Raw genomic sequence first — 41,315 nt, forward strand, 5'->3', positions numbered from 1 at the left:
GAGGCGCGCTTGCCCTTGTCGTCGGTGAAGGCGACCTCGATGCGGCGATCCGTCGTCTTCGGGAACAGCACGACGCCTTTGTATTGCTCGCCCTCGGCGCCCGGCAGGTCCTGCACCACGGCGTCCTTGCCGTAGCGCTGTTTCAGGCTTCGTTCGGTGTCCTCAGGCGCGATCGGCAAAGCGCAGGTGATCGGGCCTTCCTGCGGCGGGGTGGTCTGGGCGAATGCGGAGGACGCGAGCAGGACGAGAGCAGCGGCGGCGACGTTGCGTATCATCTGGATGCAATTCCAGTTTTCAAAACGAATTGGAGAGTATCGTGCTCGGATGATCCGCCACAACTCGAAAGGCACGGAGACATGTAGAATGGTTGCCGCAATGTGGGATGAGTTTGAGAATGATGATAGCTCCTCGTCTCCGTCATTGCGAGTCAGAAGCGGCCCTCAACGGGCGTCGCGGTGAAGGTCCGCTAAGTGTGCCGAAGCGGCGGATCATCCATTTACCCGAGCTTAGGCATTCCTGTAGCACAACCAAAGGATGTTAACGCGATCGTGGCACCGAACCTCTATTGCGGTCCTGCTCTTCCTTCTGGCAGCCGGTATCTTCCGAGTTGCTGGAGGCTGGGCGTATGGTGAGTCTCCGTACGTCCAATACTTGAAATGGGTGCACCACGATATTCCGCGATTTACCATTCCGGTGCAGCAGATTCAGGGAACTCCCATCACCTTGCAAGCCCGCATCATCGAAAAGCGGCGATATAGCCTGAACCTGTTGATCTATTTCACGGGACCAAAGGAGGAGGTTCTCCTGCGAACTCTCCTCGGAGGTCCCATCGCGCAGCCGATAAACGCGGCAGTGCCGCCCGGCGAGCTTCCTACGACGTTTGGTGTAACCGTCCTCGATCAAGAGAAACGCGTGGTTTATGATCAGACCCGTCTTGCGGACGGGGTCGTCGCTTCGACGGCTTTCTCCCACGCTCGTGGACTTGCGTTGCTATCCTTGGATGAGGGGCTCTACACCCTGAGCATCACGCCCTTGAGTGACGTTTCGGCATTGGCTCCATTCCGGACGGAGATCGAGCTCACCTACTCGGCCAAGTAGTCATCTGTAGCGAGCACAGCAATTGCCGCTTTGGCTCAGAAGCGCCCGTCCACTGCGACCCGTCGGGCAACACACCCCGTCAACCCCTTCGCGCAAAAACATTTTACTTTTCCGAATTTCGGATTTATGGCATACCCTCCTCATCCTGGCCCTGCCAAAGGGGCGTTCGCGACCGTCACGATATGCGGGCCGGGTGGCGGTGGACGCGGCAGCGCCGGCGCGATCCGTGTGGTGACAGGGCGGGCAACCGTGAGTTCTCACACGACGCGGACGACACGGCGCTGAAGAGCGGGATTGTCGGGTGTCGGAGGGTGAGCACACGCGATCCCCCGGCGATCCGGCAAACCCGTCCGCGGACGGAGAAGTCGTGTGGTCCTGACGCCCGGGGTCTGTGCGTCAAGTCCTGCCGTGATGTGGCGGCCGACCGGCGCGCGCATCGGTGATCTGCAGGGCGACGGGGGCAATAGTGCATCGCTCCCCGAGGAGAGCACGAAGGACACCGTTAAAACCATCCGCGCAGGGAAGGCCGGGCGATCGGCCACCTGTGGTCCACCCCCGTGTGCATTTCTACAGCGCACGGACTTGCGGGTGCCGCCGGCGCCCGGCCTTCCCTGCGCCCTTTGGCTTCAGAGAGCGCGAACGAACCGTAAAGCTCGGGCGAAACGCGCCGCGAGAGTGCGAAGGCATGTCTGCGATTTGGAGAGCCAATTGGGAGGGCCATGCGGTTGCCCAGATTTGCTATTGGCGACGATCTCGTGCCCCGGACGCAGCGCAGCGCCTCTTTGACGGTGCGCTGCGTCCGGCGCCCATTTGCAGCAGCGCTGGGTCCCGGCTCTGCGCAGCAGCGTAAGAACGCTGCAGCGCGTCCGGGACATGAGCAGGAGCTACGCCGCCGCGCGCTGGCGTTCGACCATGGCTTCGCCAAAAGCCTCGAACAGCTTTCGGTTGATCGGATTTTGCTGCGGATCGTATTCGGCGTGCCATTGCACGCCGAGCGCAAAGGTCGGGGCTTCCGCGATGCGAATGGCCTCGATGGTGCCGTCCTCGGCGATGCCCTCGATCAACACGCGCTTGCCGGGATCGAGAATGCCCTGGCCGTGCAGCGAATTGACCCTGATCTTCTCGCAGCCGAGCAGCGTTGCGAACGCGCCTCCGGGCGTCAGGTCGACGTCGTGACGGTCGGCGAACACCACGGTCGGATCGGGATGGATCTCGCCGTTCTCGAGCCGCGGCATCCGGTGGTTCATACGGCCTGGGATTTCGCGGATCTCGGGGTGCAGCGAGCCGCCGAAGGCGACGTTCATCTCCTGCAGGCCCCGGCAGATGCCGAACAGCGGAATACCGCGGGACACGCAGGCGACCGAAAGCGCCAGTGCCACCTCGTCGCGGTGGATGTCGTAGGGCTCGTGCCGTTCACACGGGTCGACATTGAAGCGGGTCGGATGGACGTTGGCGCGGGCGCCGGTGAGCACGATCCCGTCGACCACATCGAGCAGCGCACCGATATCGGTGATGTCGGGCGAGCCCGCGAACATCACCGGCAGGCCGCCGGACACCTCGGCCACGGCGCGCAAATTGCGCTCGCCGACCATCTGGACCTGAAATCGATTTTCGACGCGATGGGCATTCCCGATCACGCCGACGACCGGCTTTCTCATCTCCCGTTCCGACCTTCCCCGTTAAGAAGATTCTCCAAACATGCCCTCGGGGTGGAACAAATTCAACACAAGGCTTCGCGGGATGGCAATGCTATTTCGCGCAAATGGTCGGCGGGAGGACGGGCGTGGCACCCTTTCGCACCCGCCGCGTTGGCTCGCTGAGGCCAGGGACGCATCAAATCGCGCAGGGCCCGGCTTGATCCGCGGGGAGGTTTCGCGAAAGAGTGCCTCGCGCCCGCCGCCCTCAAAAAGGACCCGATGTGACCATTTCCGCAGATGAACGGCCCCGGACCCGCACCGATCTGGCTTGGTCGATCTCGGTCGGAGGCATCGGAATCGTGCTGTTTACGGCCATGCTGGTGTTCACCTGGTATTTTGCCACCACCCTGCTTCTGATCTTCGCCGGCATGCTGCTCGGCGTCGGCCTCAACGCGCTGACCAACGCGCTTGGGCGGCGCGTTCACCTGCCCCATGCGGTCCGGCTCGCGATCGTCTGCACTGCGCTCGCCCTCGTGCTCGCAGGCGTCGGCTATCTCGGCGGCGCCACCATCGCCGAACAGGCCACGGCGCTGAGCACCACCATCAAGTCGCAGATCGCCAACGTTAAATCCTTTCTCGACAACCACGGCATAGACACCAGCTTCTTCGACCTCGGCAACGCCGCGCCCGATTCTTCCCCCAATCCCCCATCCGCTCCGACGCCCTCGCCCGGATCGGGTTCGCGGGGCGCCCTCCCGGGCGCCGACGCGCTCGCCTCCAGCGGGGGCGCAATCGTGAGCCAGACCTTCAAGTTGCTCCTTGGCACCATCCACGGGGTGGGAAACATCTTCATCGTGCTGTTCTTGGGGGTCGCTTTCGCAGCCCAGCCCGGCACCTATCGCGGAGGCGTGCTGTTCCTCGCGCCAGCACGGCATCGCGCGCGCACGACCTTGATCATCGATCGCGTCAGCGAGACACTCGAACGCTGGCTAATCGCGCAAATGACCGTCATGCTCGCGGTCGGCCTGGTGACGTGGATCGGGCTCGCCATCATCGGTGTCCCCGCCTCGTTCATCCTGGGGATTCAAGCCGGTCTACTGACCTTCATCCCGACCGTCGGCGCCATCATCGGCGGCATGATCGTCGTGCTGGCGAGCCTCGCCTCCGGTTGGGTGGCAGCGCTGTCAGCTTTCGTCCTGTTCCTCGGCGTGCACGTGATGGAGAGTTACGTGCTGACGCCGCTGCTGCAGCGCCAGGCGCTGGACATCCCGCCGGCCACACTGTTCGCGTTCCAGATCCTGCTCGGCGTCGTGTTCGGAATCTGGGGCCTGGCGCTGGCGCTACCGCTGGTCGCCATCGCCAAGGTCATGATCGACCATTTCAAGACGTATGAGGCGCCGCCCCTGGCGGAGGCGGCCTAGAGCATGATCCGGAAAAGTGTGCAGCGGTTTTCCGAAAAGATCATGCTCCGGAAATGGAGCCCTCAGGTCGTCAGGACTGTCTCGGTGTGCTCGACCTCCGGGGGCGAGGCAAAATACTGGCCGACGAGGCCGCGCCATTCGGTGAAATTCTCGGAGCCGCGAAAATCGACGGTATGGTTCTCCAGCGTGTCCCATTTCACCATCAGCCGGTAACGTTGCGGCTTCTCGATCGACTTGTGCAGCTCGAAACCATGAAAACCCTTGGAGCGGCCGAAAGCGGCCTTGGCCTTGGCGACGGCGGCCTCAAAATCCTTCTCGCTGCCCGGCTTGACGTCGATTTGCGCGATCTCGGTGATCATCGGTTTCCACCCATTTTTGTTCGATGGGCGTGTCTAGCGCAGCCGCCGACAAAGAAAAAGACGCCGAAAAGGCGCCCCGCCCGGTCCAAAAATGCAGATCACTCAGGCCAGCAGCAGAACGGTGCCCGCCACCATGAGCGCACAACCGGCGAACAGCGCAAGCGGCCAATAGCTGCGGCCTTGCGTGTAGCGCCCCTGGGCACGGCGCTCGGTGATCAGCGCCGTCTCGTATTCGTCCGCCGTGGAGAACAGACACGCGAAACCGCCGCGTGCCGAGGCCGCAGCGGCTTCGAGCGACATCAGGGCAGCCTGCGGGTTCTGTCGACGGATCGATTCCATGACCGCAATGGTAGGGATCGAATGGTAAACAGGCGATTACCGCAAGGCCTCCTTGAAGGCTCCCTTGCTCAAGGCTCCTTGCCCTCAAGCCGTAACCGGACGCGCCTGCGGCGCGCCGATCCCTGCCGCGCTCCGGCGGCGCCAGTTCTCCAGCGACAACGGCATCTCCTCAGCCGCCTCGACGCGGTTACGGCCGCCGCGCTTGGCCTGGTAGAGCGCGGTGTCGGCCGAGGCCAGCAACACTTCGAGCTCGGTGCCGGCCGGACCGCCCGCGACACCGATGCTGACGGTGGTGTCGACCGGACCTTCTTCGACCACGACGCCGGAGGTTTCGAAGGCCTCGCGCACGCGCTCGGCGACCAGCACGCCCTCCTCCAGCGAACACGGCAGCAGCGCCGCGAACTCCTCGCCACCGATACGGCCCGACATGTCGGTCATGCGGAGATTGCTGACGACGATGGTCGAGAACAGTTTCAGCATCTCGTCGCCGGCAGGGTGGCCGAAGCGATCGTTGATCGACTTGAAATGGTCGATGTCGAAGATCATCACCGTCACCGGGCGGCCGGCCTTGGCCTCGCGCTCGATCACGCGCCCGCAGGCCTCCGAGAAGCCGCGGCGGTTGAGCATGCCGGTCAGGGGATCGGTGGACGCGGCGGTCCGGTGCGCGGTGACCGTGCGCTCGGACACCAGCATGAAGATCACGAACACGGTGCCGACGGCATAGAGCACGAGCTCGACCGCGAACACGGTGACCCAGATGCTGGTGGAGAAGCCGGCATCGTGCGGACGCAGGAAGCTGCCGAGCAGGATCGGCAGCATCAAGACGCAGCCGTGCATCACCGGCACCACGAAGGCCGGCCAGCGCCGTTGCAGGCTCTTGCGCCGCTCGACCCAGAGTTCGCTCGCGGTCAGCGCCGCATAGACCGAGACGATGCCGGCGCCGATGATCATGCGCAGCATGGACGCCGCGGGATCGAGCAACGTGGCGGCGGCGGCCCAGGCCAGCGCCCCGACCAGCAGACCCGGCCAGTTCGGCTTGCGGCCATGGAAGACGCGCGCCGCATTCCACACCATGCCGCAGGCGACGAAGCCGACCGCGTTCAGCGCGAGGTAAAGATGCGGCCCCAGCCTGTCGCCGGCCGCGGTCCAGAGCGCGACCGATGCGGCGCCGAGAAGATACGCGGTGCCCCACCATTTGAGCGCAGGGCTGTTCTCCTGCCTTCCGAAAAACACCATCATGGCGCCGAGCAGTGCGGCGACCATGGTGGCGACCAAATAGAGCGTGATGCTATCGAGCGACGTCATGTCGGCCCCCTCTTAGACATAGCAGTTACGCGATCGGCACATCCGATTTGCGCGCCCTTCCAGATGCGACGCTATGTCCCGCGAGTTCCATTCAGGTTGTCATCGAGCCGCAAGTTTTCCGGAAACTCGCCATCAATTTGCATACAAACGAACAGCAAAAAGGGCGCTGAAATCAGCGCCCTTTGCATCTCATTGAAGCCGCTTTCGCGGCGAATACGAGAGAAGCGATTAACGCTTCGAGAACTGGAAGGACCGGCGGGCCTTGGCCTTGCCGTACTTCTTGCGCTCGACCACGCGCGAGTCGCGGGTGAGGAAGCCGCCCTTCTTGAGCACGGTACGCAGCTCCGGCTCGAAATAGGTGAGCGCCTTGGAGATGCCGTGACGGACCGCGCCGGCCTGGCCGGACAGACCGCCGCCGGCGACGGTGCAGATCACGTCGTACTGGCCCGAACGCGCGGCCACGGAGAACGGCTGCTCGATCATCATGCGCAGCACGGGACGGGCGAAATAGACCTCGACCTCGCGCGCGTTGACCGTGACCTTGCCGGCGCCCGGCTTGATCCAGACGCGGGCGACTGCGTCCTTGCGCTTGCCGGTGGCATAGGCGCGGTTGAACTTGTCGACCTTCTTCTCGTGCTTGGGCGCGTCGGGTGCGACCGCCGTCTTGAGCTGCGAGAGCTGGTCGAGCGACTGGATGGATTCGGCCATGTTATGCGGCCCTCGTATTCTTGCGGTTCAACTTGGCGATGTCGATCGTCTCGGGCTGCTGCGCCTCGTGCGGATGATCGGCCCCGCCATAGACGCGGAGGTTGCCCATCTGCACGCGACCGAGCGGACCACGCGGGATCATGCGCTCGACGGCCTTCTCGAGCACGCGCTCGGGATGCTTGCCCTCGAGGATCTGGCGCGCGGTGCGCTCCTTGATGTGGCCGACGTAACCGGTGTGCTTGTAGTAGGTCTTCTGCTCGCGCTTGCGGCCGGTGAGGACCGCATGCTGCGCGTTGATGATGATGATGTTGTCGCCGCAATCGACGTGCGGGGTATAGGTCGGGAGGTGCTTGCCGCGCAGGCGCATGGCGACGATGGTGGCGAGGCGGCCGACGACCAGACCCTTGGCGTCGATCAATACCCACTTCTTCGTCACCTCAGCCGGCTTTGCCGAAAAGGTTTTCATGTCAGAGTTTCCGTGGACGGGGAGCATCGGCGCGAACACCGCACCGGACTGGGCCAGTTTCTAGAGAAGACAGGCGCGACGGTCAATGCCGAAGGGCGGAAATTATATACGCAATATCAATAGCTTATAAATATGGTACCAAGATACCCGCAAAAAGCTCAAGTGTTTGGAATGGAATAGGTCGAGGTGACATGGGCGATCGGATCGGGCGAGGTGCCCGACAACAGATTCACCTCCCCGACCGCCAGCCGCTTGCCGAGCTTGAGCAGCCGCGCCTCCGCCAGCACGTCCTGCCCGGGCTGGCCCTTGCGCAGGAAGTTGATGTTGAGATTGGTGGTCACCGCGAGCCCGATCGGGCCGATCGCGGACAACAGCACCACGTACATCGCGAAATCGGCGAGCGCCATCAGTGTCGGGCCGGACACGGTTCCACCTGGCCGCAGCATCCTTTCGCTGTAGCGCTGGCGCAAAAGGCAGGCCTGGCCGTCCGCGCTTTCGATCGTGATGTCGTCGCCGCTGAAAGCCTGGGGAAACTCGTCACGGAGAAACTGCTCGAGCTCCGCCACACTCATTTTCGCTAACGCCATGCTACCCCTCACACTCGCTTCACGTCCCCTGTTACATTAAGTTATCTGCGTCATCCAATTGCAATAATCCAACGGGAAACGCTTCGATGTCCGCCCAGGCCGCCCGCGCCCCCTCTCCGCAACCGCCAATTCTGCTGCGCGAAATGGTCGGCCCCATCGCGGTCCTGACGCTCAACCGCCCAGCTGCCCGCAACAGCCTGTCGGAGGCGATGATCGCAAGCCTGCATGCCCGGCTCAACGAGATCCGCGACGACAAGACCGTCCGCGGCGTGGTGATCGCGGCCAACGGTCCCGCCTTCTCCGCCGGCCACGACATGAAGGAGCTGACCGCGCGCCGCACCGACCCGGATCGCGGCCGCGCCTTCTTCGCCGAGATGATGACCGCCTGCAGCGCGATGATGCAGGCGATCGTGCACCTGCCCAAGCCCGTGGTCGCGTCCGTCCAGGGCATCGCGACCGCCGCGGGCTGCCAGCTCGTGGCGAGCTGCGATCTCGCGATCGCCTCGGAAGCAGCACATTTCGCCACACCCGGGGTCGACATCGGCCTGTTCTGCTCGACGCCGATGGTGGCGCTGTCGCGCAACGTGCCGCGCAAGCAGGCGATGGAGATGCTGCTGACGGGCGAGCCTGTCACGGCCGACCGCGCCCGCGAGATCGGGCTCGTCAATCGCGTGGTGCCCGCCGGCAGCGAACTCGGCGCCGCGATCGAGCTCGCGCAACAGATCGCACTCAAATCGGCCTACACCGTCAAGCTCGGCAAGGAGGCATTCTACCGCCAGGCCGAAATGAGCCTTGCGGACGCCTATCGCTATGCGGCAGAGGTGATGACCGAGAACATGATGGCGCGCGACGCCGAGGAAGGCATCGGCGCCTTCATCGACAAGCGCACGCCGACATGGCGGGATGAGTAGTCAACTCCTCATCCTGAGGAGCCGCGGAACGCGGCGTCTCGAAGGATAGAGGCCCGATGCGGCTTCATGGTTCGAGACGCGCGTGCCGCGCTCCTCACCTGAGGGTCAGAGAAAGAAGAGATGAACCACGACGCCTATCCCGACAATTACATCCGCGCCATCCTCAACAGCGTGAAGTCGATCGCGATGGTCGGCGCCTCGCCGGTCAATGTGCGGCCGAGCTATTTCGCGTTCAAATATCTGGCCCAGCGCGGCTACGACATGATCCCGGTCAATCCCGGCCATGTCGGCAAGGAGTTGCTCGGAAAGCCTTTCGTCGCCTCGCTGTCCGACATCGACCGCCCCGTCGACATGGTCGACATTTTCCGCAATTCCAGCCACATCATGCCCGTGGTCGAGGAAGCCCTCACGCTCGATCCGCTGCCGATGGTGATCTGGATGCAGCTTGGCGCACGCGACGACGCGGCGGCGCTGAAGGCGGAATCGGTCGGTATCAAGGTGGTGATGAACCGCTGCCCCAAGATCGAATATGGCCGCCTGTCGTCCGAGATCTCATGGATGGGCGTCAATTCGCGCACGCTGAGTTCCAAGCGTCCGCCGGCACCGACGCAGGGCATGCGGCTATCCCTCAATCGGATGAGTGTCGGCGGCGGCGACACCGCGGCATCGGATCGCGCCGCCAAAAACAAGACCGAGCAAAGCTGACGCAATTGCGAAGGATTCGTTTCGCGAACGCGACAATGCGTAGCACGATCGTTCCCAAATGATCTCGATGTGAAGCCGCGCCTTGACGGCAGCCGCGGCGCCAATCAGCATGCCGCGCGATTTCAGACCACCAGAACAGGACGCCCTCAATGAGCGATCGCCTTCCGGGATTTTCGACCCTCGCCGTGCATGCCGGTGCACAGCCCGATCCCACCACCGGTGCGCGCGCCACCCCGATTTACCAGACGACGTCGTTTGTCTTCAACGACGCCGACCACGCCGCCTCGCTGTTCGGCCTGCAGGCGTTCGGCAACATCTATACCCGCATCGGCAATCCCACCAATGCGGTGCTGGAAGAGCGCGTCGCAGCCCTCGAAGGCGGCACCGCCGCGCTTGCGGTCGCCTCGGGCCATGCCGCGCAGGTTGTGGTGCTACAGCAATTGCTGCAGCCCGGCGACGAGTTCATCGCGGCGCGAAAACTCTATGGCGGCTCGATCAACCAGTTCACGCATGCGTTCAAGAGCTTTGGCTGGAACGTGGTGTGGGCCGATCCCGACGACATCGCGAGCTTCGAACGCGCGGTCACGCCGCGCACGAAAGCCATCTTCATCGAGTCCATCGCCAATCCCGCCGGCAGCATCACCGACATCGAGGCGATCTCGACGGTGGCGCGCAAGGCGGGCGTACCGCTGATCGTCGACAACACGCTGGCCTCGCCCTATCTGATCCGCCCGATCGACCACGGCGCCGACATCGTCGTGCACTCGCTGACGAAGTTTCTCGGCGGCCACGGCAATTCGATCGGCGGCATCATCGTCGATGCCGGCACCTTCGATTGGTCGACCGGCGGCAAATACCCGATGCTCTCTGAGCCGCGGCCCGAATATCACGGCATCCGGCTCCAGGAGACGTTTGGCAATTTCGCCTTCGCCATCGCCTGCCGCGTGCTCGGCCTGCGCGATCTCGGACCGGCGCTGTCGCCGTTCAATGCCTTCATGATCCTCACCGGCATCGAGACATTGCCGCTGCGCATGCAGAAGCACTGCGACAATGCGAAGGCGGTCGCCGAATTTCTCGCTGGCCATCCGGCGGTGGCCGCGGTGAACTATGCGGGCCTTGCGAGCGACAAGTACAACCAGCTCGCGCGCAAATACGCGCCGAAGGGTGCCGGCGCCGTGTTCACCTTCAGTCTGAAGGGCGGCTATGACGCCGGCGTCAGCCTGGTGTCGAAGTTGCAGCTGTTCTCGCATCTGGCCAATGTCGGCGACACCCGCTCGCTCGTCATCCATCCGGCGTCGACCACGCACAGCCAGCTCGACGACGCCGCCAAGGTCAAGTCCGGCGCCGGCCCCGACGTGGTGCGGCTCTCGATCGGCATCGAGGACAAGGAAGATCTGATCGCCGATCTTGAACAGGCGCTGGGGGCGTAGTCGCCTGGTCGTCCCGGGGCGCAGAAAAAGCGCCCCGGTTAACGGTCATTAACCATATCTGCCGCATACATCGTCATTGGACCGCCCCTTTGATTCGGAGCCGACGATGCTGCGCTGGATGGTGCCTGCCCTTGCGGCGATGATGACGGTCTCAACTGCGATTGCCGCCGATTTGCCGGCCACAGCGAAACGGCGAGCCGCCGCACCGCCGCAGGAGCCGCCAAAAGTCTATGTCGAGACGGATCCGGATGCGCTGATCTCGCCGGCCTATGGCATCGGCAGCTACATCCGCAACCTGCCGGGGACGCCGCTGCTGCCGGGCTCGCACACGCTGCCGGGCTATTACGGCCGCCCGTGGGATTACGATTATCAGGGCGCGTATTACGGCGGAAAGCAGGTCGATTATTTCTGGCGCCTGCCCTATTCGTGCGGCATCTACGGCTATTGCTGAAGAGCGGACCCGATCAGCCGGCCTGACCGACGGGAACCGCGCGCGGCTGCGCTTCGATTGCGCCACGCAAAGCGAGCCTCTCCACCTGCATCACTGCAAGCGTCAGCACTGCGATCGCGACCGCCTGATGCGCGAGCGCGAGATCAATCGGCACCTGGTTGAGCAGTGTGAGGATGCCGAGCACCGCCTGCAGGCTTATCGCCGCGAACAGCCACATTGCGCCGCTCGCCGCCGAACCTGCGCGCGAGCGCACCGCATCGACCGCGTGGAGCGCTGCCAGCGCGAACAGCGCGTAGGCCGTCATGCGGTGCTCGAACTGCACCGTCAGCACATTGTCGAACATGTTGCGCCACCACGGCGTCTCGAACCACAGCCGCTCCACTGAGGGAATGAACGCACCGTCGATCTGCGGCCAGGTGTTGTAGGCACGGCCGGCGCGCAAGCCCGCGACCAGCGCACCGAAATAGATCTGGATGAAGGTCACGACGAGCAGCAGGGCGCTGGTGAAGCGCAACCGCGAAGACACTGCGATCTGCGGGCGCTCAGTGAGCCGCCGCACCGTCCAGACAATGCCGGCGAAGATCAGAAGCGCGAGCACCAGATGCGTCGCCAGCCGGTATTGCGAGACCTCGACGCGTTCCGTCAGGCCCGAGGCCACCATCCACCAGCCGACCGCGCCCTGCAGGCCGCCGAGCGCGAACAACAGCCACAGCCGCCGCTTCAACTCACCCGACAGACCGCCGCGCCAGAGGAAGAACAGGAACGGCAGGAGATAAGCCACGCCGATGAAACGGCCGAGCAGCCGGTGGCTCCACTCCCACCAGAAAATCTGCTTGAACTCGGACAGGCGCATGCCCGCGTTGAGCTCGCGATATTGCGGAATCTTCTTGTAGGCCTCGAACGCCTCGGTCCATTGCGTGTCCGTAAGCGGCGGAACGCTGCCCGTGACCGGCTTCCATTCGACGATCGAGAGCCCGGATTCCGTCAGCCGCGTCGCGCCGCCGACCAGCACCATCAGCGCGATCAGCGCGGCCACGGAGATCAGCCACCAGCGCACGGCGCGATGCGACTCGGACGGGGCGGAAATCGTTGTCATGCGGGACAAAAACCAAAGCTTGAACCGGCAAGGCTTGAACCGGCAAGGCTTGAACCAAACTGCGTGCCCCTTATAGTCCCCCGCTCCCGCAGCGCAAGTTACGCGAAAGCCGCAACATTCCGTCATGACGATCCGCACCCGCAAGTTCCTCGGCACCATCCTGCTCCTGGTGCTCGCCACCGTCTGGGCCCTGCTCGGCATGGCACTGGCACAGATGCCGTGGATCGCCGAATCCGGCTGGCGCCAGGCAATCTATTACGTGGTGGTCGGCATGGGCTGGGTGCTGCCCGCGATGCCGATCGTGAGCTGGATGCAGCGGCCCGACCGGGCCAAGTCTAGCTCGTAGCTCTCCAGCTCGTAGCGCTCTAGTTCGTGGCGCTCTAGCTCGTAGCGCTGCCCGTCGGCTTCACCGGCGGAAAGGCGATGCCGGACACCAGCACCCGCATCATGCGCAGCGAGCGCACCCGCCCATCCCAGCAAATGCGCGGCAGCGCGCGCAAATTGGTGCGTCCCTCCGCATCCACTGTGCCCGGGATCGTCGACACCGCGCTGGCAAAGCCGGCCTCCTCCGCCATGACGACATGGCTGCGCCGGAACGAGGCGCGATCGCCGAATGGAAAGGCCAGATGCCTGATATCGCGACGGAAGGCGGCTTCCGCCACCGCCTTGCCCATCGTCATCTCGCGCAGCGCGGCTGCATCCTTCATGTTGGCGAGAACGGGATAGTTCACAGTCGCATTGCCGATCGTCACGAGCGGATCGGCCGCTAGCCTCGCCAGATCCTCCCAATTCATCGACGCGTCGCGCGAGAGCGCGGCAAGGTCGATGCGGTAGCGCGTGCAGAGATCGTTGATCGCGGCCGACAGATCCGCCGGCGGCAACGAGCGCAGCCAGCTCTCGACGAACGAAAACAGCGCCTGCTTCTGGGCATTATCAGTGACGGTGAAGCGCTGCTCCTTCTCGCCCATCATCAGGATGACACGGCTTTCGCGCGCGATCACCTGTTCGAGTCCGAGCCACCAGGCCTCTCCGACGCCATCGGGGAACGCGGTGGGCACGTAGATCGTGAAGGGCACGGCGTGGCGCGCCAGCACCGGATAGGCAAAGTTGATCAGATCCTTGCCGGCGCCGTCGAAGGTGAGCGCTACGAAGCGTCGCTTGTCCGGCAGCGTCACCGCGCGCCGGCAGACCTCGTCCATGCCGAGAAACTCATACTTCCACCGCTTCAGCGCGCGAATGGCGCGGTCGAGGAAGTGCGGCGTGATCTCGTTCTCGCGCAGCGGCTGGAACGCTCCGCTCCGCCGGGGCCGCACGCGCTCGAAGCGCAGAATCGCGCCGGCGCCACGGCTGCGCAACAACGGTTGGCCGGTGAACCAGGCCAGCTCAAGCCGCAGCCGCTCCAGCCATCTGTCGTCGGATGCCAATATCCCACCTTCACGCCCGTCGGCGTCCGTTCCCTCTCCTATAGTCATTACCCTTTGTTGACATTTCTTTGCAAAGGTCGGCCACAGGCCGAATTACGCGCATTTTTGCTTTCTCGACAGGTTTCGCGGATGACCATGGCTGCGGCGATGCAAAGCCGGACGGCAGAAGCGCCAGCGCGGTCGAAAGCGAGCCGTGTCACGCATGTCGATATCGTGACCGATCTCGGCGCGGCCGAGGCGGTCTGGCGCGCCTTCGAGCAGCCCGGTCACCTCTTCACGCCCTATCAGCGATTTGAGCTGCTCAGTCCCTGGCAGCGCCTGGTCGGCGAGCACGAACGCGCCCGCCCTTTCATCGTCATTGCCCGCGACGCCGAGCATCAGCCGCTCCTGCTGCTGCCGCTCTCGCTGCGCCAGGGCCGCGGCGTGCGCACGGCCTGCTTCATGGGCGGCAAGCATACGACCTTCAACATGGGCCTGTGGAACGCCGAGTTTGCGGCGCGGGTCACTATCGCCGATCTCGACGCGCTGCTTGCGCCGCTGTGCCAGCATGCCGACGTGCTCGCACTGACGCAGCAGCCGCTGCATTGGCACGACCAGCAAAACCCGTTTGCGGCTCTCCCGCGGCAGAGCTCGATCAATGGCTGCCCGTTGCTGACAATGGAGCCGGGAGGCCCGCCCGCATCGCGGATCAGCAATTCCTTCCGTCGCCGTCTGAAGAGCAAGGAGAAGAAGCTCCAGGCGCTCGCCGGCTATCGCTATCACCTGGCGACCACGGACGCGGACGTCACCCGCCTGCTCGACTGGTTCTTCCGCGTCAAGCCGGCGCGGATGGCAGAGCAGAAGCTTCCCAACGTCTTCGCCGAGCCGGGAGTGGAGCAATTCGTTCGCAGCGCCTGCCTTGCGCTACGCGGCGAAGGCCGCGTCATCGACATCCACGCGCTCGAATGCGACGACGAGGTGATCGCCATCTTCGCCGGTGTCGCCGACGGCCAGCGCTTCTCCATGATGTTCAACACCTACACGATGTCCGAGCATGCCCGCTACAGCCCCGGGCTGATCCTGATGCGCTACATCATCGACCGCTGCGCCGAGCGCGGCTACCGTTCGCTCGACCTCGGCATCGGCTCGGACGAGTACAAGCGGATGTTCTGCAAGGACGACCAGGACATCTTCGACAGTTTTGTTCCGCTGACGTCACGCGGAAAACTCGCGGCGATGGCGATGTCCTCGCTGAGCCACGGCAAGCGGCTGGTGAAACAAAACCAGATGCTGTTCGACCTTGCGCAGCGACTGCGACGAGCGTTCGGGTAAGAAATTCCCCGGTTGGGAAACGCTCCCCTGCGGCGCATCCTTCGAGACGCCCGCCTCTGGCGGGCCCTCAGGATGAGGACAAAATTCGCGGCAGCACTTCAACGGATTCCGATCTAGCCAAGCCTCATCCTGAGGAGACCGCGAAGCGGTCGTCTCGAAGGACGAGGCGCTCGCTCGGGCCCCGCGGAGAGGGCAAGGACATCACGCCGCCACGACGCGCGGCGTGTCGCCCGCATCCGACGGCTGCACGGGCCTGCTCAGCATCGTCACCTCGCTGAAGCCGACCGCCTTGAGCTGCTCGCACATCAGCATGCGCGCGTCCGGCGTCATCGACGCATCCGGCACCACCACGGCGCGGGCATGCGCCGTCAGCAGCTCCGCCGGGAGGTCGGAGGCGCTGCCGGCATCGAGCAGCACGTGGTCGTAGGCGCGGAGCAGCGCGTCGACCGCAAGCGTCACCCGCGGCGACTGCAACAGGCTGCGGTCGAAGCCGGCGCGGCCGGCCATGACCAGATGCAGCCGCGAGAGCTTGTCCCGGGTGATGATCTGCGCGAACGACGCCTCGCCCTGCATCAGCTCGGCAAGGCCGGGCGCCGAGGCGTCGACGGACACGGCGGCCATGGTCGGCGAAGACGCGGCGAGATCGACCACGACGACCCGCGCATCGCGTGCCAGATGCCGGGCCAACGTGAGCGTCGACAGCGTGATGGCTTCGCCGGCCGCGGTGCCGAGCACCGTGACTTTCTTCGCCACCGCACCGGCGGCGCGCAGACTATCGGCCAGACGTTCAATCTCCGCGAAGTCGGAGACATCGGCCTCGGCCGTCATCTCCGGCTGAAGCGGCGCGGGTTCTGCCATGACCGGATCGACGACCATCGGCTCGGCGACCATCGGTTCGACAGCCGGTTCGTGGCGAGCCGACGTCCTGGTTTGCGCCGGCGTGAACACGGCCACCGCGCGGGGCGCGGTCTGGCGCAACAGCTCTCCGGTGACGACGACGCCGGACGAGAGCAGCAGCGTCGCGATCGTCGCGATCAGCACGATCGGCAGCTTCTTCGGATAGGCCGGCATGTTCGAGACGATGGCGCGGGAGATGATGCGGCCATCCGTTGGCGCGGTGTCGATGGTCTCGCGGGTGTTGGCTTCACGATACTTTGCGAGATAGGTTTCGAGCAGGTCGCGCTGCGCCTTGGCTTCACGCTCGAGCGCGCGGAGCTGCACGTCCTGGCCGTTGGTGGAGGTCGCCTGCTTCTTGAGCTGCTCGAGGCTCGCGGACAATTCCTGAACGCGTCCGCCGGCGGCGCGCGAGTCGTTTTCGAGCGTGCGGGCAAGCTTGGCGGCCTCGTCCCGGATCTGGGTGTCGAGGTCGGCGAGCTGCGCCTTCAATTCCTTGATGCGCGGATGGTTACCGAGCAACGTCGACGATTGCTCGGCCAGCTGGGCCCGCAACGCCACGCGCTGCTGGGATGGCGTGCGCATCGATTCCGAGTTCAGCACTTCCGACGATTCGATCGGTTTTCCGCTCTGGATCATCTCGCGGATCAGGCGCGCCTTGGCCTCCGCATCGGCCTTCAACGCACGCGCATTGTTGAGCTGGGTGTTGACCTCGCCCATCTGCTGGTTCGACAGCGTCGTGTTGTTGGTGCCGATGAACAGGCTCGACTTGGAGCGGAAATCCTCGGCCTTCGCCTCGGCCTCGGAAACGTTCCGTCGCAGCTCGTCGATCCTGCCGGCATACCATTGGCTGGCGTTTCGGGCCTGATCCTGACGCGCATCCTGCTGGAGCACGAGATAGCCGTCGGCGATCGAATTGGCGACGCGCACGGCGAGATCCGGATCGGCGGACTGGAATTCGATCACGATCACGCGCGACTTGTCGACGGCATAGGCCTGGAGGCGCTCGTAATAGGCATCCAGCACCCGTTCTTCCGGCGTCATCGAGAACGGATCGCGGCCGATGCCGACCAGCGCCGCAAGCGACTTCAGCGGCGAAATGCCTTGCAGCACCGGATCGAATTCGGGCCGCTCCGCAAGCTTGTTCTTCTTGATGATCTCGCGCGCGAGATCACGCGACAGCACGAGCTGCACCTGGCTGGTGACGGCCTCGGCGTCGAGCGCCTGCCGCTCCTCGGCGCGATCGCTGTTGGGGCGAAGAAACACGTTCTCGCGGCCGTCGATCAGGATGCGGGATTCGGACTTGTAGCGCGGCGTGACGAGATTGACGATCGCGACGGACGCGACGAGCGCCAGCACCGTCGGCACGATGATCCAGCCGCGCTTGCGCGCCAACGCCGCGCCGAGGGCGTGAAGGTCGATGTCGCCGGATTCGACCGGCGGCTGCCTCGGCGCAACGGGCGCAGGCTTTGCTTCAATCCGAGGCTCGGGTTCGGCCCGCATGACTTCGGCTTTGGCCTTCGAGACAGCCCGCTCGACCACCGCCTTGTCCTTGCCGGCACGCCAGAACGCTATACGCATCGAACACTCCCGCAGGGGCAACGCCACGAACCTACCTCAACCGGGGCGATTACACTCCATTAAGGTTGCCGCTGGGTTAATCGCGGCATGTGGCCGCTCGCGCAGGCGTGCTCGTCACCGTTTGTTAACCACGAGGGCTCTTAATCCGTCTCGATATTTCGTGAGAATTGTTCGAGCATTCGTCGTCGAGCGCTGGTTTTGATCATGCCCCCCTCTCCCGACCAGCCACTCCGCATCCTGCACGCCGTGCGCGCTCCGGTCGGCGGCATCTTCCGCCACATCCTCGACGTCGCCAATGGCCAGGTCGATCGCGGCCATCATGTCGGCATTCTCGCCGACAGCCTCACCGGCGGCGAGCGCGCCGACAAGGCCCTTGCCGAGCTCGCACCGCGGCTGAAGCTCGGCGTGCACCGGATGGCGATCCGCCGCGAACCGTCGCCTGACGATGTCCTGGTGTGGCTTCGCTTGCGGCGCCTGATCGCGACGCTCAAGCCCGACGTCATGCATGGCCACGGCGCCAAGGCCGGCGCTTTCATCCGCATGCGGGGGCGTTCCGACGACACTATCCGCATCTACACCCCGCATGGCGGCTCGCTGCACTATCCTCTCAACACCCTCAAGGGCGAGTTTTACGCGCGGCTCGAGCGCGCGCTGATGGGCGCGACCGACCTGTTCCTGTTCGAAAGCGCGTTTGCCCGCGACACCTATCAGCGCATCGTCGGCACGCCGAAGGGCGTGGTGCATTGCGTCTTCAACGGCGTGACACCGGAAGAATTCGAGCCGGTTATCATCGCCGATGACGCCACCGACCTCGCTTATGTCGGTGAGTTCAGGCACATCAAAGGCGCTGATTTGCTGGTCGATGCGGTGGCGCGCCTGCACGAGGGCGGCAAGAAAGTCACCCTGACGCTCGGCGGCGATGGCGAGGAAACCGCGGCGCTGAAGGCACAGGTCGAGAGGCTCGGCCTGACCAGCGCCATCCGCTTCATCGGCCACGTCAAGGCGCGCTACGGCTTTTCCAAGGGGCGGCTGCTGGTCGTTCCCTCGCGCGGCGATTCCATGCCCTATGTGGTGATCGAGGCCGGTGCCGCCGGCATTCCGATGATCGCGTCCAAGATCGGCGGCATCCCCGAAATCTTCGGCGCCGACAGCCCCGCCTTGTTCGCGCCGAGCGACCCTGAGGCCATGGCGGAGGCGATCGCCGCAGCGCTGGACGATCCGCAAGCGACCGCGCAACGCGCGACATCCCTGCGCGAGCGCATCTCCGCGCATTTCTCCCAGCAGGCAATGGTCGACGGCGTGGTCGCGGGTTATCGCGACGCATTTACCAATCACTAACCATCCTTAAGACCGCTTTAGAGAATCTTCCGATTTGTCCGATAATCGATGTGCCAGGGGATGCTCGCCCGGGGCGCAAGGACGCGGCCCGCGGGTATTTGGAATGGACGTGGACGCCCGTGGAACCGCTCAACGCACGCTCGATGCTCGACGCCGCGACCAGCGCCGCGGCGAAGTCGGCTGACCAGCCGTTTGTAGAGCGCCGTCGCCGGCTCTCGCCCGCAGCGCTCGACGTCGTCAACCAGAAGGTCGCCCGTGCCTACTCGCCGATCGTGATCACCGGCTTCGTTCGGCTGGCCGATTTCGCGCTGTTGAGCCTCGTCGGCATCGCGCTCTATCTCGGCTATGTCATGCCGCGCGCCGGCTTCTTCAGCTGGGCTTATCCCGCGCAGATCATCGCCGTCGCCATCTCCGCCGTGGTTTGCTTCCAGGCCGCCGACATCTATCAGGTGCAGCTGTTCCGCGGTCAGCTCCGGCAGATGACGCGCATGATCTCGTCCTGGTCGTTCGTCTTCCTGCTGTTCATCGGCGCATCCTTCTTCGCCAAGTTCGGCAGCGAAATGTCGCGGCTGTGGCTTGCCGCCTTCTACATCCTCGGGCTCGCCGCGCTGGTCAGCGAGCGTCTGGTGCTGCGCTCGCTGGTGCGCGCCTGGGCGCGCGAGGGCCGGCTCGACCGCCGCACCATCATCGTCGGCTCCGACCGCAACGGCGAGCAGCTGGTGGAAGCGCTGAACGCGCAGGAGGATTCCGACATCCACGTGCTCGGCGTGTTCGACGACCGCAACGACAGCCGCGCGCTCGACACCTGCGCCGGCGCGCGCAAGCTCGGCAAGGTCGACGACATCGTCGAGTTCGCCCGCCGCACCCGCGTCGATCTCGTGCTGTTCGCGCTGCCGATCTCCGCGGAGACGCGCATCCTGGAGATGCTGAAGAAGCTCTGGGTGCTGCCGGTCGACATCCGCCTCTCCGCGCACACCAACAAGCTGCGCTTCCGTCCCCGCTCCTATTCCTATCTCGGCGAGGTGCCGACGCTCGACGTGTTCGAGGCGCCGATCACCGACTGGGACCTGGTGATGAAATGGCTGTTCGATCGCGTCGTCGGCGGCCTTGCGCTGCTTGCAGCCCTGCCGGTGATGGGGCTGGTGGCACTGGCTGTGAAACTCGACAGTCCCGGCCCGGTGCTGTTCCGCCAGAAGCGTTTCGGCTTCAACAACGAGCGCATTGACGTCTACAAGTTCCGCTCGATGTATCACGATCAGGCCGACCCGACCGCTTCGAAGGTCGTGACCAAGAACGATGCGCGCGTCACCCGCGTCGGCCGCTTCATCCGCAAGACCAGCCTCGACGAGCTGCCGCAGCTCTTCAACGTGGTCTTCTCCGGCAATCTCTCACTGGTCGGCCCGCGCCCGCATGCGGTGCAGGGCAAGCTCCAGAGCCGACTGTTCGACGAAGCCGTCGACGGCTATTTCGCCCGCCACCGGGTCAAGCCCGGCATCACCGGCTGGGCCCAGATCAACGGCTGGCGCGGCGAGATCGACAATGAAGAGAAGATCCAGAAGCGCGTCGAGTTCGACCTCTATTACATCGAGAACTGGTCGGTGCTGTTCGATCTCGTCATTCTGCTGAAGACGCCGATCTCGCTGCTGACCAAGAACGAGAACGCGTATTGAGTTTTGTCGTGCCCGAGCCTCACTGTCGTCGCCCGGCTTGACCGGGCGATCTAGTAATCACCGGCAGCGAGAACTGCCACGAATGGCCCGGGATACTGGATGCCCCGCCTTCGCGGGGCATGACGAAAGTTGACCACTAGTTGCGTAAAAGCGTGAGCGTGTGATGGCGTATGCGGCGACAGCCGGGGAGATGAATGCAAGCGTTCGTGCTGCGCCCGGCGTGCTGGCGCTTCAGCGCGCGCTGGTGTGGCTGGTCGGCGCCTCCGGCGCCATCGTCTTCATCGAGCCGAGCCCCTACGAGATCGTGACGCTGCTGGCCACCGCCATCTTCTTCGCCACCGGTCTCCGCCTGCGGCTCGCGCTGATGCCGCTGCTGCTGATGCTGGTCCTGCTCAACATCGGATACACCATCAGCGCGATTCCGCTGTTCGAACAGTCCGAGGTGGTGAGCTGGATCGCGACCTCCTGGTACATGGCGGTGACTGTCCTGTTCTTCGCCATGGTCGCCTCGGAAGACACCGCGGCCCGGCTCGACATGCTCCGCCGCGGCCTCGTGGTCGGCGCCATGGTCGCCTCGCTGTCGGCGGTCGCCGGCTATTTCCACCTGGTTCCCGGCGGCGACGACCTCCTCACGCTTTACGGACGCGCGCGCGGCACCTTCAAGGACCCGAACGTGCTCGGCGCCTTCCTGATCCTGCCGGCACTGTTCGCGCTCCAGAGCGTAGTCCTGGACAAGTTCGGCAAAGCCTTCCGCAACGTCTTCGCGTTCGGCATCATGTCGCTGGCGATCCTGCTCGCCTTCTCCCGCGCCGCATGGGGCGGGCTGGTGCTGACCGCAGCCTTCATGCTGGCGCTGATGGTGCTGACCAGCCGCACCAACGCGCAGCGCTCGCGCATCATTGTCATGGCGATCCTGGCCGCGGTGCTCGGCCTCGCGCTGATCGCGGTGTTGATGTCGTTCGATTCCACCGCCGAAATGTTCAAGCAGCGCGCGAGCTTTGACCAGAGCTATGATGAAGGCCGGTTCGGCCGGTTCGGGCGGCACATCCTGGGGGCGGAGATGGCGCTTGACCTGCCGTTCGGCATCGGCCCGCTGCAATTCCACCGCTTCTTCCCCGAGGACACCCACAACTCCTACCTCAACGCCTTCATGTCAGGCGGCTGGCTGTCGGGCATCTGCTATCCCGCGCTGGTCTTCACGACCGTCATCATGGGCATCAGGCACATCTTCGTCCGCGTGCCCTGGCAGCGCGCTTATCTCGCGATCTTCTCCGCCTTTGTCGGCACCGTCGGCGAAAGTTTCGTGATCGACACCGACCACTGGCGGCACTTCTGGATGATGCTGGGCGCGATGTGGGGCATGATCGCGGCCGCGCAGATCTACAAGTTCAAGGATATGACCGTTCCGATGGAATCGGAACGGTAATATCTGGTTTCCTGTCGACGCGTTTTCTTGACACGAACCGGTATCCACTTCGCTTGAAAACGCTCTAGCGACGAAGCTTCTTCAACTTGAGATCTGGACGCTTCTCCGGCGGCGTGTCGAGCAGGCCCTTCAGCGCCGCGGTCGCCGCAAGCACGCCCTTGTAGCCCTCATTGGCGAAGCGCAGCAGCAGGCGCAGATCCGCGTCGGAATAGCCGCCGAAAACCTTCTCCATGGCCTGCTGCATCGGCACATAGAACTGGCCAATTTTCATGGCCGCCTCCGGCACGACGGAAATGAAGACCTTGCGGCGGTCTTCCTCGTCGCGCTCGCGGCGCACCAAGCCTGCTTTTTCGAGCCGGTCGACCACACCGGTGATGGCGCCCGTCGTCAGGCCCGTGACTTCGGCGAGCCGCCCGGCGGTGACGCGGCCTTCAAGATAGAGAATATCCATGCATTCGAGGTCGGAATTGGCAATTCCGGCAACGTTCGCAACGGTCTGGCCGTAGAGCACGCCCTGCGCGGACGACCTGCGCATCGCCTCCTCGAGCTCCTGCAACAGCGCCGCGCGCGCCTTCGTCCTTGACAAGGTCGGCCTCATATCTTAGTCGATATATATCTTAGTCGCTAAGAGATTTAGCGACCGTAATTCTCCTAGCACCACGGAAACGTCGGGAGCAAGTCATGTCCAGCCGTCCTCGCAAGGCCCTGATCATCGGCGCCGGCATCGCCGGCCCCGTCGCCGCGATCCTGCTGCGCCGCGCCGGCATCGAATCCGCGATCTACGAGGCCTGGCCCTATTCGAAAGGCATCGGCGGCGGCCTGCAGATCGCGCCGAACGGCATGCATGTCATGGACGAGATCGGGCTGGCGAACGAGCTGATCAGCCGCGGTTCGATCGCGGAGTCCTTCGACTTCTATTCGCAAGACGGCGAGAGGCTCGGCTCGATCAACCGCGACATGGCGCGGCGCTTTGGCCAGCCCGCGGTGAACGTTTGCCGCGCGACGCTGAACGAGATGCTGATCGACAAGGCCTGGTGCGCCTGCGTCTCGCTGTATTTCGAGAAGCGCCTGATCAAAATCGAGGACGGCGGCGATCAGCCGATCATCGCCTATTTCGCCGACGGCACCACCGCCGAAGGCGACTTCCTGATCGGCGCCGACGGCGTGCACTCGGTCGCGCGGCGCCAGGTGATCCCGGATGGGCCCGTCCCGTTCGACACCGGCCTGATCGGCTTCGGCGGCTTCGTGCCGCACGCCGTGCTCGACGGCCGGACGATCGGCCGGCACGTCGAGACCACGTTCGGGCAGAGCGGTTTTTTTGGCTACGGCTATTGCAGCCCCGATCCGAACGACGGCGTGATGTGGTGGAGCACGCAGCCCGCGCACGGCATGGATGCGGCGATGTTTCGCGCGCTCGACCACGCGACGCTGAAGCAGCATTTGCGGGGGTTCCATCGCGGCTGGCATGATCCGATCCCCGCCATCATCGAAGCGGCCGAGAGCATCGCGGTCACCGACACGCTCGACGTCGCCACCCTGCCGATTTGGTCGCGCAAGCGCTCGCTGCTGATCGGCGATGCCGCGCATGCGACCAGTCCGCATGCCGGCCAGGGCGCCTCGCTGGCACTCGAGGATGCGATGCGCCTCGCCCGGCTGATGCAGGAAGGCCAGGAGCTCAGCGCCACCTTCCAGGCCTTCGAGGCCGAGCGACGTCCGCGCGCGGAAAAGATCGTCGCTCTGGCGCGCCGCAACGGCAACAGCAAGCGCGAATTCAGCCCCACCGGCGCGTGGATCCGCAATCAGATGATGAAATGGCTGCTGCCGCTGGGATCGAAGAGCATGGAGTTCATGTACGCGTATGATGCGCGGGCGGTGTAGCTTCTTTCTCCCCCTCTCCCCGTTCTTACGGGGAGAGGATTGGGGTGAGGGGCTGATTCCGCGAAGGCGGTGAGAGTTGGAGTCGCGGACAGTCCCCCTCACCCGGAATTTGCTACGCAAATCCCGGCCTCTCCCCGCAAGCGGGGAGAGGCGAAGAAAGCGCCTAGCTCTCCACCGCGAACGTCAGCCCCGCATTCTCCCGCAGCCGCTTGATCAGCTTGTGCTGCATCGCCGCACCGGGCGTCCAGAGACCGGCCGGGACATCAGGCGTGTCGCGCAGCAGGCAGATCGCGCATTCGGAAATCATCTTGGCCGTCGACGCATAGCCGGGATCGAGATCGCCTTTCACGGCCGCACGAACCTGACGGCCATCGGGCGCGATCGCGACATAGAGCAGGTCATAGCGACCATTGTCGCGCTCTTCCTTTGACGGTCCCTCGCCGGGCTTGAGCGCCTCAGGGCCGGTCTTCTCGCTGTTGGCGGCCATGACGAGCTTTGCGTTGGCCTGGCCTTCATCGCCTGCGCCGGTCAGCACCATCTCGTCGTAGACGAAGTCCCTGCCGTACGGGAATCCCATCAGCATGTTGGAGCGATGGACATTGCGCGTGTTGAGGATCGCCATCGCGAACGGGGCCGACCAGGATTGCAGATCCTCCTCGAAGACAGGCTTGTTGCCGCGCGGCTGTTTCGGCCCCTCGAAGCCGGGCGTGAATGCGAAGGGGTCCTTGAGGATCGGCACGAGGCTGAGATCCTGCGCAACCGCTTCGAACGTGACCCTTGCGCTCGCCGAGGTGCCGCCGGAAAACTTCCAGCTGAGGGCGCGGACGCGTCCTTTGACGCGTGGCGCCGACATTCCGAACACGCGCCGCGCTTCCTCCTGCACGAAGAACGCACCGAGCTCGAACGGGATGGAATCGAAGCCGCAGGAGAACATGATGCGCGCGCCGCTCGCCTTCGCGGCCGCTTCGTGCCGGTCGATCATCTGCTTCAGCCAGATCGGCTCGCCACAGAGATCCATGTAGTCGGTGCCCGACGCGACGCAGGCGGCAAGCAGGTCGGACCCATAAAGCTGGTAAGGGCCGACGGTGGTGACGACCAGCTTCGCCTGATCGACCATCGCGCGCAACGACGCAGGGTCGGCGGCGTCCGCGACGATGAGCGGCGTGCCAGCGGGTGCGCCGATCGCATCGCGAACGGAGGCGAGCTTGTCTTGGCTGCGTCCCGCCATCGCCCATGTCGGGGCCCCGTCACCGACGTAATGCGCGGCGAGATATTCGGCGACGAGTTGGCCGGTGTATCCCGTTGCGCCATAGACGACGATGTCGAACTTCGCGGGCACGGATCAGCGGGCCTTATGCTTCAACTGCGAACGTCAGCCCCGCATTGTCCCGCAGCCGCTTGATCAGTCTGTGCTGCATCGCTGCGCCGGGCGTCCAGAAGCCGGCGGCGACGTCCGTCGTGTCACGCAGCATGCAGATCGCGCATTCCGAGATCATCTTCGAGGTCGAGCCGTAGCCGGGATCGCGGTCGCCGGTGACGCCGGCGCGGACCATGCGGCCGTCAGGTGCGATCGCGACATAGAGCAGATCGAAGAGGCCGTTCTCGCGCTCTTCCTTCGACGGCCCCTCGCCGGGCTTCGGCGCGTCGGGGCCGGTCTTCGCGGCGTTTGCCGCCATCACGCGTTTGGCGTTGGCCTCGCCCTTCTCGCCGGGCCCGGTCAGAACCATCTCGTCGTAGACGAAGTCCTGACCGTAGGGAAATCCCATCAGCATGTTGGAACGATGGACGTTGCGTGTGTTGATCAGCGCCATCATGAACGGCGCGGCCCAGGATTGCAGATCCTCCTCGAGCAGCGACCTGTTGCCCTTCGGCTGCTTCGGCCCGGTGAAGCCCGGCGTCAGCGCGAACGGGTCGTTCAGGATCGTGATGAGGCTGATGTCTTTGGCGACCGCATCGAACGTCGCCTTGGCGCTCGCAGCGGTGCCGCCTGACAGCGTGCCGCGCATGTCGCGCACGCGCCCCTTCACCCGCGCGGCGGGTGCGCCGAACACGCGTTTGGCCTCTTCCTGCACGAAGAACGTACCGAGCTCGAACGGCACGGAATCGAAGCCGCAGGAAAACACGATGCGCGCGCCGCTCGCCTTGGCCTCCGCCTCGTACTTGTCGATCATCTGCCGCATCCAGATCGGCTCGCCGCAGAGGTCGAAATAATCCGTGCCGGTGGCGACGCAGGCAGCTAACAGTTCCTCGCCATAGAACTGATACGGGCCGACGGTGGTGATCACCGACATCGTCTGCTCCGCCATCGCCTTCAGCGAGGCAGCGTCCGACGCATCCGCGACAATCAGCGGCGTATTCCCGGGCGCGCCGACCGCATCGCGTACCGATTTCAGCTTGCCGAGGCTGCGGCCTGCCATCGCCCATTTGAGCGTCTTGTCGCTCTTATAATGCTGGGTCAGATATTCGGCGACGAGCTGACCGGTGAAACCGGTCGCACCGTAGACGATGATGTCGAATTTCGCAGAGCTCATGGTCGGCCTTTACTTCTTCGCGTAACTCACGCCCATGCCGGCACGGACGTCGCTTTGAATACCATAGGGCGGGATCGGATAGCGCAGGCCGTTCTTGGCCAACGCCTTCATGCCCACAACCGCCTTGGCGAGATGTTCCGGCTTCAGGGCCATCAGCATCTCCTCGTCGGGCACGCCGCCATAGCGCCGTTCGGCATAGCATGGCAAGGACAGGCTGGGCTCACCGCTTTTGAGCGCCCGTCCCCAGGAATCCGCGCACGCGGTCTCGCCGACCACACCCCATTCGAACTTCTTGTAGCCGGTATATTGCAGACCGTTGATCAGGATGATCATCTGTCCCGGCGTGGCGTAGACGAGGCAGATGTCGGGCGGATCGAGCCGGCCGCTGGCGAGCGGGCTGACCGCAAGCGCCTGGTACTGGCCGAACGGCACGACGTCCAGCGCCTCCTGGCGCTTGCGCGCGTCCTCTGCCGTGCCGTGCCAGACCCCGACATAGTTTTCGCCGGCGAGCCATTTCTCGTCCTGCGGTGCAAGGCCGATCACCGCGCGGCATTGCGCGCCGACGAGATCCTCGCCGGTAATGCCGACGGTCCAGCCGAGCCGCGAGGCCATGCTGACGATCTGGTCGGTGGTGTGGATCGCATTCGGCCGCCGGATCTTTGGGATCGCCTCCATGTCCGCGGTGCGCGCGAACAGCTTCATGCCGATCACTGTGGTCTTCAGCCGCAGCAGGCTGTTGAGATCGGCGACGAGGCCGGCAAGATCGATGCTGCCTGCACTCTGCTGTTGCATGGTGTTCCCTCCCGGCCGGCGATCACACGCCGTGCATTCTTGTTTTGCAGTCCTCGTTCTCGTCCTTTTCTAATCCTTGGCCGGCCCCGGCAGCAACTCGCCGGTGCGTCCCATGATACGATACGTCAAAAGACCGATCCATTCGCGCACCGCCACGTCGGTCCTGGCAAGACCGTCCCCGCCGATGCGGGTGAACGTGAAGAGATCGTCACGCCCGCCCATGCGCCAGTCCACGGGATAGGCTTCGACGTCAAATCCGGCCTTGCGAAAGATCCCCATCGAGCGCGGCATGTGAAAGGCCGAGGTGACCAGGAGCCAGCGTTCGCCCGGCTTCGGCGACACCAATGGCCTGGTGAAGATCGCATTCTCCCAGGTGTTGCGGGAATCGCGCTCGAGGATCAGGCGCTGCTTCGGGATGCCGAGACTCTCCAGGATCGGCAGGGAGTAGTCGGCCTCCCTGGACCCGGTTTCGACAAGGTTCGCAGTGCCTCCGGTGAAGACGATGCGCGCATTGGGATAGCGGCGCGCGAGCTCGGCCGGCGCAAACAGGCGATCGGCGGCGTGCGAAACCACCGGTGTGCGATGCGCCGCCGACAGATCGGTGTCGATGGAGCCGCCGAGCACGATGATGCCGTCGGGTGCGCCGCGGGCCGGGTCCCACGCCGGAAACCGCGCCTCCAGCGGATAGAGCAGCAGATTGCCGAGCGGCGAGAACGCGGCCAGCGCCAGCACGACCAGCGTGGTCACCGCGAGCTTGCGGCCGAGCGCGTAAAAGCGCGTCGCCAGTAGCAGCAGCGACAGGATTCCGAGCTCGACCAGGAGATTGATCGGCAGCAGCGCCGTGCCGAGGGTCTTGGAAAGAACGAAATACAGGGGAGCCTCGCTGGAATGATCGTGCCATGCGCGGGCTTGACCCGCCCGTCCATCTTCAGAAATCTTCTTGAAAGAGGATCGATCGCCCGGTCAAGTCCGGGCCCGATGAAACCGGACGGACAAGCGCCATGACCCACCACCACCTGCATTCGAGCCCTGAAACCTGTCATTGGGGCTTCTTCGAAGCTGCGCTCAAACCCGTCCTCACCGTCGCGAGCGGTGACGAGGTGACGGTCGACACCATCAGCGGCGGCCCGGACATGTTGCCCGACCGCGGCAAGTTTCACATTCCCCCGGAGATATTCGAGGTTCATGCCAGAAATGAGCGCATGCTGCCCGGCCATATCCTCACCGGCCCGATCGCGGTCGAGGGGGCCGAGCCCGGTGACGTGCTCGCGGTCGAGATCCTCGACGTCCAGCTCCGGCAGGATTGGGGCTGGAACATGATCAAGCCGCTGTCAGGCACCCTGCCCGACGATTTCCACGAGACGCGCATCCTGAACATCCCGCTCGACCGCTCGCGGATGGTCGGCCGCATGCCGTGGGGACTGGACCTGCCCCTCAAGCCGTTCTTCGGCGTGATGGGCGTCTCGCCGCCGCCGGCCTGGGGCCGCATCTCCTCGCTCGTTCCCCGCGCCATGGGCGGCAATCTCGACAACAAGGAGCTTGGCGCCGGTGCGACACTCTACCTGCCTGTATTCGTTCCCGGCGCGCTGTTCTCCTGCGGCGACGGCCATGGCGTGCAGGGCGACGGCGAGGTCTGCGTCACCGCGATCGAGACCGCGCTCCAGGGCCGCTTCCGACTGACGCTGCGCAAGGATCTCAGGCTCGATTATCCCCGCGGCGAGACGCCGACGCACTACATGACCATGGCGATGGACCCCGATCTCGACCAGTGCGTGGTGCGGGCGCTGCGCGACATGATCGTGCTGCTCGGCGAGAGGCGAAACCTGTCTCGCGAGGACGCCTACACGCTGTGCAGCCTGGCGGCGGATCTGCGGGTGACCCAGACCGTCAACGGCTCCAAGGGCATCCATTGCATGATCGAAAAGGCGATCGTGCACGGCTGATCTCGGACCGCCCTTCCTGACCCGTCGATGCCACACCGCCGCCCGGTCGCTCGGGCGGCGTGCCGCGCCATGCCAACTTTCCCAGCGATTCCAATGGGCTGATGCACCGGCCTAATCCGGATTTGACTTCCGCCTCTAAACCTAAATAGAGTCTTAATCGTTACTTTTATGTACCCGAGTAAGAGGCTAGCGTTCGGCCATGGCCACCGAAAAAGCCGAGACTGACCGCATTCCCGTAACCTTGGCGCTCTCGACCATCACCTATCTGGAGAAGCTGGTGAGACAGGGCACCCACGGCACCAGCGTTCCCGGCGTCGCGCGTACATTGATCGAGGAAGGCATCCGTCTCGCCATCAAGGACGGACTTTTGTCGATTCGCGACAATGGCAGGACGTGACGCGCGCCGAACGTGAGGCGGACGGATCTCGAGAAGCGGATGGCCGACATCTGCAACCTGGGACCGCTACACATGCCTGTTCTCTCGCCGAATTCTTCACAGACCAGTTCTTCGCAAACTCGTTCTTCAAAGACGTGTTCGTCAAAGACTTGCTCATCAAAGACTTGCTCATCAAAGACTTGGACCGACGACCGGATCGAGCTCCTGAAGCGGCACTTCGAGACCGGGCTCTCGTGCCGCGAGATCGCTGCCGACATCGGCGTCAGCCGCAATGCCGTGATCGGCAAGCTGTCCCGCCTGAATCTGACGCGCGGCCGGACGATCGACGACCGCAAGGTTCATGACAGGGGTTTGGCGCCGGCGCGCGCGCCGCGGACCGTGCCGCGGCTGCAATACGAGATGCTCGCCACCATCTACGGCGAGACGGACGGGCCCCCGGTCACCGGCCCGATCGACGATGCCAATCGCTGCTCGCTGCTGGAGCTTGCTGAAAATCGCTGCCGCTGGCCGATCTCGACGCCTGGCGCGGACGATTTCTGCTTCTGCGGCAACTCCGCGCCTGACGGCCAGTCCTATTGCGCCGGCCACAGCCGCCTCGCCTACCGGCCGAACTCCCGCGCGCGCGTCATGCGCGGCTGAGCAGTCCCAAAACGAAAAACCTCCGGCAGGGCATTGCCGGAGGTTTCTGGAGGTTTAGCATCAAGTCAAGAGCCGCATCTTTCGAAATCGGCTAACGGCTATATAGCTTAGTAACTCAGGTAAGTAAATAAGTTGGGGGCCGATCAGATCGCATGGCTCGTCTTCGTCGTCCGCACGGGCTGCCGGATTTCCGCAAGTCCGCCTCGTAAACTCGTAAAAAAGCCCCGGCGGTGTCCCGCCGGGGCTGCGTCAGATCCGAAGACCTCGAGCTTACCAGTTGCGCTGGGCGCGCACCAACAGGCTGTAGGTGTCCTGGTCCTTCATTTCGTACGTGGCCGCAGGCTTGGCAACGCTCGTGAGCGCCGGCGTCGTGATCACGCCCGAGTACTTCTGGTCGAGGTGGCTGTAGGTGAAGTCAGCCGAGAAGGTCAGGTTCTTGACCGGGGTCCAGCGGGTGATGACACCGACCTGGCCGATGTTGAAGTCCGGGTTACAGGTGCCGGTCAGGGTCGCGAACGCGGCGCTGCCGCAGATCAGGCCCTTGGCCGTGCCGCTGTAGTTGACCGCAGCCCACGCGCCGTACAGCGCCGTGTTCCAATACGGGCTCCAATTGTGGGTGTAGGCGCCACGGAAGCCGTAGGTCTTGGTCAGCTCGAGGCCGCCGCCGGGACCGAACACCGCGTCAGACACGCCGGCAAAGCCGATGCTCTGATACGCTGCGTTCGAGCTGCCGAACATCGAGTAGCTGGTTGCGGCCAGCGACTGGAAGTTATAGCGGCTCGCGCCGTCGGTGTAGACGCCCGAGATGTTGATCACGTCGCCTGCGCCGGTCGGAATGTTCTTGATGGCGAGAGCGAGCTGAACGGCCCAGCCCCACTTGTCTTCCGGGTGACCGGTGACTTCGGACGCGCCATAATAGCCGACGTGGTTGTCGTGCGCGGCAACCGACGCCTGGAACAGACCCCAGGCCTGGTCGACGCGGACCATGCCGACGAGGTCGGGAGACCGGGTGCCGCCGATGTCGTTCGAGCCGTAGGCGCCGCCGAGCACGCCCGTGGTGCTCATACCCGCGGTGTTCCAGATGTTGGTCGTGAAGAACTGACTCTGGTCCTGCGCCGAGAACGCGGCCGTCACGCCCTGGCCGAAATCAGCCGTGTAGGTGAACTGGGCGACGCCGTTGGTCGAGCCGCTGCCGCCGACCAGCTGGTCGAAGTTGTTGCCGGGGTAGTTGACCCAGGGCGCGTCGAACTGCGAGACGGCCTTACCCATGGTGAAGCCGGCGAACTGGATGAAGGCGTAGTAGACGCCGAGCGCACCGCCCGAGATGTTGCCGTCGGTGGCGTTGACGTTGCCGCTGCCCGAGCCGACGAGGCCGGTGCCGGCCGCGTTGAGGCCGAGCGTGCCGCTGTACTGGGTGGCGCCCGTTCCCGAACCGGTGCCGACATAGTTGCCGCTCGTCCAGGTGAAGACCGCATCGAAATAGGTGCGGACCACGCCATACTCGGTGGCGGTGCGGGTGTCGATGTTGAGATCTTCACGAGCGCGCATCGAGTAGTAATTGGTGAGGCGGTTGTTCGCCGCGAACACGCCGTTGTACTGGGCGCTGTAGTTGCCGCCGGCGTTGAGCGCCACTTCGGCACGCAGATAGCCGCCCAGCTTGACGCAGGTGTCGCTGCCCGGGATGTAGTAGAAACCCGCGCCGTAGAGCGAGCAGACCTTCACGTACTCGACCGCCTTGGCCTTGACCGGAAGATCAGCCGCCTGGGCTCCACCGACGGCGATCAGACCCGCCGCAGTGCCGAGCAAAAGGCTCTTCACTACTTTCATTTAAAACCTCCAAGTTGTTCATTTTACGGAGACCGGACCGTGAGGCCCCCCAAGATCCCCGTCTCTCCAAATCCGCTCGGCCGCTTCGCGCTTTCGGACACACCCGCCTTCGACGCGAGGGACATGAGCGAACCACCTGCAACGGGACGATCGAGTACCCCCCACCGCCACGAAGCAATATGCCTGCGCCGTTCCCCTAATCAAAATAGTTTATTTGGTAATGTATGTGGTTTCACCAAACCTGTGCCTCGCGCGCAACACCCGGCTGAAGCGATTCTGCTGAGAAGATCATGTTTGTAGTTTTAGTGACAAAATTACCCTGCTCTGCACTTGCGTCAGGGCAGGCTTGCGTGGACTATGGCTTGCACGACACCGGCCGCAGAGAATTCAGATCACGGGAGTGACGCTGTGTCAGCCACGAGGAAAGAAGGGGCGCGCCTCCGCCCCATCGGCAATCTGGATATCATCAGGCGCTTCACCTGGGAGATATCGTCGATCAACATGTACCTCGAGGAGCTGCGTCAGTTCTGGGCGAGAACGCTCGGCATCAGCGGCCCGCAATGGTTGATCCTGATGGCGATCTCCGACCTCGACAAGGACGACGGCATCCCGGTCAACGTCGTCTCCAAGCTCCTCCACGTCGATCCGTCGTTCGTCACCACCCAGTCCAAGCTGCTCGAGAAGAAGGGCCTGTTGCGCCGCCGCCCCTCGCTGACCGACGCAAGGGTGGTCCGGCTGTCCCTGACCGAGAAGACGCAGAAGCATCTGACGAGCCTCAACGAGCAGTACAAGACGATCAGGGAATTCGTCTTCCAGGAGTTCGACGAGAAAGAACTGACGGAATTCACCACCAAGCTCGCGACGTTGAAGACCCGCCTCGAAAAGGCCTGTGTCCGCCTGACCCTCGACTTCTGACGCAGCGGCCGCTGCTAGATGCGCCCCGCGGCGCCGAGCCGCGATTCGAGCCAGTCGAAGATGTATTCGTTGGCGAGGCTCGGATTGTCCGCATGGGCCTGCGCCGCGCCGGTTTCGGCCGCGGTGAACACCTTCAGCATGACATCCGAGGGGCCGAGCCGGGACGTCTTGACGATCTGACGCGCCCGATCGGCCTTGAGCCAGCCGTCCTCACCCAGCGTGATCAGCACCGGACAGTCGGCGCTGGAGGCCATCAGCGGAGCATGCGGCACCGGGACGATGCTGACGTCGCTCATCGCGAATCGGCTGGCAAAGAACGCCCGCTCGTGCAGATCCCACAGGCCGCCGTCGCAGACGGCGGCGGCAAGCCGCGGCTCCTGCAATACCGCGCGCGCCACGAAGGAAGAGCCCCAGCCGTCGGCGACGATCGCGACGCGCTCGAAATCGACGTCGCTGCACGTCTCCAGATAATCCATGACGCACGGAATCGAACTCTCGAGATCCCGACGCCGCAACAGCACGTCGAGATAATCGTCGCGCTGGTCGCCGAAGAGGTCCAGCGCCAGCATCGAGAAGCCCCGCTCGCGCGCATGCGGCGCGAGCTTGAACAGAAACTCCTCCTTGCGGTGGCCCGGCTCTCCGATACAGATCACGGTCGGGGCTCGCGCCCTTCCCGAGGGCGCGGGCAGGAAATAGCCCTGCAACGAATGTCCGTCGAGCCAGGGAATCGTCACGACGTCCCCGGCCGGATCGCGCGCGGTGAGGAAGCGGCGGGCGCAATCCTGCATCGCCAGCACCGCGACCCAGCGGCGCTCGTCGGCCTGATCGAGCGGCATTGCGGCCGCGCTGTAGTAGTTCATGGCGCGGAGCCAGTTGCGCTGCGCGGTCGCCCGATGGCCTTCCGCGAACGCGGCCTCGGCACGGTGCCGGTTGGCCTGCGCCAGCTTCTTCCACTCGTGATGCCAGGACTGGTCGTCGCCCCGCTTCAGCTGCCGCGCGATCATCAGGCATTCCGCGATCGTGGCGCCGCCCTCCTGGGCCGCGGTGAGGAGTCGCGTGAACTCAGCGGAAATTTCCTCTCGCTCCGGGCAAAGGATCCAGTCGTCGGAGAGGCATGCGGGTATCATCGGGAGCTACGCTCTGGTCATCGCCTTACACACGACTGACTAAACTATTTTGGTTCCCTGACCAAGCCGCTGTGCGCCGAATGAGAGCCGTTCAAGATCACCATCGCTTGAACGCATCGGCGCGTCGCATGCGTGACATTCCTATTCGTCATAAGTAGCCGAACACTGGCAACAGGTGGCACGTAAAATTACTTGCAAATGACCTGCGCGCCTCTTGCCATGATGATCATCATACCTATATCCGCGCGCGCTTGTTGGCGGTCTCAGCCAAGCCGCCAGCCGACCTCCTGCGTAAAACTTTCGTAGAAGGTGCGGTCGTAGGCTTGCTCCGGTGTGGCGCGCACGCGCTCGTCAAGACGTCTTGCGTCCTCGCCCACGAGAATGCGCCATTGCTCCGCCTTGACCCCGTCGAGGATGATCTTCGCGGCCTGCGCCGCCGTGGTCGGCGCGTCCTCGAGGAAGCTGCGGGCGCGCTCGGCAAACACCGCCTGGATGTCCTCGTCCGACATCTTGTCGGCATCCGGCACGCCGGCCGCGACCATGCGCTTGCGGGTCAGCACGACCTCGTCGGGATTGAGCCGATCCGAGCCGTCACTGCTCTGCACCTTGCGCGAGTTGGAGACGATCGAGGTACCGATATGGCCGGGCATCACCACCGAGCATTTGACGTGCGGTGCGTGCAGGCGGAGGTCGTTGATCAGCGCTTCGGTAAATCCTTTCACCGCGAACTTCGCCGAGCTGTAGGCGGTGTGGGCCTGGTTCATGCCGATCGAGGCCCAGAAGCCGTTGACGCTCGCGGTGTTGACGATGTGGGCCTCGTCGGCTGCGACCAGCATCGGCAGGAAGGTGCGGACGCCGAGATAGACGCCGCCCCAGCAGATGTTGAAGGTGCGCTCCCACTGCTCGCGCGTGTTGGTGAACAGGCTGCCGCCGCCACCGATGCCGGCGTTGTTGAACAGAAGATGGATCCGGTCGGTCTTCTGCTGCTCGGCGAGCTCATCGCGAAAACGCTTCAGATGCTCCTCGATCGAGACGTCGGCGACATGGGTCGTGACGCGCAGGCCCTGCGGCAGCGTCTCGACCTCGCACAGCCGTTTGGTCTCGGCCATGGCGGCTTCCGAGACGTCGCACATGGCGACATTGCAACCCTCGGCGACGAGCTGCCGCGCGAGCTCGCGTCCCATCCCCGTGCCGCCGCCGGTGATGACGGCGATCTTTCCTGCAAAATCCTTCATGGGACTTTCGACCCTCCCCTTGTCGGTATGTTTCTTCAGAGCATGATCCGGACCCGAAGGGCCGCGTTAGCGCAAAGTATGAAGCGGTTTTCCGAAGAGATCATGTTCAAAATAACCTAAAGCGCGATGGCGATTCACTCCAATCTCATCGCGCTTTGGCGCCGCGCATGGGGCGCGCCCAAAATGTAGCAGCGCCGCATCCGCAGGTAAAAGCGGATCGGCGCTGCCATCTTCACCAGTAATTTCGGGGCGTGGACTATTCAGCCGCCTCGACACGCCCGTTCAACGCGCCGAGCCCGTCCAGCGCCTTGCGGATCGCGGCCTGCTGCACGGGCGAGGCCTCCGGCATCGGCGCGCGCGGATACGTCCTGGGCAGGCCCTGGAGCGTCTGCGCATAGCGCGTGCAGGCCGGCAGATTATCGGCGATCACGGCGTTCCACAGCGTCAGCAGCTTCCTGTGCAGATCGAGCGCGCGGGGATGGTCGCCCGCCTTCACCGCATCCCACAGCGCGACCGAGGCATGCGGCGCCGCGGTCAGGATCGCGGCGATCGAGCCATGAGCCCCCAGCGTGTAGGACGGATACATCAGCGCATCGACCGCGCTGTAGATCAGCTTGTCCGGCGCCATCATCATGAGGTCCGCGAACAGTTTCAGATCGCCCGCGCTCTGCTTGACGCCGACCACCAGCGGCACCTCGGTCATGATCCGCGTCAGCAGCGCCGGCGACAGATAAGACCACGGCACCACGTTGTAGATGATGATGGGCATGCCGGTCTCATCGGCCATGGCGCGGAAATGCGCCACCATCGCCTCGTCGTCCGGCTTGAACAGATAATGCACCGGCGTGACCTGGAGAGCGGCGACATTCATGTCGCGCACCAGCTTGCCGCGGCGGATCGCATCGCGCGTGGAATCGACGATGATGCCGGCGATCACGGGAATGCGTCCCTTCACCGCCGCAACCGTCGCCTCCATCAGGTCGCGATATTCCTCGTGGTCGAGCGTGTGCCCCTCGCCGGTCGAGCCGCCGGCCGCGACGCCATGCGCGCCGGCGCCGATCATCCAGTCGACCTGGGGCGCCACCAGCTCAAAGTCGATCTGGCCGTCTTTCCGGAACGGCGTCGTCATCGGCGGAATCACGCCGGTCGGTCGTGCCTTCATGGTCTGCCCTCGCGTTTCCATTTCCCTGTGCCGGTCCCGCTCTTTGGCGGGTGCCCACGGCCTCCTCAGCCTACCGGCTGCGAGCGGCCTGTGAAGCGCTTCAGGCGCGGCGCTGCCCCCGGAATTCGACATCCCTGGGCTCAGCGCCCGTCCGGCTTCCCCGTATTTTCCCGGCTTCGGTTTAAGGGCAATTTTTTTACAATCCGAATCGTCAAATGGACTCCGGACGCTGGGTCGAGTCGGCCAGGCCAGCGTGTTGTTTGTGTCACAGGCTCTGGCACTCCGCTTGCATCCTCTTCGTGGTCAGAAACTACCGATGAGGTGACTGGAATGTTCGTGACCGTCGTTGCCGTGCTCTGCCGGCTGAGTGCAGCCAGCTCAGGCAGTTGCATCGAGGAAATCGTGACCGACAGCAACATGACGCCCGAGATGTCGATGATGCAGTGTGCGATCGGCGCACAGGCCCCCTTGGCGAAATGGATGGGCGAACATCCGATCTACCACGCCAACTGGCGGCTCGAGCGCTACAAATGCGTGCCGGGACACTACGAGATCAAGGGCCACGCCTAAGGCCCGCAAAACTACTGATACCAAGACGACGGACCAAGACTAAAAACGAGGAAACGCCCCGGGGGCCGCATGGTCTTTCCGCGCGGGCATCGACAGCGCCAGCCCCCCTTGCGGTGGCGCGCTTTGTGACAACGATCACACCTCCCCTTAAGCCACCGCTCGCAGAATGATCGCACGCGCGCGTCGCCCTTCCGGCGTCGGCATCAGCGCGTAATTGTGCGGCTGGTCACGGAGCAGATGCAGCTCGACCGGCACGCCCACCGCCCTCGCCCGCTCCGCGAGCTCGACGCTATCAGGGTAGAGCAGATCGCGCGTGCCCGAGAAGATCGTCATCGGCGCAAGGCCGCGGAAGGCGCCATTGAGCGGACTGACGAAGGGGTGGCCGACATCGAGCTCGCCGGCATAGAACCGCCCCGCCGCGATGATCCCCGGAATATCCTGGATCGGATCGCGCGCCGCGATCGCGACCTGCTCCGGACGGCTGACCGACGCATCCGCCGCCGGCGAGATCAGCATCAGCCGGGACGGCTGCCGATGCCCGCGATCGCGCAGCCACTGGCATGCGGCGAGCGCGAGGCCCGCGCCGGCCGAATTGCCGACCACCGTGACCTTTGCGGACCCGGCATCCTCCAGCAACATCCGCAACAGCTCGGCCGTCGCCGGCACGACGTCCTTTGCGGTCGCGCGCGGTGCAAGCGGATAGATCGGCACGACGCAGCACACGCGCGCCCCACGCGTCATCTGGCCAACGAAGCGCCAATGCGCCGGCACGATCTCGTTGATGTAGCCGCCACCATGCAGGAACATGACGTAGTTGCAGCCCTCATGACCTGATGACGGCGCCGTGTAATAGACCGGCCACCCTCCCATCTTGGTCAGCGTCGCCTCGACGCCGCGACCGAGCCCCGTCGGCTCAAACGAGGCCGGCTGCAACGCGAGCTTCTGCACATGCGCCCGCACCGCCTCGGCGGACGCCAGTTGCTCCTTGTATGGAAGCTGCCGCAGCAGCATGTTGAAGGCGCGGCTTTGCAGGCTTGGTGCAGGATCGCGCCGGGCCGGCGTACCGAAAACGCAGCCGCCCGGACAGAACTGCAAGGCAGACACAAGTCTTGCAACGCTCATGGCCACATCCCCATCCGGCGCTTTCGACACGGCGACAAAGAGGCTTGCCGACCCGCCGCCATTTGCCGCTATAATGCGAGCATTCACTCGCTTTTCCTACTCGCATTCAGATCACAAGGCCGTGGCCCGCAAACCGCCCACAACCCCCCGGAAAAACGCCTCGCAGGAGCGGTCCCGCGCCACCGTCGACGCGTTGGTCGAGGCAACTGCTCGCATTCTGGTCAAGGAAGGCTTTGAGAAGGCCAGCACCAACCGCATCGCTGACATCGCCGGCGTCAGCGTCGGCTCGCTCTATCAATATTTTCCCAGCAAGGAGGCGCTCGTCGCCGCCGTGATCGACCGCCACAACGAGGAGATCATGGGCATCGTCCGCACAGCCCTCACCGAAGTCGCCGACCTTCCGATCGACAAGGCCGTGCGAAAACTCGTGACCGTTGCGATCGAAGCCCACCGCATCGACCCGAAACTGCACCGCGTCCTCGCCGAGCAGATCCCCCGCACCGGCCAGCTCAAGGACGTCGAAGCCTTCAACCGCGAAGTCCACACCCTCGTGCGCGCCTATCTCGAAAGTCGCCGCAAGGAGATGCGCAAGATCGATCCCGGCTTGGCCGCCTTCATCTGCGTCAGCGCGATCGAAGCCGTCGCGCACAACACGGTCCTGAACCAGGCCGAGATGCTGTCGGAGAAGACGGTGAGGACGCTCGTGGACGAAACGACACGGATGGTGGTGGGGTATTTGAGGTAGGTGCTGGTCATGCAGCAACTGGCATCCGTCGCTCGGCGACGATGACGGCAGATGCACTGTGACTATGATCACTGAGGCATGTTCCGCGATCCCCTATCGAGAACTGCCGAAAGCCGTGGTATAGCAATGGCATATTTTAAGGTGGTAACCCGCAGGGACCGGCGTGTCGAAAGAACCATGAGAACCATGCAATTGGTGGCTGCGGCCATTCTGTTCGTTGTGTGCTTCGTTCTCCTTCAAAGTTCACCGACCTGTGCCGAAACGCGAATCGCGTTGGTCATCGGCAACGGCGCATATCAGAACGTTTCACGCCTACCCAACCCGGCAAACGATGCCAAGGCGGTCGCCGCCGCGCTCCGGCGATCAGGATTCGACACGATCATAGCAACCGATCTCGACAAGCAAGGCATGGAAGACGCGACTATCCGGTTCGCCCGCGCTGCGCGGGAAGCCGACATCGCACTCTTCTATTACAGTGGGCACGCGCTTCAATTCAACGGTGTGAACTATCTGGCGCCGACCGACGCGAAATTGGCGGACGAGTCTGACCTGCGCCGGATGACTCGCGTGGACGAGATTGTTTCCGATCTCCAACAGGCAAAGTCCCTTCGTATCCTGGTCCTCGATTCCTGCCGGGACAATCCGCTTGCCGAGCAACTGCGTCGCTCGATCGGCACTACGCGCTCACTGCCAATCGGGCGCGGGCTAGCCAAGATCGACACGCCGCAGGGAATGATCATGGCCTATGCAACGCAGGCCGGGCGTACAGCCGAGGACGGTGACGGAAACAACAGCCCCTACACGAGCGCATTCCTCAAGCATATTGAAGAGCAAAACGAGATCGGCACGATTTTCCGCGAGGTCAGCGAGGATGTCTATGAAGCCACCAAGCACGCCCAGCTTCCGGAGCTTTCGCTTTCGATTATCGGCCGGTTCTATTTGCGGGGAATGAAAGCGGAGCCGGCGACCGCGACAGATCCGAAGACGGCGGCGCCAATAAAGACAACCAGTTCAGACTTCGATGCAGCGGTTGGCGTCGATACGGTGGCGGGATGGGAAGCATTCCTCAAGCAGCATTCTGAAGGGTTCTATGCAGACTTGGCGCGCGAGCGCAAAGCCAACCTCGAGAAGAGGACAAAAGTCGGCGACCAAGGCAAAGAACTCGCATCGGTCCTGCCGACGGAGAAATCTGAACAAACCCCTTCGGCGGTCGACGTGCCCAAGGTTTTGCAGGTCGAACTTCGGCGCGTGGGCTGCAATACGGGGAGTGTCGACGGGAATTGGAGCGCTGCGTCACGGATGGCGATGGAGCTTTTCAACAAGCACGCTGGTATGCACCTGGACGTCAAAGTCGCGAGCACCGACGCATTGGACGTCGTGAAGAGCAAGGTCGGACGAGTATGTCCGCTCCTCTGCGAACGCGGCTTTGTCGCCTCCGGCGATAGATGCCTGGAAATATCGTGTGACGCCGGATCGTTCGTGAACGACAGGAACGAATGCGAAAAAAGACGCGAGAAGCCGTCGCGGCAGCAACAGGATGTCAAACCTAGGCCATCGGCTCCCCCGAAGAATTCAGTTGCGCAAACACCGCCCCGTGAAGCTGGTTCCGGCAGTCCCGGTCAATGCAATGTTTACGGACAATGCATCGACATCTGTCACAGCCGCGGCGGAACCGGTAACGGATGCTCGAAATATTGCTCGCGATATACGCGATGCTGAATCGCCAGCGGTTTCCAGGCATGGAGACCGTGCTGATGGCGCCACGATGACACCATACCCCTGTTTTGCCCGACACGTCAAATCGCTTCGGAAAAACGGAATCCAATCAATGACATCGCTACTGTGCATGGGGTTGTTTTCGGCATTCTAGTTTGCCGACCACCGAAGCAGCCACCGCAACCAACCGCCGCGCATGCGTCACCGGCAGCAGCTGGCTCCACGCCGCCGCACAATCGACCCGACAGATGCTTTGAGAAAAATGGTCGGAGCGAGAGGATTTGAACCTCCGACCCCTAGTCTCCCAGACTAGTGCGCTAACCGGGCTGCGCCACGCTCCGAACGTCGTTCCATTAGCTAGGATCGCCGCTTTGCGCAAGGCAAGGTCACACCATTTTGGTGTCGCCGTCCAAAGCCCCCGGAACTGCCGGCAAAGCCGAGGAAAAAGGCCCTACCCGTCCTTCAGCGCCTGGTCCAGCATGTCCCGGCACGCGACGAGGTCGGCGAGCACCCGTCCGAGCCGCTCCCGGTCCAGCGCGCTGGGGCCGGCGGGCGCGGC

General features: G+C 64.1%; 39 protein-coding genes, 1 tRNA gene and 2 pseudogenes. 19 read left to right on the forward strand and 23 right to left on the reverse strand.

The window, feature by feature from the left end:
* Positions 1 to 275 (reverse strand): annotated as a pseudogene (locus tag IVB31_RS10675) (hypothetical protein); the annotation flags it as partial.
* A gap of 385 nt (positions 276 to 660) precedes the next feature.
* Here IVB31_RS10675 and IVB31_RS10680 point away from each other — a divergent pair.
* Positions 661 to 1,098, forward strand: a complete 438-nt coding sequence (locus tag IVB31_RS10680) for a DUF5625 family protein (RefSeq protein WP_247322091.1) — start codon at positions 661 to 663, stop codon at positions 1,096 to 1,098.
* Positions 1,099 to 1,982: 884 nt separating this feature from the next.
* Here IVB31_RS10680 and IVB31_RS10685 read toward each other — a convergent pair.
* Complete coding sequence (locus IVB31_RS10685) at positions 1,983 to 2,756, reverse strand: gamma-glutamyl-gamma-aminobutyrate hydrolase family protein (RefSeq protein WP_247321597.1); 774 nt, start codon at positions 2,754 to 2,756, stop codon at positions 1,983 to 1,985.
* A gap of 260 nt (positions 2,757 to 3,016) precedes the next feature.
* On the opposite strand from IVB31_RS10685, the gene IVB31_RS10690 reads away from it, so the two are divergent.
* A complete protein-coding gene (locus IVB31_RS10690) occupies positions 3,017 to 4,156 on the forward strand; it encodes an AI-2E family transporter (RefSeq protein WP_247321599.1) in 1,140 nt (379 codons plus the stop codon).
* A gap of 62 nt (positions 4,157 to 4,218) precedes the next feature.
* Here the strand turns inward: IVB31_RS10690 and IVB31_RS10695 are convergent, their stop codons facing one another.
* The 6 genes from IVB31_RS10695 to IVB31_RS10720 form a co-directional block, all read right to left on the reverse strand.
* The gene (locus IVB31_RS10695; protein ID WP_247321601.1) at positions 4,219 to 4,515 is read right to left on the reverse strand and encodes an antibiotic biosynthesis monooxygenase family protein; all 297 of its coding nucleotides are present in this window, start codon (positions 4,513 to 4,515) and stop codon (positions 4,219 to 4,221) included.
* 102 nt (positions 4,516 to 4,617) lie between these two features.
* Positions 4,618 to 4,854 (reverse strand): hypothetical protein, encoded by a 237-nt coding sequence (locus IVB31_RS10700; RefSeq protein ID WP_247321603.1) that lies wholly within the window; start codon positions 4,852 to 4,854, stop codon positions 4,618 to 4,620.
* 84 nt (positions 4,855 to 4,938) lie between these two features.
* The gene (locus tag IVB31_RS10705) at positions 4,939 to 6,159 is read right to left on the reverse strand and encodes a GGDEF domain-containing protein (RefSeq protein ID WP_247321604.1); all 1,221 of its coding nucleotides are present in this window, start codon (positions 6,157 to 6,159) and stop codon (positions 4,939 to 4,941) included.
* 228 nt (positions 6,160 to 6,387) lie between these two features.
* Entirely contained in the window at positions 6,388 to 6,867 is a 480-nt protein-coding gene (gene rpsI, locus IVB31_RS10710; protein ID WP_129272122.1) for a 30S ribosomal protein S9, read from the reverse strand.
* Between the two features lies 1 nt (position 6,868).
* Positions 6,869 to 7,333 carry a 50S ribosomal protein L13 gene (rplM, locus tag IVB31_RS10715; protein ID WP_247321605.1) on the reverse strand — a complete coding sequence of 155 codons (465 nt, stop codon included), beginning with the start codon at positions 7,331 to 7,333 and terminating at the stop codon, positions 6,869 to 6,871.
* A 158-nt stretch (positions 7,334 to 7,491) separates the two neighbouring features.
* Complete coding sequence (locus IVB31_RS10720) at positions 7,492 to 7,920, reverse strand: PaaI family thioesterase (protein ID WP_247321606.1); 429 nt, start codon at positions 7,918 to 7,920, stop codon at positions 7,492 to 7,494.
* 86 nt (positions 7,921 to 8,006) lie between these two features.
* Here IVB31_RS10720 and IVB31_RS10725 point away from each other — a divergent pair, with 86 nt between their 5' ends.
* The 4 genes from IVB31_RS10725 to IVB31_RS10740 all read left to right on the forward strand — a co-directional run bounded on the left by IVB31_RS10725 (position 8,007) and on the right by IVB31_RS10740 (position 11,417).
* The gene (locus tag IVB31_RS10725; protein WP_247321607.1) at positions 8,007 to 8,831 is read left to right on the forward strand and encodes an enoyl-CoA hydratase; all 825 of its coding nucleotides are present in this window, start codon (positions 8,007 to 8,009) and stop codon (positions 8,829 to 8,831) included.
* A gap of 120 nt (positions 8,832 to 8,951) precedes the next feature.
* Positions 8,952 to 9,536, forward strand: a complete 585-nt coding sequence (locus IVB31_RS10730) for a CoA-binding protein (RefSeq protein WP_247321608.1) — start codon at positions 8,952 to 8,954, stop codon at positions 9,534 to 9,536.
* 149 nt (positions 9,537 to 9,685) lie between these two features.
* Positions 9,686 to 10,966 carry an O-acetylhomoserine aminocarboxypropyltransferase gene (locus tag IVB31_RS10735; RefSeq protein WP_027567230.1) on the forward strand — a complete coding sequence of 427 codons (1,281 nt, stop codon included), beginning with the start codon at positions 9,686 to 9,688 and terminating at the stop codon, positions 10,964 to 10,966.
* Positions 10,967 to 11,072: 106 nt separating this feature from the next.
* Entirely contained in the window at positions 11,073 to 11,417 is a 345-nt protein-coding gene (locus IVB31_RS10740) for a hypothetical protein (RefSeq protein WP_247321609.1), read from the forward strand.
* A 13-nt stretch (positions 11,418 to 11,430) separates the two neighbouring features.
* On the opposite strand, the gene IVB31_RS10745 is transcribed toward IVB31_RS10740, so the two are convergent.
* Positions 11,431 to 12,513 (reverse strand): COX15/CtaA family protein, encoded by a 1,083-nt coding sequence (locus IVB31_RS10745; RefSeq protein WP_247321610.1) that lies wholly within the window; start codon positions 12,511 to 12,513, stop codon positions 11,431 to 11,433.
* Between the two features lie 124 nt (positions 12,514 to 12,637).
* On the opposite strand from IVB31_RS10745, the gene IVB31_RS10750 reads away from it, so the two are divergent.
* Complete coding sequence (locus IVB31_RS10750) at positions 12,638 to 12,859, forward strand: DUF2842 domain-containing protein (protein WP_007603477.1); 222 nt, start codon at positions 12,638 to 12,640, stop codon at positions 12,857 to 12,859.
* A gap of 34 nt (positions 12,860 to 12,893) precedes the next feature.
* Here the strand turns inward: IVB31_RS10750 and IVB31_RS10755 are convergent, their stop codons facing one another.
* Positions 12,894 to 13,937 carry a polysaccharide deacetylase family protein gene (locus tag IVB31_RS10755; protein WP_247321612.1) on the reverse strand — a complete coding sequence of 348 codons (1,044 nt, stop codon included), beginning with the start codon at positions 13,935 to 13,937 and terminating at the stop codon, positions 12,894 to 12,896.
* A 129-nt stretch (positions 13,938 to 14,066) separates the two neighbouring features.
* Between IVB31_RS10755 and IVB31_RS10760 the strand changes: the two genes are divergently transcribed.
* Positions 14,067 to 15,248: a GNAT family N-acetyltransferase gene (locus tag IVB31_RS10760; RefSeq protein ID WP_247321614.1), complete on the forward strand. Its 1,182-nt coding sequence runs from the start codon at positions 14,067 to 14,069 to the stop codon at positions 15,246 to 15,248.
* A 201-nt stretch (positions 15,249 to 15,449) separates the two neighbouring features.
* Here IVB31_RS10760 and IVB31_RS10765 read toward each other — a convergent pair whose 3' ends face one another.
* Positions 15,450 to 17,723 carry an exopolysaccharide transport family protein gene (locus IVB31_RS10765; RefSeq protein WP_247321617.1) on the reverse strand — a complete coding sequence of 758 codons (2,274 nt, stop codon included), beginning with the start codon at positions 17,721 to 17,723 and terminating at the stop codon, positions 15,450 to 15,452.
* Positions 17,724 to 17,927: 204 nt separating this feature from the next.
* Between IVB31_RS10765 and IVB31_RS10770 the strand changes: the two genes are divergently transcribed.
* The 3 genes from IVB31_RS10770 to IVB31_RS10780 all read left to right on the forward strand — a co-directional run bounded on the left by IVB31_RS10770 (position 17,928) and on the right by IVB31_RS10780 (position 22,157).
* On the forward strand, positions 17,928 to 19,061 hold the full coding sequence (locus IVB31_RS10770; protein ID WP_247321619.1) for a glycosyltransferase family 4 protein: 1,134 nt from the start codon (positions 17,928 to 17,930) through the stop codon (positions 19,059 to 19,061).
* A 119-nt stretch (positions 19,062 to 19,180) separates the two neighbouring features.
* Positions 19,181 to 20,731, forward strand: a complete 1,551-nt coding sequence (locus IVB31_RS10775; protein WP_247321621.1) for an undecaprenyl-phosphate glucose phosphotransferase — start codon at positions 19,181 to 19,183, stop codon at positions 20,729 to 20,731.
* Positions 20,732 to 20,894: 163 nt separating this feature from the next.
* Complete coding sequence (locus IVB31_RS10780; RefSeq protein WP_247321623.1) at positions 20,895 to 22,157, forward strand: O-antigen ligase family protein; 1,263 nt, start codon at positions 20,895 to 20,897, stop codon at positions 22,155 to 22,157.
* A gap of 64 nt (positions 22,158 to 22,221) precedes the next feature.
* Here IVB31_RS10780 and IVB31_RS10785 read toward each other — a convergent pair whose 3' ends face one another.
* Positions 22,222 to 22,692 carry a MarR family transcriptional regulator gene (locus IVB31_RS10785; RefSeq protein ID WP_247322114.1) on the reverse strand — a complete coding sequence of 157 codons (471 nt, stop codon included), beginning with the start codon at positions 22,690 to 22,692 and terminating at the stop codon, positions 22,222 to 22,224.
* Between the two features lie 146 nt (positions 22,693 to 22,838).
* Between IVB31_RS10785 and IVB31_RS10790 the strand changes: the two genes are divergently transcribed.
* Positions 22,839 to 24,035: an FAD-dependent monooxygenase gene (locus tag IVB31_RS10790; RefSeq protein ID WP_247321625.1), complete on the forward strand. Its 1,197-nt coding sequence runs from the start codon at positions 22,839 to 22,841 to the stop codon at positions 24,033 to 24,035.
* A 163-nt stretch (positions 24,036 to 24,198) separates the two neighbouring features.
* Here IVB31_RS10790 and IVB31_RS10795 read toward each other — a convergent pair whose 3' ends face one another.
* From IVB31_RS10795 to IVB31_RS10810, 4 genes are all read right to left on the reverse strand, one after another.
* Positions 24,199 to 25,374 (reverse strand): saccharopine dehydrogenase NADP-binding domain-containing protein, encoded by a 1,176-nt coding sequence (locus tag IVB31_RS10795; protein ID WP_247321627.1) that lies wholly within the window; start codon positions 25,372 to 25,374, stop codon positions 24,199 to 24,201.
* A gap of 13 nt (positions 25,375 to 25,387) precedes the next feature.
* The gene (locus IVB31_RS10800; RefSeq protein ID WP_247321629.1) at positions 25,388 to 26,566 is read right to left on the reverse strand and encodes a saccharopine dehydrogenase NADP-binding domain-containing protein; all 1,179 of its coding nucleotides are present in this window, start codon (positions 26,564 to 26,566) and stop codon (positions 25,388 to 25,390) included.
* 9 nt (positions 26,567 to 26,575) lie between these two features.
* Positions 26,576 to 27,358, reverse strand: coding sequence for a DUF169 domain-containing protein (locus IVB31_RS10805; protein ID WP_247321631.1), 783 nt, complete (start codon positions 27,356 to 27,358; stop codon positions 26,576 to 26,578).
* A gap of 69 nt (positions 27,359 to 27,427) precedes the next feature.
* Positions 27,428 to 28,195, reverse strand: a complete 768-nt coding sequence (locus IVB31_RS10810) for a YdcF family protein (RefSeq protein WP_247322117.1) — start codon at positions 28,193 to 28,195, stop codon at positions 27,428 to 27,430.
* 164 nt (positions 28,196 to 28,359) lie between these two features.
* On the opposite strand from IVB31_RS10810, the gene IVB31_RS10815 reads away from it, so the two are divergent.
* The 3 genes from IVB31_RS10815 to IVB31_RS10825 all read left to right on the forward strand — a co-directional run bounded on the left by IVB31_RS10815 (position 28,360) and on the right by IVB31_RS10825 (position 30,337).
* Complete coding sequence (locus IVB31_RS10815) at positions 28,360 to 29,301, forward strand: acetamidase/formamidase family protein (RefSeq protein ID WP_247321633.1); 942 nt, start codon at positions 28,360 to 28,362, stop codon at positions 29,299 to 29,301.
* Positions 29,302 to 29,500: 199 nt separating this feature from the next.
* Positions 29,501 to 29,698 (forward strand): hypothetical protein, encoded by a 198-nt coding sequence (locus tag IVB31_RS10820; protein WP_007603456.1) that lies wholly within the window; start codon positions 29,501 to 29,503, stop codon positions 29,696 to 29,698.
* Between the two features lie 39 nt (positions 29,699 to 29,737).
* Positions 29,738 to 30,337 (forward strand): GcrA family cell cycle regulator, encoded by a 600-nt coding sequence (locus tag IVB31_RS10825; protein ID WP_247321635.1) that lies wholly within the window; start codon positions 29,738 to 29,740, stop codon positions 30,335 to 30,337.
* 270 nt (positions 30,338 to 30,607) lie between these two features.
* Here IVB31_RS10825 and IVB31_RS10830 read toward each other — a convergent pair whose 3' ends face one another.
* Entirely contained in the window at positions 30,608 to 32,164 is a 1,557-nt protein-coding gene (locus IVB31_RS10830) for a porin (RefSeq protein WP_247321637.1), read from the reverse strand.
* 408 nt (positions 32,165 to 32,572) lie between these two features.
* Here IVB31_RS10830 and IVB31_RS10835 point away from each other — a divergent pair, with 408 nt between their 5' ends.
* Positions 32,573 to 33,079, forward strand: coding sequence for a MarR family transcriptional regulator (locus IVB31_RS10835; protein ID WP_247321639.1), 507 nt, complete (start codon positions 32,573 to 32,575; stop codon positions 33,077 to 33,079).
* Between the two features lie 14 nt (positions 33,080 to 33,093).
* Here the strand turns inward: IVB31_RS10835 and IVB31_RS10840 are convergent, their stop codons facing one another.
* The 3 genes from IVB31_RS10840 to IVB31_RS10850 all read right to left on the reverse strand — a co-directional run bounded on the left by IVB31_RS10840 (position 33,094) and on the right by IVB31_RS10850 (position 36,603).
* Positions 33,094 to 34,206, reverse strand: a complete 1,113-nt coding sequence (locus IVB31_RS10840) for an alpha/beta hydrolase (RefSeq protein WP_247321651.1) — start codon at positions 34,204 to 34,206, stop codon at positions 33,094 to 33,096.
* Between the two features lie 263 nt (positions 34,207 to 34,469).
* On the reverse strand, positions 34,470 to 35,441 hold the full coding sequence (locus tag IVB31_RS10845) for an SDR family NAD(P)-dependent oxidoreductase (RefSeq protein ID WP_247321654.1): 972 nt from the start codon (positions 35,439 to 35,441) through the stop codon (positions 34,470 to 34,472).
* A 256-nt stretch (positions 35,442 to 35,697) separates the two neighbouring features.
* On the reverse strand, positions 35,698 to 36,603 hold the full coding sequence (locus IVB31_RS10850) for a dihydrodipicolinate synthase family protein (RefSeq protein ID WP_247321656.1): 906 nt from the start codon (positions 36,601 to 36,603) through the stop codon (positions 35,698 to 35,700).
* A 330-nt stretch (positions 36,604 to 36,933) separates the two neighbouring features.
* On the opposite strand from IVB31_RS10850, the gene IVB31_RS10855 reads away from it, so the two are divergent.
* Entirely contained in the window at positions 36,934 to 37,173 is a 240-nt protein-coding gene (locus IVB31_RS10855) for a hypothetical protein (RefSeq protein ID WP_028152628.1), read from the forward strand.
* A 147-nt stretch (positions 37,174 to 37,320) separates the two neighbouring features.
* Here IVB31_RS10855 and IVB31_RS10860 read toward each other — a convergent pair whose 3' ends face one another.
* Positions 37,321 to 38,295 carry an alpha/beta fold hydrolase gene (locus IVB31_RS10860; protein WP_247321658.1) on the reverse strand — a complete coding sequence of 325 codons (975 nt, stop codon included), beginning with the start codon at positions 38,293 to 38,295 and terminating at the stop codon, positions 37,321 to 37,323.
* A 121-nt stretch (positions 38,296 to 38,416) separates the two neighbouring features.
* Between IVB31_RS10860 and IVB31_RS10865 the strand changes: the two genes are divergently transcribed.
* Entirely contained in the window at positions 38,417 to 39,040 is a 624-nt protein-coding gene (locus IVB31_RS10865) for a TetR/AcrR family transcriptional regulator (protein ID WP_247321660.1), read from the forward strand.
* Positions 39,041 to 39,217: 177 nt separating this feature from the next.
* On the forward strand, positions 39,218 to 40,759 hold the full coding sequence (locus IVB31_RS10870) for a caspase family protein (RefSeq protein ID WP_247321662.1): 1,542 nt from the start codon (positions 39,218 to 39,220) through the stop codon (positions 40,757 to 40,759).
* Between the two features lie 260 nt (positions 40,760 to 41,019).
* On the opposite strand, the gene IVB31_RS10875 is transcribed toward IVB31_RS10870, so the two are convergent.
* Positions 41,020 to 41,097 (reverse strand) — tRNA-Pro (locus IVB31_RS10875).
* 110 nt (positions 41,098 to 41,207) lie between these two features.
* A pseudogene (locus tag IVB31_RS10880) lies at positions 41,208 to 41,315 on the reverse strand (MerR family transcriptional regulator); the annotation flags it as partial.

Origin of the sequence: Bradyrhizobium sp. 21 (genome assembly GCF_023073335.1) — a bacterium.
In the GTDB taxonomy this organism is placed as follows: domain Bacteria; phylum Pseudomonadota; class Alphaproteobacteria; order Rhizobiales; family Xanthobacteraceae; genus Bradyrhizobium.

Bases quoted from the DNA above. Each gene is read 5' to 3' on its own strand.
- IVB31_RS10735 (WP_027567230.1), top strand. From the start codon at position 9,686: ATGAGCGATCGCCTTCCGGGATTTTCGACCCTCGCCGTGCATGCCGGT.
- IVB31_RS10685 (WP_247321597.1), bottom strand. From the start codon at position 2,756: ATGAGAAAGCCGGTCGTCGGCGTGATCGGGAATGCCCATCGCGTCGAA.
- IVB31_RS10765 (WP_247321617.1), bottom strand. From the start codon at position 17,723: ATGCGTATAGCGTTCTGGCGTGCCGGCAAGGACAAGGCGGTGGTCGAG.
- IVB31_RS10820 (WP_007603456.1), top strand. From the start codon at position 29,501: ATGGCCACCGAAAAAGCCGAGACTGACCGCATTCCCGTAACCTTGGCG.
- rplM (WP_247321605.1), bottom strand. From the start codon at position 7,333: ATGAAAACCTTTTCGGCAAAGCCGGCTGAGGTGACGAAGAAGTGGGTA.
- IVB31_RS10745 (WP_247321610.1), bottom strand. From the start codon at position 12,513: ATGACAACGATTTCCGCCCCGTCCGAGTCGCATCGCGCCGTGCGCTGG.
- IVB31_RS10805 (WP_247321631.1), bottom strand. From the start codon at position 27,358: ATGCAACAGCAGAGTGCAGGCAGCATCGATCTTGCCGGCCTCGTCGCC.
- IVB31_RS10780 (WP_247321623.1), top strand. From the start codon at position 20,895: ATGGCGTATGCGGCGACAGCCGGGGAGATGAATGCAAGCGTTCGTGCT.
- IVB31_RS10830 (WP_247321637.1), bottom strand. From the start codon at position 32,164: ATGAAAGTAGTGAAGAGCCTTTTGCTCGGCACTGCGGCGGGTCTGATC.
- IVB31_RS10740 (WP_247321609.1), top strand. From the start codon at position 11,073: ATGCTGCGCTGGATGGTGCCTGCCCTTGCGGCGATGATGACGGTCTCA.
- IVB31_RS10840 (WP_247321651.1), bottom strand. From the start codon at position 34,206: ATGATACCCGCATGCCTCTCCGACGACTGGATCCTTTGCCCGGAGCGA.
- IVB31_RS10725 (WP_247321607.1), top strand. From the start codon at position 8,007: ATGTCCGCCCAGGCCGCCCGCGCCCCCTCTCCGCAACCGCCAATTCTG.
- IVB31_RS10750 (WP_007603477.1), top strand. From the start codon at position 12,638: ATGACGATCCGCACCCGCAAGTTCCTCGGCACCATCCTGCTCCTGGTG.
- IVB31_RS10815 (WP_247321633.1), top strand. From the start codon at position 28,360: ATGACCCACCACCACCTGCATTCGAGCCCTGAAACCTGTCATTGGGGC.
- IVB31_RS10855 (WP_028152628.1), top strand. From the start codon at position 36,934: ATGTTCGTGACCGTCGTTGCCGTGCTCTGCCGGCTGAGTGCAGCCAGC.
- IVB31_RS10705 (WP_247321604.1), bottom strand. From the start codon at position 6,159: ATGACGTCGCTCGATAGCATCACGCTCTATTTGGTCGCCACCATGGTC.
- IVB31_RS10720 (WP_247321606.1), bottom strand. From the start codon at position 7,920: ATGGCGTTAGCGAAAATGAGTGTGGCGGAGCTCGAGCAGTTTCTCCGT.
- IVB31_RS10860 (WP_247321658.1), bottom strand. From the start codon at position 38,295: ATGAGCGTTGCAAGACTTGTGTCTGCCTTGCAGTTCTGTCCGGGCGGC.
- IVB31_RS10770 (WP_247321619.1), top strand. From the start codon at position 17,928: ATGCCCCCCTCTCCCGACCAGCCACTCCGCATCCTGCACGCCGTGCGC.
- rpsI (WP_129272122.1), bottom strand. From the start codon at position 6,867: ATGGCCGAATCCATCCAGTCGCTCGACCAGCTCTCGCAGCTCAAGACG.
- IVB31_RS10825 (WP_247321635.1), top strand. From the start codon at position 29,738: ATGGCCGACATCTGCAACCTGGGACCGCTACACATGCCTGTTCTCTCG.
- IVB31_RS10695 (WP_247321601.1), bottom strand. From the start codon at position 4,515: ATGATCACCGAGATCGCGCAAATCGACGTCAAGCCGGGCAGCGAGAAG.
- IVB31_RS10700 (WP_247321603.1), bottom strand. From the start codon at position 4,854: ATGGAATCGATCCGTCGACAGAACCCGCAGGCTGCCCTGATGTCGCTC.
- IVB31_RS10760 (WP_247321614.1), top strand. From the start codon at position 14,067: ATGACCATGGCTGCGGCGATGCAAAGCCGGACGGCAGAAGCGCCAGCG.
- IVB31_RS10800 (WP_247321629.1), bottom strand. From the start codon at position 26,566: ATGAGCTCTGCGAAATTCGACATCATCGTCTACGGTGCGACCGGTTTC.
- IVB31_RS10785 (WP_247322114.1), bottom strand. From the start codon at position 22,692: ATGCGCAGGTCGTCCGCGCAGGGCGTGCTCTACGGCCAGACCGTTGCG.
- IVB31_RS10845 (WP_247321654.1), bottom strand. From the start codon at position 35,441: ATGAAGGATTTTGCAGGAAAGATCGCCGTCATCACCGGCGGCGGCACG.
- IVB31_RS10870 (WP_247321662.1), top strand. From the start codon at position 39,218: ATGAGAACCATGCAATTGGTGGCTGCGGCCATTCTGTTCGTTGTGTGC.
- IVB31_RS10790 (WP_247321625.1), top strand. From the start codon at position 22,839: ATGTCCAGCCGTCCTCGCAAGGCCCTGATCATCGGCGCCGGCATCGCC.
- IVB31_RS10730 (WP_247321608.1), top strand. From the start codon at position 8,952: ATGAACCACGACGCCTATCCCGACAATTACATCCGCGCCATCCTCAAC.
- IVB31_RS10850 (WP_247321656.1), bottom strand. From the start codon at position 36,603: ATGAAGGCACGACCGACCGGCGTGATTCCGCCGATGACGACGCCGTTC.